Genomic DNA, 52968 nt, shown 5'->3' with positions numbered 1-52968 from the left:
CATCTGAAATGGCTTCACACGATCATTTCTAATGCGAAGGCTTTTATTGGTGGAACTTATCACGGCCTAGACTCAAAGCATCTGCAATCCTATCTTGATGAGTTTTGTTATCGGTTTAACCGCCGCGAGATCAAGAGTGAATTATTTAATCGGCTGGTTCATTGTTGCCTTTCAACTACGACGATTACCTATCCTGAGCTAGTTGGATAATCAAAAAATAATATATTACAAAGATCGCAAGTCCTGAATGGTTTGAACATCAGGCTTTGCGATCTTTTATAGAATTACTTTACAGTGTATTAATTTGATAATCGTCCGCCACTAAATGAGCAACATTCGGATGTCTATTGCTCTCCCCTTTAGTCCGGAGGCCATCACTTCCTGATTAACACCAAATGCACCAGCACAATATTTGCAGACCCCTGCGATGTACTAAGGTTTTTGAAAGCTTTGTACTGCGGATTGTAGTTACTTGGCTTGGTCTCAAAATATTTCACCCATACCCCGTACCGGCACCGTCAAAATTATGACCTTACCTGATGACTGGCTTCATTCAATTCCTGTGCATATAAAAGCGAATGTAAAGCTCGTCCAAGTTCTGATTATGAGGCATGTACCAAAATCGCGATTTTAGGCTTCTGGGTTTCTTTAGTTTACTTTTTTAGAATCACGATAAATCAATCCGATCCCAATGCCGTATGCTAAATGGCGTAGAAGCGTAATCACGGGGATGGCTTTGGCCAGACCAAGACCCATGATGCCAGCTCCCATGATGGGAAGCATGAACAACCAAACTCCCGCGATGAGTTCAGCGATAGCAAACAGAACACCTTTGATGATATTGTTTCTTCCAGGCATATGTGGGCTCATAGCAAAAAAAATGATAGCCAGAACGATACCGTTGAGCAAATGAACCAAATGGCCTACGAATAAAGCTCCGCTTCCCTCGCCGATCAGTTTAGTTCCTAATAGGGCGGGAATGTCTGCAGGAACACCAGTTACTGCTATATCGATATACATCACAATATTGAACAGGATGGTACCCACTACTCCGGCCAAAATCGCACGGCCCCAATTCAATTTCTCCATTGATTTGTCCTCCTCTCTATCTATTTTTGTAATCCAGCAAAAAAGTACTGTTCTTACATTTCAATCTTAGCTTTTTATATTGAACTGTTCTGTAAAATACTTTACAGATGATTTATTAACTTTTTTTAAACATTCTCTAATCCCATTCGCTCAGATTCCTCTTACATGGCAAACTAATTTTCTCCCTGCTGACCCCATCACGGCCCGAACTAGTCCGCCGCTCAAGGACAATATCGAGGCTGGTAGTAAGATCACGGACGCACCGTGTAAATGAATATATACCAGCGGCGACGTCCACCCTAACGAAACAATCCAATTCTCCAAAGCATGATCAATTTTTTGCGATCAAATGAATGGATGACATGATCTCCAATGACTATCAGAGGGTTGCAATACCTCCAAGCCGAAGCATTTCTTCAAATTTTTCTTGGTCAAAGGTAAAATCGATTTTCTCAATTTCAGTCTGTTCCTTTCTTAAAGTAATATATCGCCATATAACACAGACCGCAGTTTTTTCCCAATATAATTGATGATCATTCGATTCACCCTTGCACCTTATTTAACTCTCCTTTCTTTATATCCAGCAAAAACGCTTGACGGTAAGATATGCGATTTGTAACAACGAAACGTGTGAGGGTGGCGACGGTGAAGGTGGCGGCGGTGAAGGCGGCTGTCCGGATCCTGAAGGTTCGGGTTCCGGCGGTCCGGGTTCCGAAGGTGGTGGAGGTACTGGAGGCAGCGAAGGCACTACAGGTCATGATACCGGAGGAGGTGGAATGGGTGGAACAGCCGAACCTACACCAATACCAACACCAGATGAACCTGGAATGTGTGAACCAGAACCATCAGACGGACCTGGAATCTGCGAAATACCCGGAATGTGCGGACCAGTTGAACCAATACCAGATGCAGGACCAACACCAGATGCAGGACCAACATCAGGACCTACAAACGCAGGACCAACATCGGGACCTACAGATGCAGGACCAACATCAGAAAATCCAGGAAATGACAGCTATACCTGCACTGAAGATGGTTTCTGTACTTGTGTCGGTGATGATGCCTGCCAAAATATGTGGAACAATGCTGGTTGCGACTATGGTGACAGGGAAACAGAAGATGGGTTTGAATACGAATGGTGTATAAAAAGGTAAAATATTATATTTGAATCATTTTCATAATTACCTTTTATAGAAACTATCATTGTTCTTTTTAGCGTCCACTTAAGGATTAAGTCATTGAGGGGAAGAGACCCATAGCCATCAAGCTAAGAAATTAATACATCCCAAAAACGAAAAAAAGCTATTCTTTTTGTAAATAAAGGATAGCTTTTTTTCGTTTTGGGGGTATTCAAAAATTTTAGCTTGATGGGCATGTGGTACTACCCCTTATAAGCCTCATTGCAGATGGTTCCTTAAAGTGCTTCTCTTTTTCCATTTCCAAGGCATATTTTAGTATACGTTCAAGAGCTTCTTTCTATTTCTCCAATGAATTCACCCTATTCCCTTTGGAGCGTTAGGACCGCCTATTCGGTTTTTTTTCCAAAAGTAATAGCAGCCCATTCCTCGAGTGTCATGCCATGGCGTTCATGAAAGCTTTTCGTCTCGTCACTGGAGTCGAAAATAAGGAGCTGGCTGTCACCTTCCTCATCAACCGGTTTGCCGGAAGGTGTTTTGCCATAATTATATTCATTCGGAACAGCGTGGAGCAGCCGTACATAGTCACCGGATTTGCTGCAAGCAGCGCCTATTGCCGTATTATCAGCTTGTCCTGGAGTAAGAGCTCCAAAGATAGCACAAAACGTCATTTCTGCATTCAGCTTATCGCAAATTCGGCAAGTAGGATAAATTTTTTGTTTTGCCATAGGGGGTCAACCTTCCTTTTTTTGTTTGCTATTTATTTCATCATATAACGGATTTTCATTTTCACAAAACTTTTTGAAAAAAATAGTTTTGCGCACTCTTTCAGTCATGACAAAAAGCCCTTTTGTACGATTAGCACATCAGGGCGGTATGGTTAAAGAGTTACAATCTGTTATTGGCCATACGGTCAGGCGCGGATCGCCTGAGACAAGTGCAACGCGATCGTTACACACACGAGCGCTCGTGGTTCTAGAGATCGGAATCTTGCCGCAACTTGCAGTTGTACGCGCTCCCCCATTAACCGCACGTTTAAGGTGTGAACGGGATATAGAGGTGTGAACTATTTTTAGCCCGCCCATTACTGTCGCTGCACAACAAATGTTCCAACATGAACGACACAAATGTTCCAACATTAAATTGGATAAGAAGTCTTGTCAATTCATATCTTAAGCTAAATCACTTGATTATCTTATTGTCGGTAAAATCTTTAGACCAGCCATGTATTTTTCTGCTTTATTTTTCTCTTCTCATATCCAGTATTGATCGCAAGTCGCATAGGCAAATGAGATGATTCATCTGCATTAATCTTAAAAAATTTCGAATCCTCAAACGGACAGGATAAATTTAGTTTCATACTTTTCACGATTCAGATAGCATCTCGTACGATAGCTCGTGCTCATCAAGTCAGTGAGTGCAGGGAGATTCCAGTCAAGGCGATAAGAACACTTCACAGCCTTGACTGGTTTACGGTTCTGGTCACATTAGCTATCAGATTCTGGGCATCCAACACCATCAACTTACGGATATTATTCGGTAGCAAAAACAATGATTCTTCTCATCTCATGAATAAATCGTGTTTAATTTGAAGTAGAAACTCCTACTCACAAACCTTGCTCTCTTTCCCCAAGTTTTGTGGCAACCCTTACTGCCGTCTTCATGAGCAGTTCCGTACCTTGAGCTAAATCATCGTAGCTAGCATATTCAGCAGGATTGTGGCTGATTCCATCTTTGCATCGGACGAATATCATACCGATGTCGCAAACTTGTGCTAATATGATTGCGTCGTGGAACGGGCCACTAATAAGCTCCGGACATTCTTTGACGATTGCTTCGCTTTCCTCCCGGATAATATTGCGAATCCATGGAGCACATTGTGTCGGTGAAAATTGGAAATTTTCCTTAATTTCGAACGTTAACCCATGTTGATCGGAAATATGAGCAATTTCGGCCCTGATTTGCTGCTCGTATCGAGTTCGTCTGTTTTCATCGATATCTCGCAGATCGATCGTAAATTCCACTGCTTCCGGAATAATATTGGGTGAATTGGGAAATACTTTGAGACTTCCGATTGTTGCTACAGTGGGTACCTCATCTCTTCTCACCATTTGATTAATAGCTCTGATCATATCTGCTGCTCCGATGAGGGCATCCTTACGCATATTCATGGGAACTGAACCTGCATGTCCGGCAAATCCTTTGACCGTAACTGAAAGCCATACTGGCCCGGAGATACCAGTAACCGAACCAATGGATAAATTTTTCGAATCTAAAATCGGCCCCTGTTCGATATGAAGTTCCAAAAAAGCCCCAATGGAATTTGGCGGGTATACCGATTGTTGCAATTCATCAGGATTACAGCCGAATGCGATTAATGCTTCTCTTCTTGAAATACCGTCCTTGTCCGTAATGGACAGCTCTTCCAATTCCACTTGACCGATAATTCCTCTGGAACCAAACACGCCTTTATTAAATCTCCAGCTCTCTTCATCGCAAAACGCTACAACATCAATGGAAACATCAGGCGTCAATCCAGCTTCTGTTAGGGCACATACCGCCTCAATTCCGCAAAGTACACCAGCTGTGCCGTCAAATCGTCCGCCATAAGGCTGAGAGTCGAGGTGGGAGCCCATCATTAAAATAGGCGCATCTTTCCTTTTCCCTTCCAACCGTCCGATTAAGTTCCCAAAATTATCAATACGAACTGACATCCCCGCCTCACGCATCCATTCGCTAACCACTAGGAAAGCTTCCTTTTCTACTGGCGTTAACGTCGGCCGGCAAACTCCCGTTTCACCAAACTTTCCGTATTGGGATATTGTTTCAAAATGCTGTGCTAATCTGTCACGATTTACCTTCACTGTAATTCCTCCCCGAAGTTATTTCATCTTAGCGTAATGTCTTACTTTACCAACAATATGATGCCGCCCAAAATGGGAAGTCCTATTAAGACTGAACGCAGAATATATACTGGTGCTTGTGAAGTAAACTTGGCTCCAATATACGAGCCGGTCATCGTACCGGTAACGATTAACAATAAGAGATGAAGATCAACATAACTAGCTTGTAAATAACCGATTGTTCCAAACAAAGCTGTGGGCAGAATAACAATCATACTCGTCGCTGCCGCTTGTTTTATAGACATCCCTAATAAAACCAACAGCCCCACTTGAATAAACGGCGTAGCCCCTAAACCAAAACAACCGGAAAGAAATCCCGTTACTAATCCGAGACTAGGGGCATTTAGCCAAAAATAATTGCCGGTGCTTCTTTCATTTTGCCGCATTGTTTGATTCACTTGTTTAGAATCCGCTATTCGTGTTCTCAGAAAAATAAGAAATGAAGATAAAAAAAGCAACCCGGCCGAGATCCAAACCAGTATATAGGAAGGTAGAGTACCTGCCACGAAAGTTCCTACATAAGCCCCTATTGCACCAAATATACCGACCACGATACCGGTCCGTGGGACCATGTTCCCTTCCCGAAAATGGCTGAATGAACCGGAAAGAACAGTAAAAAACATTGCAGCTGTCGATGTACCGAGCGCAGTATGAATCGGAAACCCAAAAAAGGTTGTTAACATCGCCAGAACAATACCAGAACCGCCTGCCCCGGCAAATCCGAGCAATAAGCCCAAAGCAAACATCGTAAAGAATATGATCATCATAGTTTTGTTCCTCTTACAACGAGTAGGGGGGCGAAACTTGTGTCGAATAGTTACTTGAAGTTGGCGCTGATGATTTCCCGCAGGACTAAAGAGCATTTACGAACTTGTGAAAAAGATTCTTAATTTCCGGATAGGAGATTCCTGATCTTAAAAGTAATTGTAGAAGTATTCTGCTTTTCCGTCCGTCCAGCCAACCTGCATTCAAGAGGCCACGGCCGAATAAATCGGTTTCTGAACCGGAATAACCGTAAGTTTGTTCCAAAATCCTTCCATTCCCCGTACGCGAAGCAATCACGACTGGCATGTCTTTAGCCAACTCTTCCAACATGTTCACCATAGCGGTCGGCACATGTCCTCCCCCGAGCGCCTCGATGATTACTCCCCCATAACCAAGTTCCCTTATATTCCTTATCAGCCGGCCGTCATCACCCATTGTAACTGTCAAAAGCGCTACGGGGACATCAGGACCCATTTTTCCAAATGGACATCCAGCGTACGCATTAACTCTTAAGGCAACTTTCGGCTTCCCTTCTGCTATCCATCCGATGGGCCCGAAATTGGACTGAAACGCAGACAAGCTTTGTGTGTGGGTTTTGCGAACATATCGGGCTGCATGAATCTCATCATTTAGAACCACAACAGTTCCAAGTCCACGAGCTTCGTCACTCGAAGCCAAGAGTATAGAATTAAGCAAGTTAGCGGATCCATCCGCTCCGCGTAAGGTGGGATTGCGCATGGCACCGGTTAAGACAACCGGTATATGCCGGTGAATGAGCAAATCCAGTGCGAATGATGTTTCCTCTATCGTATCTGTTCCTTGAGTTACAACAATGCCGCTGGTCTCCATTTCAAGGTTATTGATTCGGTCAGCAAGCAAGAGAATATCATCCAGGGTCAGTTGGGTTGAGGGTACCTGCATAAACGAGGTAGCGGATACCTTCACCTTCTCCTGAAGCTCTGGAAGACCATTAATCAGATCTTCACCATTAAGTGTAGACACTACCGTGTTTGTGTTCTTGTCGTCGTGGGTCATCGAAATCGTCCCGCCGAGAGAAAAAACATGTACGTGCTTCATTTTATTTCCTCTATTCCCTGTCTGACTTGCTTTGGCTAAACATCGTGTAGCTTTCCATCAGGCGTTTCGCCTTCTCCACAACAGGAAGATCGATCATTTTTCCTTCTAACTGAAATGCGCCAAATCCTTCTACACGTTTTCTTTCGTAGGCATTTAAGATTTTACCGGCCTCTTCCACTTCCTGTTTGGTTGGCATAAACACTTCATTAACCACACCAATTTGATTCGGATGGATCACTAGTTTTCCTTTGAATCCAAGCTGCTTCGCCAATCGGGTATCGGCCAGAAAACCTTCCGGATCGTTCAAGTCGATAAATACCGTATCGATAGGCGGTTGAATACCTGCAACACGCGAGGCAATAACCAGTTTGGATCGTGCATATAAAATTTCCGTTCCCGAATTTGTGATTTGGGCGTTGATATCGAGTGAGAAATCCACCGCTCCAAACATTAGCCTTTTTACGCGATGGCTGGCCCCAGCAATGTCTACAGCATGATAAAGTCCCCGGGCTGACTCGATAAGGGGAACAATTTCAACGGAGCCGTCAGGTAATCCCCTTTCTCGCTCCCACTTCTGCAACAATTGTTCCGAAAACAAAATACTTTCCTTATCCTCGGCTTTGGGCAGAACAATTCCGGCTAACCCGACATTCGTCACAGCTGCAATATCGTGAGCGGCGTAAGGACTCCCCAGACTATTTACACGAACATAAGTCACTTTATTGCTCACTCGAACCATTTCCTTGACCGCAGCTCTGGCCTTTTCCTTTTCGTCGACGGATACGGCATCCTCGAGATCGTAAATGATGGCATGTGCCGGCAATCCTGAGGATTTCGCCAGTGCTTTTTCATTGGAACCGGGAACAAATAACCACGAATGAGCTAACATATCGGCACCTCCGCACAATTACAAACCCAATTCTTTTAATATAGCTTCCGTGTGCTCCCCAACCTTAGGAATGGGTTTCATTACATAGTCCAGATCATCAAAGGTTACAGGGGGAATCAACACCGGAATGGTTCCAACTGGGGAGTCCACCTCGGTCCAACGATTGCGAGCTTGCAACTGCGGATGATCGATAAACTCTTGAACCGTGTTTAAACGGGCATTGGCAATTTGCGCTTTATCCAACCGATCTATTAGCTCCAAGGTTGGTATGGTGGCAAAGACGGCTTCAATTTTGGTTTTCAATTCATCTTTATGAAGTACCCGGTTGGAATTCGAATGAAACCGAGTATCCATTTCCAGTTCAGGCATGGACAAAACACTTTGGCAAAAAATCTTCCATTCCCGATCGTTCTGGATACTTAAAAAAATCTGTTTGTTATCTCCTGTTTCAAAAGGCCCATATGGATAGATCGTAGCATGAGTCGCTCCCATCCTTTCGGGTTGCTGGCCGGAATACGTGAAATAGTGGGGATATCCCATCCACTCGCCTAGTGCCTCCAGCAGCGAAACTTCCATTACAGTTCCCTTTCCTGTTTTGTGACGAGCTAGAAGTGCCGTCAATATGCCCGTGTAGGCATACATGCCAGCAGCGATATCGGCAATAGAAATTCCGGACTTGGAAGGGGTATCTTTGGTACCGGTAATGGAAACAAGCCCCGCCTCGCATTGGATCAGCAAATCGTATGCTTTTTTATCCCGGTAAGGTCCATAGGAGCCGTATCCCGAGATGTTGCAAATCACCAGCCCGGGAAATTTGTTTGTTAATTCTGCTGCACCAAAACCCAGACGATCAACAGCTCCCGGAGCCAAATTTTGAATGAAGACATCCGCTTTTGACAACAGCGCCTCCAATATCCGTTTGGACTCCTCTTCTTTCAAATCCAGGGCGAGCGATTCCTTCGAACGGTTTACCCAGACAAAATGACTGGACATGCCATTGACTGTTTCATCATAATAACGGGCGAAATCCCCTGTACCGGGTCTTTCTATTTTGATTACGCGTGCACCGAGGTCTGCTAACTGTCTTGTTGCAAATGGTGCTGCTACGGCTTGTTCCAATGATACGACGGTTATTCCTTCTAATGGCAACATATTAACCGCCCACCTTATCCTGTTGTTTGTTATATCTTTTATCTGCGCTGAGTAGGAGGATATTGGGGAGAAGGAAATCCAAAAAACACCACAACATCCTCTTTCCCTGTAATCCAGTGCCCTACTCCGGGTGGAATAAATAGAGCGTCATTAGCAGAAAATATCAGGTCTCATCATCTAAGTGAAGTTCACCGGATTCCTTGACGACATAGACAAATTATTCGACTTCGTGAATAATCGGAGAACTGACCGTGCCCGGCGTAAATAAGGAATAACCCAGCAAGGCCTGATTCTCCCGCACCCGTTCACGCGTGATCCTCCAGCAAAATGACCGATACCTTACTGTTCAATTTCTCCACCCGCTTAAGCTTTGGCTTTTGCCCTTTGTTCCTGGCGCCTTTTAACCAGCTGCGAGAATGTAACGGCAAGTACTAAAGCTCCGCCGTAAAACAAATTCTGGACAAATGTCTGGATGCCCAATATGGTAAGGCCCGTGATTCCGGTAACCAAGAAATACACAGCAATAAAAGATCCCCATGGATTGAATCTTCCAGGAACGATACTCGTAGCCCCTAGAAATGCTGCAGCAAAAGCTGGCAATAAATAAGAAAGACCGGATGTTGGATCCGCAGCGCCCGTTGTGCCGGCATAAAGCACTCCTGCTACCGCGCTTATGAAGCCGGAAGCCACCAAGCTCATCCATCGGATCCGATTCACCCTTATACCGCTAAGTCTGGAAACATTGCGGTTTCTTCCGACAAAAAGCAATCGGCGGCCCACGCTTGTAAATTCAAAAACGTACCATAGAATGACGCAAAGCGCCAAACCATAATAGAATTCCAATGGAATCCCCAAAAATCGCTTCACCACAACAAAATTGATAAGCGAATCCGATATGCCGCTGATCGTCATGGATTTGCTTACCCATAAAATAATGCCGTTCACAATAGTCCCCGTGCCCAATGTCACGATAAAGGGATCAATATTAAATAAAATGACAAACGCTCCATTGATCAGACCGACCAATATGCCCGCTGCAACGGCTACAAAAATCGCCCAGCCGATGGGGACATGATGCTGCACATTCAATACCGCAATGATCATTGTTGACAGTGTAAGAACACTGCCGACGGAGAGATCAAAGTCTCCTGTCGTCATTGGGATAAGAAGTCCAAGCGCCAGCACAACAAGAACCGCTTGGGAACCCAGTATTGTAGAGAAATTCGCTGTCGTGAGAAAGTTGTCCGGACTCAGAATCCCAAAGATGACAATGACCAGTAACCAAGCGCCAACCAGCGCATAACGCTCCATAACATTTTCCAAACGACCGGTTTGATTGACTTTCGAAATATTTTGAGATTGTTCCACTTTAATTATCCCCTCCAAACTCAAGCTTGCTCTACCCAATTTTACATACTAAGCTCGAGACTGTTGTAACATTGCTCCGTGATCCTATCTTTGGTGATGTCGCTGCCTGTTAGCTCTCCTATGACTCTCCCGCGAGCAAAAATCAACACTCGATCACAGATTGCGGCAAGCTGCTCGTAATCAGAGCTGGCGCAAACAATCGATGTACCTCGTTTTGTTGCTTTTTTGATGATTGCGTACACTTGCTCCCTCGCCCCTATATCAATACCTTGTGTTGGCTCGTGGAGAAGGACCAAATCGGGATCCTTTTGAAACCACTTTGCGAGAATGACTTTCTGCTGATTCCCCCCGCTAAGCGCCTGAAGGTTCAAGTTGGGTAGGCTAGGACGAACTTCATAGTTCGTCAGTAAAGTTTGCGCATCGTCCCTCATTTGTTTGCGGTCAAGAAATAAATTATTGAAATAGCGTCCTAAGACCGGTAAGGTTATATTATCCACAATAGTTAAGGAGTCTACCCCCCCGGATCCATGACGGTCTGCCGGCAATAGCACCATTCCTGCGTCTATGGCTTTCTCCGGCGTCATTGCCGGCAATTCATAGGTTTGTTCGCCTATTTGAAGTTTACCGCTGCTTGCTGCATGTTCTCCATATAACAGGTAAAGAACCTCTTCGAATCCCGAACCGGCCAATCCTGTCAATCCGAGAACTTCGCCTTTCGACAGACTCATCGCTACATCCCGCACTACATTACCATTTAAACCTTGGAAAGAAATATGAATATCCTTCTTGGCCTCTTCCCTGATTTCCCGCTGCAATGACTTCAATTTCCGGCCAATGATGGTCTCGATGAGTTGTTCTTTTGTAATCGACTCGGTAGAAGTTGTGGTGAGAAGGTGTCCATCTCTTAAAATGGTAATCCGGTCCGTAATTTCCAGAACCTCGTCCAAGTCATGAGATACAAATAGAACGCTTACCCCCATGGATGCTACTTCCCGGACAAGATTGAATAACTGATCCACTCCAGTTCGAGGCAGAAACACCGTCGGTTCGTCCAAAATCAGCAGTCCTCGACCCGACTCTCTCATGATTTCATTCGATCTGATATCCTCGATGGCCCTTACAATGGCCAACAATGCTTTATCAACAGGGCTAAGGTCAGAGACCTTAGCCTTTGGATTGATGTGAAGACCGAACTTGTCAAACGTTTCTGTTGCTTTTCTGTTCTCCTCGCGCCATGACAAACGCATATTGTTGCGAGATGCGAACTCGCCGATACGGAGATTTTCAACAACACTTAACGAAGGAATCAAACCCAAATCCTGATGCACAAAGCTCATGCCGAGTTTACGAAAGTCTCCAGCCTGAATCGGCAATTTGACGGGTTGTCCGTTAAATCGGAGCTCTCCTCCAGGATCAGGTGCATGAAAGCCAGCCAAAATCTTGATCAGCGTAGACTTACCCGAACCGTTTTGCCCCAATAACCCATGTACTTCTCCAGGCTGGATCGTTAAGCTAACATCATCAAGCGCACGTTGGCCCCCGAATGTTTTGGATAAATGATGAAGTTCTAAAGTTGGTATCATCGAATCCACGGAACCACCTCCATACAAGAACTACTTAAGCTGCCACAGATCCTTGTATCCTTTAATATACTCGTCTCCATAGCCTGTTGAAATCTTAGCCGGGGATCCTGCTTGTTGAACGTTGCTTTTATCCCAAATGTAAAATGGAATTTTAGGATCCTTAGGGAATGGAAGACCTGCCAGCAGACGCATCTCAGCATCCAGAATCGCTTTTCCGATCCAATCCAGGTTTTCACCGATATCCATTTCTACTTTTCCTTGCGCAATTAAATCAAGAACAAAAGGAGTACCGTTAAACGTAGCGATTTTGACCTTGTCTCCCGCTCCAGCAATCGTAATAGCAGGAACAACGAATTGGGACATGCTGTCATAAATCGGAATAACGTAATTCAATCCTGGGTCTTTCACGATAGCTGCCTGCACATTGGACTGAATTTTCGTAGACCAATCCGGAATAGGTACATTGATCGTAGAGATCTTGGCTGATGGGCACACTTTCTTAAACTCGTCGTTGACACCATTTACAATGGAGGCTGCAGATACAACTTCATCCGAAGTAAGCAGTAACACATTAGGCTTGCCTTCTGTCTTCATACAAGCCCAATCCGCAAGCAATCTGCCGGCTTTGTTATAGTCGATTCCAAGGTTCTCTGTAACGTCAGCAACCGGTTGCTCGAAGCCGCCCAAATGCGAAGAAACGACTTTGATTCCTGCGCCTGTCGCGGCTTGAACCTGAGGTTTTAACACTGCCGGATTCGTTCCGGCGAGAAGGTCAATGAGATCAAACTTTTGGTTCACACCGTTATTCATACCTTGAACCCACTCGGACGGTTGACCTTGGTTGGTCCATTCCGTAAAGCTGAAACCAACTTCTTTGGCAGCATTGCCCATCGCGATCTCAATGTTTTTGGTGAACGGATTTGCGCTTGAAACTGGGATACTCAAGATTTTTTTGCCAGCCATTGCTTTTTGGGCATCGAATGCAGGTCCTGCTGCTACGAACTTAGGGATTGACTTGTATTGATCAATTTGTTGCTTTGCATATGCAATATCGCCTGATGCACCGGAATTCGCGCTGCTGGAAGCAGGGGTACTTGAAGTTGCATTGCCGGTAGTCGAAGCGGCAGGACTTGAAGGTGCAGTGCTTGAGGAATTGCCGCAAGCGGCAACAAACAACAAGCTAAGAATCATAGGAAAAATAACAAAAATTTTACGTTGCATCTTCGAGTCCCTCCTGATTTAGTTTGTCAGTATTTGTATTCGCTATCCACCAACGGGCAATTTCCTCGCGCGTGGCAAACCAAACATCGTGGTGCTGTGTGGCATATTCAAAAAATTGTTGAAGAGCCCGAGCTCTGCCAGGCCTGCCGATAATTCTCGGATGCAAACCAATCGACATCATTTTTGGATGGGTTTTCGACTCCTCATACAACATGTCAAAGGTATCTTTTAAATAAGTGGAAAAGTCTCCGGCTGTTACGAAGCCGGGTGCATTCCAATAACTGAAGTCATTGGCATCGGGCGCGTACGGAACGATCAAATGTTTTTTCCCATTGACGTTCTTGTAATACGGAACATCATCGTTATATGCGTCGGAATCGTAAATGAATCCTCCTTCATCTACGACCAACTCCCTCGTATTTACACTTGGGCCGTACCGGCAATACCAGCCGACCGGGCGTTTACCGACAGTGCGGGTAAACGATTCGATCGCAAGTTTCATGTGTTCGCGTTCCTCTTCTTTACTGAGCCTGAATACTTCCTCCCAGCGGTAACCGTGGCTGCATACCTCGTGACCTCCATCTACAACCGCTTTTACAACTTCCGGATTTTGTTCAAAAGCAACCGCACAAGCAAAGAAGGTTGACTTCAGCTTGAATTGGTCAAGAATTCGAAGGACCCTCCATATTCCTGCTCGTGAGCCATATTCATTCATTGACTCCATGGCCAGATTGCGGATATCGCTCGACAACGGGTAGTTTCCCCACTCCGTGAGCGGCTCCTGGTCCGGATCACCCATGGCGAAAGATCGCTCCGATCCTTCCTCGTAGTTGACGACAATGGATACAGCCAATGTTGCTCCGTTGGGCCAGGCGACTGTAGGCGCTTTCATTCCGTATCCGACTAAATCGCGCATTGATCCAATTCCCCTCCCTATCCGTTTAGTTAGTAGACTTTGCTTTTTTCGTACAAGATTATAGGATACCCGACTCTCATAAGCTATCGTTGTATGACCGCATCACCTCCTTAATATGTATCAGACCCTATGAGCTTATAAATATTGCTACACCAAGAGATATTAACAAACAAGTCCGATATTGCTGAAATTAATCCTTTTCAAATAACAATAGTTCTTCGATATGGCATAAATGGTGTTCTAAGGCCTTTTTGGCGCGGTCTTTATCTTTCGTTTTAATCGCTTCGATAATTTCCTCATGTTCAAGGATTTGATGCATGCGGGCATCCTTAGAATTGAGTGCCTTTTGATGCAAAAGCCAGTACAGAGGGTTCGCTACGGGATGAACCAAATTTTCGGAAATTTTTGCAAAAACTTCGTTATTAGTCGCTATAGCCAGTTCCTTATGAAAACGTACACCCTGTTCGTAGAACTCATTCATATTGGTATCTATGCAATTTCTCATGATGATTGCCGTCTCCTGAAGAATAGCAATTTGTTCCTCAGTCGCACGGTCTATGGCCAATTCTATGATCAGAGATTCGATCAGTTGTCTCGCTTCGATCAATTCAAAAGTCGACGAATCTTTTAGAGAATCCACCTCCAGGTTGAAATTGCTTGTTTTCTTCTTGATGTAAGTGCCATCACCTACCCGGATATCGATAACACCCATGATTTCAAGTACCGCTAGGGCTTCCCTAACGGAAGGCCTGCTCACGCCGAATCGCTCAGCAATTTCTCGCTCTGGCGGCAGTTTATCTCCCGACTTGAAAGTACCGTCAACAATGAAACTATTTATTTGTTCAGCAATACGCACATATAATTTATCCGGTTTTTTTATATTTTGAAAAACCACAGGTACCACCCCATCAACTAACTATTTTATTAACAAAATCTCACAAAATATTTATATTGTCAATATGTAAAATTGCAAAGTTGCCTGACCAATTTTGATGTGATAGCATTTTCGCATTTTCAATCCACCGATGAGAGTGATTGTATACAATGATATCTTCAATGCTGAACATTGTCAATATAAATAACATAAAATGTCGAGAATTCGTTGTTTTATTTGTAATAGTGGAAAACCGCCTTACATCAATCGTCTATATGTGTCATTATACATAACATGAAATTAAACGCATTTATTAGTCCGGACAATTACTTCTCCTGGTTTTGGGCAGATAAGGTGGGTTTTTATCAACAGTAATCACACGTGTTGACGGATGTGCGGTGAAGTTATCATTTTCATAAAAAATCGCTTCGCCGCTGGAGCATCTTTGGTTTCAACCGTATTCCCCCCTAGAATCTACGCTACAATGTAGGAACATTTGTGTCGTTCAACGACAATGTAGGAACTTTTGTGCGTTTTACCGCGACACAAAAGTTCCTACATAAAAAAATAAAAGCCTGATTTCTCAAGCTTTTTCCTTCCCTTTAATGTAGGAACATTTGTGTCATTAGATACCAAGTCCGCATCTCCGATCAACTTGCCTGTTGAATTCGAAGAGAGATCGCAAAGCTTAGAATGACGATAAACAGTTGAAGAGATATTGCCAACAGGATCCCCGTCAATAACCCCCATTGCTGCGTCTCGCTAAACGGCAATGAAAGCACCGCCGATTCCTATGCTTAAGCCTGGACTAAATGCGTCGGTAAACTGTATGCTGGCGGAAATCTCCCCTTCTTCGCCGGCCTTCGCATGCTGCAATGTAATTGCTCCTGTGGTTGGATGCGCCAAGCCGATGCCAAATCCGGTCAATATTTGTGAAATAACCGCGAATACGATTCCCCCCATGGGCAGGCCGTCAGCCAGCATAACCGCAGCAACCCCGATAAACATAAAACCAATACCGGCCATTACCCGCCTTTTTCTGCCCATCCCATGGTCCTTTCCATCAAGCTTTGCCTGGAGCCAAACTGCTGAAGACCAACTTAATGTGCCTGCGGCTACAATCAATCCCGCAAGATCTGCAGGCAGTTTTTTTACTTCTGTCAGTACCAGGACAACGTAACTCTCTGTGGCAAAGTAACAGGCGACAAATAAACCTCTTGAAACAATTGTCGCAGGCAAACCTTTCTTTGCGGTAAAAGTGCCCTCCGGCAGCAGCTTTCGCAAGGGCTGAATCATGATGATCACTCCTGCCGCCGAAAGCGCTATTCCTTGCCAATCAGATCCTAATCCGACCAGCAGCACACCTGTTCCTATAGCCAGCAATATCGCATAGTGTGGTACGGCCAGATTCCATATTATCACTCTCTTTCGTAATAATTATATAACGTTCTTGTATAACTTGTATCCGTTAGTCCGTTTTTATACCCTTTAGAAGAACAGGCTATCGTTGATGCTTGGTAGCCTGGTCGTTAAAGTCTACCTCTTGTACTCTTCAGACACGCAGAAACGTCACAATCGCAAACTGCATGGGTGCTCGACCTGCTAATCAAAAAAAACAACTAAGAATATAGAACGGGGTAATATGCGACGTTTGCTTGAGCGGTTGCCCGCGAGCGATTGGCGGTTCACATACCCCACCGGAGCCGGACTTCCGAAAAGCGTCTATGTCAATTACCACAGTAACAATTACATTTAGCCGCTGCTCACACTGTCCAATTTTTGCAGAAGTTTTGGCTTGTTTTAGACGACATTCGCTGCTGGAAAGACGGTCTGGCCGTTGTCAGTCGTTAATGGTTTATCGAAAGCAGATACTTGATGAGAGCATCCTGTTGCTGCTTCGTAAAGCCTGTAGAAGAGTCGACCCAATATTCATGTCCGATTCCTTGCACATGCACCTGCTCGAGTCCGGCCGAACGGTTCGCGGTAACGTTTTTCTCCCTTAAGTTCTTATCCACCAATCCCTTTAAGCTATTGTATGGATCAGGTTGAATGCCTTTCATAAGGGTTCCCGCTGTGCCCAGTTGTTTTTTCTCGTCCGGACCGATAGCCACCCCACCATCGTGAAGGTAAGGGGCCGTCCAGTAAAGTCCGTTCAAGGCGGGAGTTTTATATCCGCCTTTGGAATCTCCATGAGCAAATCCCAGCTTGATTTGTTCAGGATCCAAATGTTCCGTAGGAACTTTTAAAATTTTCGCTCCTCTGAGAACGGGTACAGGCGTATCCGGAGAATAAATCGTTGCTTCTCCCCATATTTTCTCGGTTTTCTTCAATGCTAGAGCCCGTGACGGATCTGTCTTGATCCTGCCGGAAGAAACAATCAGGTTATTGGTCAAGTAATCTCCCGAGTGACAAGCGATACACTGAGCCTTTCTGAATACCTCTCTTCCCGTCTTGATCACGGCAGCATCCGATGCAATCGGCGGATTGGGCGGAATAAGGGTATTTTGCCATGCAGACATCGCGTTATTCTGCTCATTTACTTTGGATCCGGGAGAGCTGACGATCAATCCGTCCGGAGCCACTAATGTAGCTTTCGGGAACGACGAAGGCAATATCACTTGATTTACTCCCGGGGTACCCGGAGTAGGATCAACGGCGGCAAAAAACGCCGACGGCTTCTTGCCTTTATCGGGGGTGTACCGGAATTTCGGGTCGGCCGCGTTTTGCAAAATGGTTCCGATATACACTTCCTTGTCGATTCCGAACAGCTCGCGGCTTACTTCCGATTGGGTAAGTGAGTCCGAATTTTGTGCATGCACGTTATTGTTAAAGGTACTCAGCCCCTTGAAAGGCCCGGCCATTGCATGTCCACTCCAGCCATAAGGAAAATTCCCTTGGGTGAAGGAAGGCGGGATTTGCGAAGGATTACTCGCCATATCGATCGTCGAATCGAAATTGCCTCTGGGCCACAGTAACGCATTCCTATCAACGGCTTCTTCCAGCGCTTGAATATCGGGTAATGGCTCCTTCTTTCCATCCGTCGTCTCCACAGTCCGGCCCAAATCCTTAATATATTTCTGAAGCGACATAATATCTGTATGCGTGAAGTACGCTGCCGAGTTAGATGCAAACGCAATGAACAGACCGGCATTGAGGTTCGAATTGGGAGCCCCTTCAATGATCTTTTTCGTTGTTCTGTCCACCGTTGCATGACAAGCGAGGCACGTAATCCCGGCTCTGACTTTCCCACTGGAATATTTGATCGGCATGCCCATAACTTCATTCGTGTCTTTAGCAACGTCCAGTCCTGTTTCAACCTTCGATCCCTTTTTAAACGTATGGCCGCCTATTGTTACAGTCTTGTCCAATTCGACAAGCAAATTATCGGTGCCTTCTCCTTTCAGCTCTTCAATCGCTTTTTTCACATTGGCTAATGTAATTGGCCCGTCAAAAGCGCCCACAATGTCCGTAATGAACACTTCATTACCGAACGTTTCATCGTAAAAAGCTTTTTTTCCCAATTGCAGCAAAGCATCATCAACTTTAATGGCACCGTTTTGCGAGGATAATATGGCTCGTCCCTCTTCGGTTTTCATTAACTGCTCCGCTTCCTTTGCAGCGCTGAAACGCCGCATGGGACATGCCCAAATCTATGTTTGGGGAGGACCGGACCAAGTATCTCCGGCTGTCGTCCAGGAACTGAGCAAGTATGGCATGGTAACCCGGATTACGAACGACGATCAGGTCGCATTCAATACGCCGGCTAAGAACGACCCAATCAGCGCCAGTATCGCTTTTGCGAAAATGTGGGATCCAATGGGCATGGTAGGCTTTGATATTACGGGGCCGGGACACGGCTTTACGCTGGTGAATATCAACGATTGGCAGGGTGCGGTTGCTTCCGCTCCGCTGTCCCATATGGGATTCCATTCGCCGCTCATTTTAACAGACAGCGAAAAGGCGTTACCCGCCGCGGTGGAAAATTACTTCAAGATGGTGGCGCCCACCTTTACGACTACACCGGCGCAAGGACCTTACAATATGACCTATATTGTTGGGAACTATCAGAAGATTTCCTGGCCGGAGCAAGTAAGAGTGGATAATATTTCCGAAATGGCCAACCGCCGGGTATGGAGTCAGAACACCGGCGGCATGTATAACAATTAAGGGGTCCCGCCAACATTTTAACGAAAATATAAACATGTATGCTGTACTACCCTAAATTTGCCCTTATGGAAAAAGTTAGCACAAGAAAAATCCCTTCGGGATGAAGGGATTTTTCTTATGTCCGAATAGATAGAGTATTGCGAAGAACTGAATTCATAATTCTGAGCAAAAGCACCTCTCTTTTTGGACTTTGTCCCGCTATGTCGAGGAACCATCCGGCAACGTTCTTCCGTACCCATTCTCATGCTGACCGCTAAAGTGGCCAAAGAAAATCAAATTCTCGGACTGACGATTGGCGCTGATGACTATATGATCAAACCCTTCAATCCCAATGAGTTGATTGCGCGGATAAGGGCGATTTGCTCCGGACGGATGATCAACAAGTGTTGGCCGACCGCATTTCGTTTCATGAGCATGAGCTGGTTATCGATACCGTCCATGACGTAGTTTCTTTCCGTGGAGAAGCGGTAAGCTTGACGCAAACGGAGTATAAATTGTTGCTTGTTCTGGCTCGTCATCCTCAGCGGCATTTCACCCGGGAAGAATTGTAAACGTCAATAGCCCCAGGCCTATCATTGTACTGGGGCTATTATAGACTTATCACGAAGTAAAGACACGGCACATCAGTGGAATTGACGATGACCAAGGCAAAAACGGCTCCAGCGACTTCGGATCACGGGGATCCTCGAGCTGCGGCAATTTCTCGAAAAGATGCATGAGGTACTTAAACGGATGCAGTCCATTCTCCTTCGCCGTCTCGATGATACTGTAGATCGCTGCACTGGCCTTCGCGCCTCTTGGCGTACGCAGCGGCAAAACATAGTTCAGTTGTTCTGTAGCGGTATCCACCCGGTAAAAATAGCCCCTCCCAACTTCGGTGCATCAAGCGAGAAGACGAGCCCCGGTGTTACACTTGTCGGATGCTGGGCACATGCCCTTAACGCCGCAGTCATACTATGTTTCGTCCACTTGATTATTGCAATCATTAAATTAGGTGCAAGTATTATTGGTATCTTACTGGCCGTCATTTTTTACTTCGTTATAAAACAATTTCATAACCCCCTAAATATACGGTCACGGTCATATTTCTCTACGTCCCTAGTTTATTATCCCGAAATGCTGGTATAAAATCTATAATTTCTGCTTCCATAGCCTGGTCTCATTCCGAGCACTGGAACCAACTCGGCTTCTTTATGCAACAATCCTCTTGCCCAAGCCCACCTATGATTATGAGGGTTGAAGTTTTCATGGAGCAAAATCTTACCTATCTTTAATTCCAATGGAGCCAATTCTGAGATTAAAGCGGGAAGCAAAAAGGAAAGATCAATCTCCTGAGTAATGCAACAGCAAAGATTATGATCCTTTCAATTGCATTCAACTATTCTGCCTGTTCAAAACGAGGCTGCCGGTCCATGCCGGTAGCCTCGTCCTTATTGCTAATTGAGCATTCATAACCCGTTAGTTGAGCGATCATCATTTTTAGGTCACGATACGTTTCTCCGTGCCGTCTGTAACGGCAAGAATTAAAGATATTCTATGGCGGGGGTGGCCCTCTCTGGACTATACATCAAATTGCTTTAAGTGATGGTCTAAATGCTTATAAGTTCCTTTTCCCCATTGCTCAGGCGTAAGTTTTCCAAAAAACGGATGCGGGTTAGTCGTACACTTCTCCGGCCCGTTCGCTTGAAACGCTCTTATTTTTCGTTTCAATTCGCTCCTTTCGAATTCGAATTCTTTTTCATCTGTTATGCGTACCGCCGGAATTGTGGGTGAATTGGGTTGCATTGGCTTGTCGTTGTAAATAATCGGTTTTACCAATGGACCAATTAGCTTTCCTAACCAATGCCTTTCGGGAACGGAAACGCCCATCGTGATATCTTGGAACGCCGAACAATGAGCAAGCATCTGAGCGATGTTCATTTTCCCCCATCGCGGTTTGGAATTTGGCGTTAATTTGTCGATACGGCCTATGATTTCTTCCATATGTGATTCAATAAAAATATTATTCATGTGGGAACGGCCCTCTATTCTTTTTAATTTCGAGCTCGACATTGTATTAATTCACATATGCTGCAGTCCGATGCGATTCCTTCAGAATCAATGAACGTCCCTAAACAACCCAATGCTTTTCCCGTATACGTTTTCTCCATGACTACCCTTCCCCCGCCTCGTTAACCGTCTCACATAGTCCGAAACTGAAATCGTTACGCAGTAACAGAATAATACTTTTCTCGTTTGGCGAACCCATTCATATTGCTGCCGTGTAGCTTACTCATGATATTTTTCATCATCCTTTCATTTGATACGGATAAGATAATTATAGTGCAACTTGCGGCATCATGCTTCTTATAGATTGCTATTCATTGCAACATCGCGGATTCCATTATTCTGCCCGTTAATCCCTGATTGGTCTACCTGTCATAATAAACTATACCTCAAACTGACGTCAGCCATGGGGGCAAATCGCGTCAGTTTAGGATCGATTCATGATTTCTCTGACGCTTCCAAAGCATCTTCTTAGGGTCAATCTGACAGGATCACCGCTAACGTACGATTATTTCCGTTTCGTGAGGTGACCCCTAAATGCCCAACTGCTCAAGTTGTAAATCCCCCAAGAGTCATTTTTAGAGATTTTTTTCATCCGCAGCTGGTTAATATTATTCATCCGATTGAAATCATTAACCGCCATCATTGTGTTCCTGTTCCTGAGCATATCTTTACGCTCACCGTGAGAGATGAATTTTGTCCAACAACTCCACTAACTGCTCCAGTGAGCATATGTCAGAAGCGTCGAAAAAAAAGCACTGATGTCAAGTAATAAATGATGTTATTGAGCTGCCGCGGTTTTCAACAATCGGCAGCTTTTGCTTTATAGAACATCCTCACAAAATCAGCGATTTTGTACATATGACTTTAACCTATTGCAAATCGAGCTGGCTTTTCATAAATATGGAATATTATTAATCCCTTTGAAAGGGGATGTTTACATGGCCAATTTCCAAGTAACTCCAGGTGGTAACCCGAAGAATGAGCCAAGTGTTGCAGCAAATTTATTGGATGCTAACATCGTCGTGGCCGTAGCAACCGATAATACAACAGGTTCGCCCCGTACCGGGTTATATCGTTCGTTAAATGCAGGAAGCACATGGACGAATGCACTCTTGCCTCTGCCTGCGCAATTCACCGGCGCGGAAGCCAATTTCGTAGCCTATGGATTTCCAAGTACATTTCTCGTGTCGGCCCATTTATTTCCGGGGAATTTCGGCGGAACAACGGGTGTTTACCGGTCCACCGATAACGGAGCGACGTTCACCGGCCCCGTCCTAGTGGCGCAAGGTCAAGGCACGTTTATAAATAACGATGAGACGCTCATTGCCATAGACAACTCTCAAGCGAGTCCATTTTTGGGAAATGCGTATCTCGCCTACAACCATCAATTTAATGTCAATATTGCCGGGGGGTCGGTCTCTTTCATTCAGCGATCCGTCGACAATGGAATCTCGTTCCAAACGCCTATCCGGTTATCCAACGAAGCCGAACTGGTGGAACGTACCGATGTGGCCGTCGGGTTTACCGGGATTGTTTACGCAGGGTGGATTACGCTGGACCCGGCTCCTGCATTTAAATTGCGCCGTTCGCTTGACGGCGGAGCGACATTTCAACCGGAGGTTGTTATCTCCGCCGTTACGCTCGTGCCCTCTCCCCTGCCGGTAACGAATTATGCCTTTCGCTGCCTGACCTTCCCGAATGTTGAAACGGACCGGTCCGCGACCGCAACGAACGGGACGGTTTACGCCGTATGGCAGGATAACCGGCTCGGCTATGCGGACATATTTATATCCAAATCCTTCGACGAAGGGGTAACATGGACTGCGCCTATGAAGGTTACGGACAGTCCGGCGGGTTCGCAAAACTTTTTCCCGGCCATTGCCGTATCCCCGATCACCGGCAGGGTCAACATCATCTACTATACGAATCGTCTGAACGGTTTTAACCTGGATGTGTTTGTAGCGCAATCCATGGACGGAGGCAATACCTTTATCAACACAAGAGTCACGACCGTATCCTTCGATCCCAATGCCGGCAGCACTGGAGGTCCGACTACCTATATAGGAGACTATATTGATGTGGATATTATTGTCCCTAATGATTTTATAGCCGTATGGATGGACACGCGACCCGGAACCCAGACGATTTTTGCCGGAAATAACTTATGAGAGTTTCTCATCATCAACAACTATAACCATAGGAACTATCAGCCGCGCAGCTCCTTTTACATCTGTACAAAACACCATGTTAGATACAAATGTCCTTGCCTCAGCTCAGAATAATTCATTGGGCGATAGGGGATAGTTCACGAGGTGATTAACCCTAGAACTTGCTCTCCTATCTAATCATCACTAATCATTTTGTTTGCAAAACATCGTGATCCATATATCTCTCACCGTTCAGTTCGCTTATCACATTAACGGCGACTTTGGCACCGTCGCCCGCCGTAATAATCGCATGGAAACCAGCACCCGCGACAACCCCGGCAGCCCAGATGCCTTCTACGTTCGTTTTTCCGCTATTGTCTACATTCAGAACGGTTTTGACACGCGGTTCGGTCCCGGGCTTTGTTTCAAGTCCTAATTGTTCTGCTAGATCCACCATCAAACCAGTTGCAAGGATGACTTGATTAGCTTCAAACTGACCTTTATTCTTCGTTTCCACCACAAAGCCCTGATCCTTTTTCACAATGTGGGTCACTTGGTCTACAATAAGTTCCGCTCCGAATTTGACTGCTTGCTTTTTGCCCGTTTCCACCAGATCAGGTCCTGTCATTTCCATCACGCCAAGATAATTCCAAAATAAAGCGCGTTTGGTAATGCTCTTGTCATTGTCCACGAGTAACGTTCTTTTGCCCGCTTTTGAGGTAAATAGCGCTGCGCTTGCTCCAGCCGGGCCGGCTCCAATAATTACGATATCATACATAATGATTAACCCCTTCCATATAATAGTATAGATACACCAACCACCAACGCGCGTTGCTCGGCAGAAATACGATACGCTCGAGACTCCGTAAATGGCAGCCAAGTGCATCGGCACTCCCATGCTCCCGGCGCTGGGACGAAACGGCGTGGTCGAATATTTTTAGTTTGTTGACGCGGCCATGGTATAAACAGTGGCTGTTTCAGCCGTGGATCAGTTGGGAGCTCGACGCTGACCCGGAGCGAATACGGTACAAGAATTTTCTCATCGGCGGTGCTTAATACGGTCGAGGCGCTGATCCCGAGAATAGTCGGGTCGGATGAAGCGATAAAGAGCTATTGATGGCTTTCGCCGCCCCGAATACATCAAGCCCCGCATCCTCGGCCAGCTTGGCCATGCGTGTATTCGACTCGTTTTACTATCGAAGACGAAGACCGCATTGCGAACCGTAGTAGCGTTAAGACGAAGAGAGCGAGGAGCAAGCATTCGACATGGATACTGTTTTTACACTTCTTGTGTCAAGGATAAACCAAGCCCCTCTGCTACACGCTGTCCATACTCCGGATCAGCTTTATAAAAATGCTGGATTTGACGAAGTTTAATTTCGTCTTTATCAACCGGCTTCATAGCGCCAACAATGTTTTGGACAAGACGTGCTCGTTCTTCTTCGTTCATCAAACGGTATAAATCGCCTGCTTGTGTATAATGATCGTTATGCTCATATGCAACGCTGTCGGCTTGACCGGATAGCTCAAAGGCAGCAGGTTTTTTTTCAGGCGATTCTTTTGGTCCGCCATAGCTGTTAGGCTCGTAATAGACTGACCCTCCGCCATTGCTATCGAACCGCATCTGTCCGTCACGCTGATAATGGCTCACTTCCGATTTCGGACGGTTGATCGGCAGTGCGGCATGGTTCGTTCCAACGCGATATCGATGAGCGTCACCGTATGCAAAGAGGCGGCCTTGCAGCATTTTATCCGGAGAAGCTTCAACGCCGGGAACGAAAGATCCCGGAGAGAATGTTGCCTGCTCCACTTCGGCAAAATAGTTTTCAGGATTTTTATTCAGCACCATGCGGCCCGCTTCGATTAATGGATAGTCTTTCTGAGACCATATTTTCGTTACATCGAACGGATCGAAGCGGTACGTGTTCGCATCCTCTAATGGCATGATTTGAACATACAGTGTCCATGCCGGGAAGTCGCCCTTTTCAATGGCATTGAATAGATCCTCCATATGGTAATCCGGATTTTCGCCTGCAAGCTTTGCGGCAAGATTGACATCCAGATTTTTAACGCCTTGCTCCGTCTTGAAGTGATATTTCACCCATACACCTTGACCATCCGCATTGACCCATTTGAATGTATGGCTGCCGAAACCGTGCATATGTCTGAAGGTTGCCGGAATACCGCGGTCGGACATCAAGATCGTGACTTGATGCAACGATTCCGGAGATAAGGACCAGAAATCCCATACGGCATTCGGGTTTTTCAAGTGCGTCTGCGGATGGCGTTTTTGGGAATGAATAAAGTCAGGGAATTTAATCGCATCGCGTATGAAGAAAACCGGCGTGTTGTTGCCAACGACGTCATAGTTTCCTTCCTCGGTGTAGAACTTCACAGCGAATCCGCGCGGGTCACGTACCGTATCGGCAGAGCCGAGTTCGCCCGCAACCGTGGAGAACCGGATGAACATAGGGGTGCGTTTCCCTACCTCTGATAAAAAAGCGGCTTTCGTATATTTCGTCAAATCGTTGGTTACTTCAAAGTACCCGTGCGCACCGGCTCCTTTCGCATGAACGATGCGTTCAGGGACGCGTTCTCTATTGAAATGCGCCAATTTTTCCAGAAGGTGAACGTCCTGAATTAATGTCGGACCGCGCGAACCGGCAGTCATGGAGTTTTGGTTATCCCCGACCGGGGCGCCCCAACTCGTTGTAAGATGGTTATTATTCGTTTTCATTACTTATCACCTCATAGATTAATTTAGATTCGATCTAAGTTTTATTATAAAAAATAAAGTACCCTTTATCATGAACATTAGATGAATAATAGATGAAAATCTGAAGTAAATAGAATACTCCTTTATATATAACCGACGCCTCGCACCGTTGAAATGTATTTCGAAGCTATCGGCTCGTCAAGAGAAATTAACGAGCAAGTGATGTGCGAGAATAATGGGTTTCGTCGGATTCTTGGTGAGTATGGCAAAAAGTTGATCACCTTTAACGGGAAGCCGCATACTACTATTGCTTTGGATATTAGTCTGATTACCTACAAGAATGCTTTTATGGAAAGTCAGTTGCTGTCTCTCCGATAAACCTGTTATGGTTTGCCTGGTGCAGCCGGAGCTTGAGGGTAATATTTTCTATTACTGAACAAATAAACGGTGCCAACGACAACAACCACAGTGAGAAGAAAGGATGCAAGCAGAATGATTCCGGTGACCAGTTTTTCCGATCTAACTGTCATTTCCACTTATGCAGTTTTGGTCGTCAATAAATGAACAAATCATCGGTATATTTTCAAAACTATTTACAGCCAACTCCCAATCTTGCTCTGGGATCATCTCCTCACTGTATGCCCATGCTCTTATTTCTTCTGGAGTCGAAATTTTTAAAAAAATAACGCTGTTCGACTGGTCGTCAGGTCGGTGCTTGAGTAACGGTAACGATAAGGATTCACCTACATTATCTTTCGGTAAACTTGCTGACGAAAGATGATGCAGAACAGTTCCGTCCTGATTAATTGTGGCCTAGCATGATTTGGATAAAGTCTATGATCCTCCGTTATCCAGCAGTTGGCAGGCATTGGCAGGTGAACCCGATGAGGGTAAGCATTAACCCCAATCTTTCCCCTATCCGTGAGCCTTATTGATTTCTTATTTTTAATATAACTTTTCCTTTTGCCCTTCCTGTTTCAAGATATTCCAAGGCGTTTTGTGCCTCCTCAAAAGGAAAAATTCGATCAATTACAGGCTTAATTTTTCCAAGTTCAATTAACTCGGAAATGATATTTAACTGTTCACCACTGGGTTTCATAAACAGATAAGTGTATTTGACATTATGTTGCTTTTCCAATTTCGATATTTTGAGAGTAACTATTCGAAATAAATTGATTTTCAGAAAACCTGACCCATACTCCTTTCCAAAACGTGCGTTTGGCAGTCCTGAAATAGAAATAACTTGCCCCCCCGGTTTTACTATTTCAAATGATTTTTCCAATGTTTTTCCACCGATTGTATCTAATACCCCATCATAATCATGCAGTATGCAGGATCTTTTCAAACGGTTCATTTTTATAATCAATAATTTGATCCGCCCCAAGTGACTTGACGAGTTCATATCCAGCTTTGCTTGCTGTGGTTGCAACGTAAACACCCATTGTTTTGGCAAGCTGAATGGCAAAGGTGCCTATACCGCCGGCTCCAGCATGAATTAACACTTTTTGTCCAGCAGATAACTTCAAAACATCGTGAAAGGCTTGGTAGGAAGTGAGTCCAACTAATGGAATCGATGCAGCTTCCTCAAAGGAGAGGTTTTTAGGTTTCATAGCTATAGCATTTTCATCTATTGCGATATATTCAGCGAAAGTACCAATTCTATCTTTCGTAGCTCGACCGTATATTTGATCCCCAGCCTTAAATTTTGTTACCCCTTTTCCTACCTGCTTAACTACACCTGAAAAGTCATTACCTAAAATAAGTGGCATGTTAAATTTTTTCAGCATCCGCACTTTGCCATCTCTTATTTTAAAGTCAACCGGGTTAATACTTGCTGCAACAATTTCTGCTAGGACATCATTTTCTCCAATAGTCGGCACTGGCATGTCAGCTAGTTTTAATGGGATTTTCCCATATTTTTCTATAATCATTGCTTTCACAAGGTCATCTCCTCTACGTCTAGATCTTCTGACCACGAAGTCAAAGGGGTCGCTTCGAAATGATGCTGGCGATAAGAATAAAACCCTGGGGTTCTTGCTACCAACTGTGCATGAGGCTCACGCCAATAGTCGTAACCTAACTCTCTGGGCAAATCTTGGCGCAACCATAAAAGTACACATGATCCGACTCCTCGTCTAACGCTATTCATTTAAACTCGCTCCTTAGAAATTAGTCATCATTTAACGAGCGCACACTCACATCGAACATGGAATGAATATTCATTCCTAAATCGATAAAATGAAAGGACCACTTAAATGATCCTTATTGCATCCCAACAAGCTTCCTCAATGTTTTTCAGAAGTTCTTGCGATTTTTCCAAGTCGCCGCTTTCAAACATCTTGAACAAATTTATAAATGTACCGTAGACCAAACAAATTAAAGATTTTGATGGTAATGAGCGCAGCGTTCCTTGTTCTTTTCCTTCGTCTATTATAGTTGTTAAAAAAGAAAAGAATTCATTAAAGACCTCTTTACTTGCTTGGTCAAGGTAGTACCCACCAGTATGAGCATTTATAAAATGTAAGTCGAAAGGGTTTTGTTGTGCAAAGTTAAACATTCGATAGAAAATGTGGTTGAATTGTGCACGTATATCACCAGTTTCCGGGAACTGGTTTTTTAATGTTTTCAAAAATTTAGTTACACTCCTGATAAATAATGAATTTATAAGTGCCTCTTTATTTTCAAAATAACGGTAAATCGTTCCGGCACCTACTTTTGCCTTTTCAGCGATCATCGGTATGGTTGTCCCATCGTACCCCCGTCTTGCAAATAACTCCATAGCAGCTTCTAAGATAGCGTCTTCTTTGTTATTGGACATTACCCATCCCTCCCTTTCGGAATGAACATTCATTCCTCGTTTATTATAATACATTTTTGAAAATGAATCAACTGATCGATCCGGCAACAAGCTCTCTACTTTTGGATCTTGGCATGTTAGATCCCCAATCTTTTACCGTTTTTTTCCATAGTTGTTGCGGCTGTTCTTAGTTTGCTTGTTCTGATCGTAAGGCATAGTCCAGTTGGCTTCCTCCTACACATTCTTGAACATGTCCTCTCTTGTTCCTCCTTGTCAGCCCGTACCAGAGTGCAGGTGACTGAGAATCATCTTGTCAATTGTAAGTCCATTAAACACCTTCGGTTTCTTTTTTGATACTAAGTCACATTGAAGTGCTTACTTTTTTTATTAAAGTTTACTTGTTTATAATAAGGATATCCCGGGAATGAGAACAAAAACATTATTGGGAGGAATTACTAATGACAACCACAAAATCATATCCCACACTGTTAAACCCGAACAATCATGCCCTTCTGCTCATCGATCATCAATACCTGCACAATTGCTTACGATCAGGTCTCATGAAGCTTAACGGTGACCAACCATGCCAAAGCGTTATCGAAAGCCGCCAATATCTTCAAGGTGCCGAATTTATTAACAACGGCATTCGCCGAACGTCAGGATCTCATTAAGGAAATTCAGGAAGAATTCCCGGATCAAAAGCCAATCGACCGCACTGGTTTAAACACATGGGAAGATGAGAGAGTCCTGGATTGGGTAAAGAAATCGGGTCATAAGAAGATTGTTATGGCAGGGCTGTGGACGGAAGTATGTTTGTTGATGCCGGTTCTTTCTGCTTTAGGCGACGGATACGAGATCTACTTCTTACCCTTTTTTCTATGACAAACTCCCTTTATCAGCGTGCCCCAAATATTCCAATGCAGATGTGCTCTACTCATATACTTGTCCACGATACTATCTAACAAACCGTAAATCTTCTAACCACGTATTAGCCCACTGCTGAACTTGATCAATTACAGTTTTAAGATCCCGCCCCTTCTCTGTAAGTTCATATTCCACACGCAGTGGCGTTTCGGGGTAGACATGCCGCTCCATAATCCCTGCCGTCTCCAATTCTTTGAGTCGTGCAACGAGCATTTTGTCAGATATACGCGGAATCGTTGCGGATATATCAGAGAAGCGACGTTTGCCGGTCAACACTACGCAAATTATTAGCCAGGTCCAAGGTTTTCCCAATAATTTAAAGGAAGATATAAATTTCGGATGGAGTCTAGGATTGTCCATTGCAATCCCCCCTATTATTTGATTATTCATCAAGAGCCTACCCGACGCATCAAATGTATGACTGGTTGCGTTGTCATTAAAAACCGTATTCTGCTTCTTTCTCTTCGCGAAGCTTCGTATAAGTTTTCGTTAACAAAACGGTATCCTCAACGAGACGTTGAATTCGAAAGAGGGCATCATCATTGACAATTTCTTTACGATGGAAATCCTTTTCTTCGATAAATACGTAGGTCTGAACGATCTGTGCTTTCATATAAGCCAAAATCGGCTTCAACTGATGTTCTGCTACCAAGTAGTGTTTAGACGAACCTGCGGTCACAAGCATGCTTGCAACTTTATCCCGAAATGCGCTTACTGGGAGCAAGTCAAAGATGTTCTTTAATGTACCTGGAATCGATGCCTGAAAAATAGGTGTTCCAATCAAAATGGCATCTGCTTCCATAATACTTTTTGTCACAACACCCGTATCGCCCTCATATTCCAGGTAATTCCGCCCATCACTAAATTCGACATCATATTCGCCTAAATCAATTAATGTCGTTTCAACATCTGGGTATTTTTCAGCGAGAACTTTTTGTGCGTAGTTCATCGCTGTTCTTGTTTTTGATCCCACTTTTGAACCGGATAGGAGAACAATTTTCATTTTTGCTCAGCCTCCTGTTTTGTTGCTGTGTACTTTCGGACAGCTGGTAAGATTTCTGTACCGATGATCTCGATGTTCTTTGCTAATTTATCGAATGGCACACCACCGAAATCCATTTGCGCGAGATAACGCTGATGACCAAACAGTTCATGCTGATAAAGAATTTTTTCAATGATTTGCTGCGGACTGCCGACATTCATGACACTACTGGTATCAGAACCTTGTGCCCACAATTGTTTCGAAAATCCTTGTCCGTTCGTTACCTTCATTCCTTCATTAATGTGAGGATAATACTCCTTCAGTGCTTCTTGCGTTGTTTCAGCTGCATAGAAGAAGCCGGTTGTTCCAACCGGAAGAGTGGCTGGGACGAAACCCTTCATTTTGGCGGCTTCCCGGTACGCATCAATTGTTCTTTTAAAGACCATAGCAGGACCACCCAACGTAGCGAGCATCATTGGCACACCAGCATAACCAGCCTTTATGGCACTTGCAGGTGTACCGCCGACTGCACGCCAAATCGGCAGCGAGCCGTTTTTTGGTCTTGGATAAATCCGAGCGTTGTTTAACGGTGGTCGAAATTGTCCTTCCCATGTGATTACTTCTTCTTCATTTAGCTGAATCAACAATTCGAATTTTTCTTCAAACAGTTCCTCATAATCCCGAGGATTGTAACCCAATAAATTAAATAGCCCGATACGGGAAGCACGACCAGCAACGATTTCCGCGCGACCATTGGAAATCAAATCAATTGTTGCGAAATCCTCATACACCCGAACGGGATCGGATGTGCTTATAATCGTGGAGGAGCTTCCGATTTTAATTTTTTCTGTGGCTTGAGCGATTGCTGCCAAAACAACAGAATGAGCCTGAGTTGTAAAATACTCCTGATGACTTTCACCTACACTAAAAAAGTCAACACCTGCTTGCTCAGCCAGCTTAGCCAATTCAATGATTTCATGAATTCGCTGCTCAGCAGAAATACGCTTTCCAGTGTAGGGATTAGGGATATGGTCTCCTAACGTGTAAATCCCGAATTCCAAACCTTTATTTGGATCAATCCTGTATTTTTCCATTTATCTCACCTTAGCTTTGTTTTTTAATGTGCTCGATTTGACCTAAGTGAATACCTTCGCTTGCGTTATTAGGTTCAAATGGTTTACATGTTGTATTATAAGATGCAATGGCGAATGTAGTAAGTACGCACTTCAATGTGATGTAGTATGGAAAAAGATACTATTGGAGGATACAACGAAAATTAAACCTCAGTATTGTCAAGTACAAGACGTTCTTTCAATCTTGGTTGGGAAATGGAAGCCCATCATTTTGTTGTATCTCATGTCGGAGGGTAGTCATGGGAGCTTAATCCCCCTTCTGGTCTACTTGTCATAATGAACTGTACTTGTGATTGGCGTCAAACCACAGTCTCAAAATCATCTGGATAGGGTCGATTTCGCCTTTTTCTGACGGCTCATTCACCGGTTCTATGAACCTAACTGGACACATCGATGGGCTTAACGTACTTTATTTTCCGTTTCGTGAAGTGACCCCTTCAGTCGAATAAGCTTCGACCGAGAATAAGAAAATGGCTTTACAGGGTTTTTTTATGCTTCTGAAGATGTAATGGCTGTCCGAAGTCAACTAATTAATTTTCCTTCGGTCACGCGATTGGACCCGTTGAGACATGGGAGCGAGATCGCTAGGGCTACGTGGAGACGTGCAAAATATGGAATGATATGGGTGTTGGACACAACACCTTTGTTCCCGCGTGCCAGTATAACGTCCCCAGCCATCAGCTCCTCCGTATGCTCTTTTCTCTCACACTTACTACAGGTTGAAATCCTGCAAATTCATGAGTCTGAGTGACTAAATCATTTCGAGGGAGCGAAACTTACCCTTGTGTCCACACACGCTCTCTTCAAATTGTGCCCGACAACCCGGAGGCGCCCGCCTGCGCGTCGATCTTCCCCATGGATAGACTCGCCCCCACCCTCTGCCTACGGGCTAACTTTCCACGCCCAGCAAGAGATTCAGGTCAACCTAATTTTTAAGAAGAATGCTCTAGACAACGGATTAAAGCCGTCCAATCCATTTCACCATAACCGCGGACCATTCCTTCAGCAAAATGATTATGGATAAGTTGGCCCAAAGGCAGAGGAGCATGGCCGGAGTTCGCTGCCTTTATAGCCAGTTCAACTTTACTGCTTCCCTTATAAATTAAGATCATTGCTATCACCGTTTTTTCGATGTTATAACTATCGCTTCGCGTACGATTATTTCCGTTTCGTGAGGTGCCCGCTTATTTTACAACCAATACAGGCACCTTGGCATGCTGAACGATGTTATGGCTGACACTGCCCAACACGAACTCGCCAATAGCGCCTAACCCCCTGCTGCCTACCACGATCAGATCGCCACCCTCGCTATCGGTATATTCTAAAATTGTTTTGGCAGGATAGCCCTCTTTAAAAAAGACATTAACATATGGCAGCCCTTCCACCGCTTTTTTGGCTTTTTCCACGATTGCTGAAGCTATTTTATTTTGTGAATCCGAAGGTAATAAAAGAAACCCCTCACCGCCCATAACCATTTGTTGAAACGGTACCACATAGATCACTTTCAGTTCGGAGAAATGATTCTGTTCAGCAAGCTTGATCGCCGATTCAAGCGCCTTTTCCGAATGTTCGGATCCGTCATACGCAACAATTATTTTCGAATACAGCATGTTTATCACCTCATATTTTTTTGTTTAACCTCATCCTCATTACTGAGCGCTCTTCCCTCCTTCTCAATAAAATAAGTTGGAGTGATCGTTTCTGTTGAAGTAATAATTCTTACAATCGTTCTTTGCGGGTCAAAAGTAGCTCGTTTAAATGCTGATGTGAAGAAAGCAGCACATCAAACATTACGAAGGTGGAGAGATGCTTCCGCCGCGCGGCCGAAATCTTCGAAGAATCGCTTAATCGCCCACGATAAGAAAATCTTCAAAGACGGAACAGGCGGCCAGAATGTCCTTCCACGACAGAAAAAAACCTACGGGAAAGAGACTTTTTTCTTGCGTACGGGAAACTAGGAGGAAGCGACCGCCTTTTTGTCCGGTGCCTTTTTCGATCCGATGGCAAGCTGCACGAGGATCATCGCCGCGCAGACGACGGCAAGTCCGATGAAGGCGGAGACGAAGCTTTCGGTAACGTCATGTATCCATCCGACCAGAATCGGACCAAGCGCTCCGATCACATATCCGACCGATTGCGTCATGGCAGACCAGGCGCTCGCATCCTGCGCGTTCGACGTTTCGTCTATCGGCAGCATTAGCGCCAGAGGGAACAGACCGCCAGCGCCAATACCGAGCAAGATCGCGGCAAGCCATGGCGCCCCCGACATGGTGACAAGCAGCAGTCCCGCCAGTTCGAGCAATGCGCATCCGATCAGCCAGGGAAGGCGATTCTGGAAACGGTGAATCAGCATCGGAATCAGGATGGTCACCGGAATTTGAACTAATGTAAAGAGTGTCAGCATGCTGCCGGCATAAACCTTGCTGTAGCCCATGTTGGCGACGGCTGGCGCAAACCATGCGGTAATGGAGTAAAACATGATGGCCATCATTCCGAAAAATACGGTCAAAAGCCATGCCCTACTGTTTCCCCAAGGCAGCCGCCCAGCATTTTGAAGCACAGGCGTTTGAGCTTGGTTCGGCTCTGAGCGTCTCAGTACGAATAACCACCAGGCTGGCAACGCGACAACAGCAAGTATTGCCCAAAGTCCCAAGGCAGACCGCCAGGAGCCGTTTAACGCATTTTGGAGCGGAACCGACAATCCGGCGCTAAGAGCCGCTCCAGTCACCATGGCTACGGAGTAAACGCCGATCATCGAAGCGACATGTCCGGGAAAATGACGCTTGATGAATCCGGACAGAAGCGGACCGGCAGCGGCGATACCGATGCCGGCGAGGAGTGCGGTAGCCAGCAGGAACGTGTAAGAAGGCGTAAACCATCGGACGACGGTACCTGCTCCGACAAACACGAGGGCTATCGCCAAAATCCGCTCGATGCCATGACGAATTCCCAGCTTGGCTGCAATCGGAGAAAAGATCCCCATACAAAGGACCGGTATGGATGTGAGAAGGCTGGCTGTGAAGGCGCTCATTCCGAGTTCGCTGCGAATCGTCTCCAAGAGCGGCGAAATCGAGGAAATGACCGGCCGCAAGTTTAAAGCTGCCAAGAAAAGGGCTACTACTAATGTCCCTGACCACCGTGTTTTCATTTTGAATCGCTCCTTGTAACTGAAATTGATTGCTTCCATATGAATGAAAACCATCATTTGTTGTTAAGTTTATATTAGAAGAAATGATTGATCAATATGATGATTTCTATTATAATCATAAGAAAATCGAATGATAAAGGGGGAGGCGGTTATGGAACTCAGGCAGCTGGAATATTTCGTCGCTGTATGCGAAGAACTGCATTTCACCAAAGCGGCGGAGAAATTGGGCATGTCGCAGCCGGCGCTCAGCCAGCAGATCCGTTCGCTGGAAATTGAAGTCGGGACGCCGTTGTTTGACCGGATCGGCAAACGGATCTCGCTGACCGAAGCGGGCAGACTGCTGCTGGAATACAGCATCCAGATGTTCCGGACCCGTCAAAATGCGATTGACGCTATCGGCGAGCTGCGCAATCATCAGCGCGGGGCATTGATCATTGGAACGCTCCCGTCCGATCTTGATTATAGGATTACGCAACTGTTGATCGATTTCCACAACGAATTTCCGCATGTCCGGCTCACCGTACTGACATCGGTCGAAATTGTGAAGCAGGTGTTGGAAATGGAAGTGGACATCGGCATTGCGATCCTGCCTCTGCCCGATGAGCGCATCGTGAGGATCCCCTTGTCCCGCGAAGAGTATGTGCTGGTTGTGCCGGAGAATCATGAATTGGCGGGGCGAACTTCCATTGAGTTAGAGGAGCTTCGCCATATTCGTACGGTGATGTACCCCAAAGGCTTTCTTGGGCGCGAGCTGGTCGATGATTGCTGCAGACAGCTTGGCTTTAGTTTAAATCCGATTATTGAAACGACGACACCGGCTTCGCTCATTCGTTTGGTGAAAGCGAATGTCGGCGCGACAGTTCAGCCTTTATCGCTCATCTTGTCCATGAATGAACCCTGCTTGCGGACGATCAGGATTATGGGTCGGGCTCAAGCTCGCGATATCGGGATAATATACCGCGCTGACCGGTTTCTCAGCCATGCGGCGAAAACGTTTATTCAGAAATTTCAGGACGGTCTGCAAAGGGTGAACGATTGACCGGAACGGTCCACCGCCCCTGAAAAGCCTGGCTGAGGCATGCGAATTTAGCTCTGACTTATTCAGGTACCTTCCCAAACTCTGTTAAGTAACTCTTTTCTTAAGTTCGTTTCTTTCCAAATTGCAACTTTATCTTCAGATGCTATATCGATGTATTGTCTACACTCATCAGTAATATGAGAAATATTGACATTCCCAATCGATTCGGGGTATACCGCAAATATCTTTTGCCTTGCTGGCAACATGATTTAAGCTCCTTGGATTGTTCTGTCGTTAATAATCTCCCTTCAATTGATGCTACCTCAGGAAAGAGACCAAGATGATAAAGCAACTCGTTCAATTCTAAGCGTTTGTTCTCATACACACTTAATTTTGAAAAATCCCTATGACCCCGATGTTTGTCCATTCCATTCGATTTTTATTTATGCTTGTCCATCACGAATCGTGGATTTTAACATCTTGCCTTGGTTGAAAAGAAATCTGAACAACTGCTGGCCCAGTGCCTGGAACGAATCGAAGAAATCACCGCGCGGCAGAACCTGCTCAACCTTAAAGCAGAAGTTGAGACCATTCATAACGCTACAGGCGATCTCCTCGAGCTGATTGAGGAAACTGATTTAAAAAATGAAAAAACCCCTTACCGGGGTTCCCCTAATGAATTTCGATGAGGTGCCATTCTGTTTACAAAATACAAAGTACGATGACTAATAGGAAGCTGCCCCAACACTCTCACCCAAAATAACATTCTTTAATCTTCGTAACTCTTCACGCTTCGTTTTTGCATTAAGCCGACCGCTCACATTATTTTTCCTGCTAAATTCATCTTCCATTAATTGAAGCTCTTTAATTCTTCGGTTAATTTCCTCTAAAACATCATTTACAGTATTCATTTTCTATCCCCCAGATAAAGTCCTAGTCCATAGTTGATCATATCACATAATAAAATCAAGTTGTGCAGCTTTATAAACGCGTTTAGTTGTTGATGTTCCCCCAGCCCATTCCGTACATATGTACAAAACCGTGTTTTGTGAAGTAGTCTATTTAGAGAGTCCATTCTCGATCTTTTCCATCACATTTGCATCACATTTGCATTACCTTTCCATTTCGCTTCATTTCAAACTTTTTATATGCTAACAGTGAAGCAAAGAAAAATACAGATGCAATTAATTCACCTATGGGCAGCATTGCCGTGACCTGACCATGGAACACAAATGGGAGCAATGGAAAGGCGTACACGGTTGGCATTCGTATGCCAACAAGACGCAAAAGAATCATCATTAAAATTATATCCAACAGCGTGACCAAAATCCACGAATTAATCGCAAAGTACAACAGCGTTCCGACCGTCGCAGAGATGGTTAGCACGAGCCCTTGCTTAAACGCCATCTTTCCGATGTACATCGGCTTTTGAAGCACTTCATATACCACAACGAGAATTGGCGGGATCACCGCGAGTTGCGGGTAGCGAGCCAGCATAACGCAATCCATACGAAATTTAACCCCAAGAACACCAGCATGTACTTGTACTGAATCTTCACTTTCTGTTCAAGTCCTTTATTGAATCCAAATACGAGAACCCCAAGCATTAATATCAAGGTGAAAATGAAAACCGATATGATAAATGACCATTCGCTTGCATTCGTCACCAGCGGCAGTAAACCGGTTGCAATCGAAGGTGCCAGGTTCGATTGAACGAGACGTAAAAACAGCATGATGAGCACCATAGTGAGAATGACTTTCCCTAAGTATGCAATGGATAATTGATTAATCACAAAACCTATGGCAGCCGTAATCGATGGAGCAATAAAAATCTTCGATGGCTGCCTAATCCATCCTGCTTCCCGGTACACCCACATGGCAATTGCCATTCCCGCAATTTCGGGCAAAATGATTTCGTGATCATTCATCATCACCGAAGCCGTAACCATCGCCAAAATAAAGGCAAAAGCCACGATATAAGAAATCATCGTTTCTTTTTTTGAGACCGGTAAATTCATGGTGTTCACTTCCTTTCATAAACCATAGAAAAAACAAGGGTGACAGGAAGTCCACCCTTGCCATTCAGGGGTAGAGCCAACGCGATATCATAAAACCCACGCTAAGCTAATTTCTAGTAATGATACGATATTATCGTTAAAGTAACTTAAAATGTCAAGGGTTGATAGATTCGATCACTAAGTATTGATGACATCTGTATAAAACCTTGATTTTTGTACATATGTGTCAGCCTTTTTAAAAAAGTTTTTTACTGGGTCTACTTTAATATGCTCTTTTTTCGGTTTCGAGCTAATTTAATTTTCATGGGAGTTTAGTGATTTATCTAACATTGTCCACTTCTAATACCCCTTAGTGGCTAAAAACCCTTTGGCGTCTAAGGATGGAAGACGGAATATTTGGGGCACGCTGATAAAGGGAGTTTGTCATAGAAAAAAGCGTAACAAAGCATCATTCGAAAATACTGCACATCTCTCCCTAACTTGGGAACATGCAAAGGGCGCCGGCTCATGTCGGCGCCCTTTATCCTTACAGCGTAATAATTTGATAATCTTCAGAGATTAGTTTCCCAATACTTGCATGGCCTTCGTTATCTTTTGCCGATATAATGTTTGCTTTTTGAATGTCTTCCGTTACCCCGAAGGCCTGGGCGCAATGTTCACAAGCCTCGATCACACCCAAAGCCTTGACTTTTTTATACAGTGGATTCATCGGATGGCTTGGGTCTTCGAAACGGCGGACCCATAGCGTTCCTTCACCGTCAAATATCAATCTCACTTTATCGCCGGCAGCGTGGATTTCGTCTGCGTATAACAATCCATGAATCGCTCTTACCAGTTCTTTTTCACCAGCGTGAACAAAAATAGCCACTTTTTTCATATTTGACTCTCCTTCTCAAATTTTTTATATTAACTAATTTATTGGTTAACTAGTTAACCTGATATAATAATATTCCTCGCACTTTATTTTGTCAACAGCCACTTGCTTTTTCACGAATTGTTCATTATTCTAACCATAACTGGATTGCCTAGCTAATTAAGAAAGTTGGTTATGGAAATGGACGATTCGAACATACTTTTTACAATAGACACCAAATCCCATTTGCCGATTAACGTTCAAATCAAGGAACAGATCAAATGGCTGATTGGAAAAGATTTGCTTGAGCCGGGGGATTCGCTGCCCTCGACGAACCAACTCGCGGATCAGCTCTCCATTAACCGGAATACGATTCAATGGGTGTACTCGCAGTTGAAAGAGGAAGGCCTCTTGGTCATTCAAAAGGGCCGGGGAACACAGATCGCGGAAAAAAACAAAATCGAGGAATTCAAAAAACAAAACGCATACTTTCCGTTCGTCGAGCAATTTATTAAGGAGGCCTACGAATCAGGCTATAATGCAGAGAACGTGCTGCTTTCGGGACTCGCTTTCGTGCAGCTGTTTGGGCAGCCCCTCAAACGAAAGCCCCGGTATCTCTTTTTCGAGTGTAAACTAAGCTCTTGTTTCTTTTATTTGGACGAGATTAAACGGATCACCGCCGCCGAAATTGAAAAGATCGACATATCGTCGCCGGAAGAAGTGCGGAATGAGGCGATACGCAGAGCTGATGTGATCGTGACGACCATGGATCTGGCGGAGAATGTTAAAAAATTTGTGGATGCGGCAAACAAAAAGCTCATTACTGTAGGCTCGGCCAACGATGTTTCGCTGCTGCTCAACATGTTAAGGCCCTAATAATTCAAAAAGACGCTGGCCAACAATTGGTTGGCGTCTTTACGTTCGGTGGGTCCGGCAGTCCGAGTGTTGCCCGAAATTCAATGAATTTGCTTCTCGAACAGCACATTCGGGCTGTTGCATCAGGGAATATCAAATATTCAGCTAAACTGCCCGTTTAGTTGAGCGATAACCACCGGACATATGTATAAAACCCTGGATTTTGTGAGCAAGTCAAAGGAGCAGCCGCGGCTGCTCCTTTGACAGTTTTCTAAGCTATTTTAGTATCCAAATCCTTGGTCATCGTTTATCTATAATAACTAATGATCAATTCGTCCAACTTTTGACTAAGATGTACGACCTCTTCTTGATGTAAATCACCACATTTCATCCCAAAATCAACAAGGTGTGATCGTAATCTTTCAATCTCTCCTTTTATTTTTGCGATGTGATCCATTTTTCTCTCCCTCCCCTATAAATTCACGAAAATCATCAGTATAAGAGCTAGAAATCATCTAATCTGTTGAAAATTGTCTTTCACAAAACTTTCGATTTATGAAGATGCTGGCGGAATTTTTTTCAGTTCTTAAAGATGTTCAAATCAGATGTACCAAACGCCAGATTTTGTGCATAAGTAAAGGAGCTGCCTTGGCAGCTCCTTCATCGTTTTGATTGAACTAACGTACCCGATAGTTCAGTCTTTACCTAAGAACTTCTGCTTTTTCTTTATTAAGTTCCAATGTTAATTAGTCTGCTGCAGGAATGCTTTTTATCGTGGACTTCATTCCATACATTTCACGATCTGCCGTATGAAGTAAAGCATCCAATGTTTTGGCGTCATCAGGGTACATAGAAGTTCCAATGGTAACAGAAACGTCCATATTTATTTCTTCAGATAAATTTTTTAATGCATTTTTGACTTTTTTTATCATTACATCACCAATCTCTTCGTCTGAATAGGGGGAAATTATCAAGAACTCATCTCCCGCCCATCGAGCAACAATATCCTTTTTTGTTGTATTCGATAACAAGATTCTCGAAATATATTGAAGCACTTTATCTCCCATTTCATGTCCGTATGTATCATTAATCTTTTTAAAGTTATCTACATCGATAAGAAACAAAGTTAAGTTTTTATTTCTTTTCATTTTCCCAAGAAGTCTGGGGATTGTTTGGATGACGAATCTTCTGTTGTAGATTTCGGTCAAGGCGTCTTTTTCAGAGTAAAATTTGACCTTGTCATATTCGCTGCCTAACCACCAGCAAATCAGTATAGCAAGAATCCCTATGGAAGGTATTTTTAACAGGGGGTAATTGTAATATATACTGCCATAAATCCTGGCTGTCCCTATCAACGCCATAGCAACAGTCGTAATGACGATTCTGCCTGTATATTTCACTATCAATCTCCACTTTCCAGACCTGTAGACACCCTCGATACGCTAGGGTGAATACTTCTGCCTATTGTTTAGCAAGCTATATATATATCGTCGGATTTTGACAAAAAAAAGTTAATAGATGTAGTCCCACCGAATCCTAGCAAAGAAGCACGTTTAGATATGGCAAGGACATATGTATCAAACGCTAGATTTTGTGAACATGTAAAAGGAGCTGCCGCGGCAGCTCCTTCGTCGTTTTATATGGACTTGTTCACCACAGCCGGTGTTTTGTACATATGTCAAAAAGGATCCGCCACGGTGGATCCTCTTGGTTTTAGATATTCTTGATTAGTGGAACTATCGTTGATCCTCACCAACTATAGACGTTGAATGCATATGGCCATGCAAATTTGAATCATGTGGTACATCTAAGCCGTCTTTTTCCAAGTATAAAATTGCGCCAACAATACCTATACCCATAACGATGATTACAAAGCTGCCATTACCTATTTTACCGCTTCTTTTTTTAATACCCACCTCTTCGTTTACCATTTGTATAAGCACTATCATAATGAAAAGGAAAATGACATCAACAAACATGATGATCGTGTTGGTTTTTAAAACCATGACGCCAAGCATTGCGCCCATCATACCACCCATAATGCCCGCTAGCATACCATCCATCGAAGCCATCAGACTTATGGGTTTACCCGTCCAGTACCCTGCTAACATCCCTAAGAGAACCGAAACTATCGTTGACGAAACGAGATCGTGCTGCAGAATTCCTAAGAATGTGCCGATCGTTATACTTGCCATCATTCCAACGGTCATGGCAATCATCATTCCAACCATACAGGTCAGCTTTTCCCGATTTCGATAAGTAAGTCTCATGCAATACAAAGTAAGGGCGATGACGACAACCATGCTTGTATATAAAAACCACATTTTCATTCCCCCTAGCTCCAAATGATCCAAAGTCATACATATTGTCTTGGATTCCAAATTAAGCACTGCTAGGTATGCAAGTGCCTTTTATTCAAGATCATTTACTGGGATTTTTTTTAATGAATGAGACTAGAAGTGAAATGATACCGAGAATCAAGGCCACAATGGAAAGATAGAGTGGGGTGCTGGAAGTGTTCGTCGTTGGATTCGGCGCTAGTGCCGCGCCACCTGTCTTTTGATCATTTGCTGGAGCTGCTGTTGCTGGTGCTTTTGCATTTATTTTCGTGACCGAAGCTGGTTTATCCGACCCGGCAGCGCCTACCCATTCCACCGTGCTGCCGTCCTTGTAGGTTTGGATCGCTTTCCACGAAAGTTCGGTCGCTTTGTCTCCAATTTTTCCCTGCATATTGAATTCACCAAATTCGGTCGAAGAAAGACCATCGCCTGTTGCCGTCCAAACCACGCTTGTTATTTTGCCAGAAGCATCTTTTGTCAGGTCATATTTCCATCCTGGTTTGGGCTCGAAACGGGAAATATCCACATCAGCCGGTATTTTGACTTCAACCTTTACCGTCGGAATGTCTTTTTCCGTAGGCACACGAACCGTAAATTTTTCATAGGTTCCTTGGGTCGCTTGCTGAGGATATACCACAACATGTGCACTTGCTATGCCTGCAAAAAGCAATAAGGACAAAAAAACAGACGCGACCACTGTTGGAAATTTTTTCATACAAAATAATCCCCCTTTAATTTAAATGCAACAGTTCTATTGTTATGCTTATCCCTATTTTAATACAATGGCTCGATTGAGCTATTAAGCATTTTAATTTTTCGTGAAGGTTGCTGGTTAGTATTAGGTGTGCTTGGGTTCTGGATTATTACCGAAGCAGTATTAAAGCTTATATAAGCAGACATATGTATAAAATCACTGATTTTGTGAAGAAGCAAAATGAGCTGCCGCGGCAGCTCATTCATTGTTTTGATTAAACTATAACCCAACTTCAGTCTAATTTCATTTAATTGTAACACCTAGTTCTTTGGCAGCTTGGTTGAGACTATCTTTATTCGCTTTAATTGCACTTAATATCTTATCTTTATCTTTTTGATCTACAGCATCGTCAAGCGAATCAAACTTAGTATGCATGTCTTCTGCTAGTTTTGCGTTTTTATCCTGGATGGGTGGGAGTACGGAAGCGTGATATTCATCATGGAGTGGTCCGAATAACTTACCAGCACTATCAAAGTCACCTTTATTAACCGCGGCCTCGATACTTGAAAGACCGGTCAGCTCATCATTAATAGCTTTTCCTATTTGGGCATTGCTGGGTGACGCTGCTGATCCGGATTCCTGCGTGTGGTTATGGGCAGGTTGCTGTTGCGATTGTTTCGAACTACACCCTGTTTGAATCAAACCAATTAGTAAGATGAACAAAACTACTAGAACGCTTTGCAATCTCATGGGTCATCTCTCCTTTTTATAGACTTAAAGCTACTTTTAAACCAGATTAAAATACCTGTTAAACTCAGAACAATCATACAAATAGCCCCTAAGTCAGTAACCCATTTAATCGAGACGTTTCCGATAACTCCGGAATGAAGTCCAAAAAGATACTTCTGTAGTTTCAAAGACGTCTTCGAGCTGTAACCGATCCATGACCGGTGATTGAGTAATATTCCTGTTATCGCCATAACTAAGACAATAACAGAGCCGATTATGCCAGCGATACGATGGATTATCCGTAGGTACTTGTTCAGAGAGTGCTTCATATGCCTTGCATACTGGCCGACCACTTCTTCACCTACTGTCACCCTCTCTGTTCTTTTAGAATTATAATTTGGGAATTTCCGCCTAGCTATCGGCATTCGCCGACCCTAATCATTATCAGTCTTTCTCTTAAATTCTAATCAAGTAGGACTTCATTACAATGACTCAATGGGGCTATTAACTGTCTAAATTTATGTCTCTATTGTGAAAGTAGAATGACATATGTATAAAACCCAAGATTTTGTGATCATGTCCAGCCCCCTTTTTCAGGAAGTTGGGGTGTAATTTCGAGCAATCCAGCGAAAAACGGCTCTTTCACTTTTGATGCGAACAGAGCCGTTTTTCTGCTATTGTTCCACGGCAGCAAAATCGGCTGCCGCGGAGAAATTTGGCTGTATTTCAATAATGATTTTTAAGTTTCCATTTCTTTCGCCCTGCGATAAAAAGTATTCGGCTTCAAGCCTAGTTGCTTCATCGCAGATACAGCGGTAAGATTTCCGGCTTTCCATTCACTGTACACTGCCTTAAAGTCTTCCGTCACTTCCTGTTTTGGTCGACCAAATCTAACCCCTTTACCAAGAGCAACCTCGATCCCCTCGGCTTGCCGTTGCTTGGTCTTCTTTCGCTCCTGCTCTGCAACATACGAAAGCATGCTTAGGAATTGATCTTCAAGGAGCTTTCCTAAATCCCCCATCGTCTTGAACTTACGGCTATCAAATAATGATTCATTCTCCAACACAACGATATCGGCATTAAGCGCCCGGGTGATCTCCTTCCACTCCCTAATGATTCCATCATAGTCGCGGCCGAGCCGATCCAGCGCGTCCAGGTAAATCAGGTCTCCTTCACGGATCATCGTTTTCATGGCCTTATAGCGTGGCCGGTCAAAATCCTTGCCGCTCTGCTTATCTACGAATATGTATCTTTCTTCAATCCCCAAATCGTCCATCTTCTTCAGCTGCCGATCCGTGTTTTGATCCTTTGACGATACCCGTAAGAAATGAGCCCTCTTGAGAGAGTTCAGGTGTCCAAAAGTTTCCGGAACACGTGTCCAAACATTAACGGAATGACTGTCCATTACTTACCGGAATCACTGTCCAAAGTTTCCGGAATACGCACTTTGCCCCTAACAATCTCCACATACTCAACATCGGGACCTTCAACCGATGGACCAATAAACATCCGAGTGTTCTCTTTTTGAAGAGTACTACATTAGAATAAGATCCTTTGTTTTATTTTACTAAGAGAAGGCCAATTACTTATTTTATTTCTTCTTTGATAACATTAAGAATTGAATTAATCTTGAATATATTAATACTTCTAGTCATGTAGTCCCCCATCCAAATTCATCATAAGCAAATATTGAAATGTCGAAGATGATTATAATTAAGCCAACGTTAATCATACCAAGTTATTTTCATCTTCAAGATTCGCTGAATTAGAAATGCATTGATATTAGTGTGTCAAGAAATCAAATTTGATTAGGGAGAGCAAAGACTGCAGTACGGAAATTTTCATGGAGTTTTTTCAGGTCCCTGATATGGCGCGTGCGCAGTACTTCGAGAGAATTGAACAGGATCCCGGTCTATCTTCCGCCGCGAGTTACACGGATGACGGCTCATAGGCCGCACTTACCGGCCTCTTCGATAAACAGGAAAACTCCGAAACCCATTCCCGACGTATGCTGTCGCTCCTCTTTGAAGTACAGTCCCCACTCGAGACATACACATACACCCTAAAGATGATGCCCATGCTGAGCGTAAAAAGCCGAATGAGACTTTCTCGGGTCTCATTTTTTTATTTATGGACAATACTAAGTATTACCAAACTCTAATTCCTGATAATTGAGGTGTTTTTTTAAATGGCCAATATTCAGAAACGAGGCGAAAATTCCTGGTTCTTGACAGTAAGCCTAGGCAAAAATGCCAATGGCAAATATATTAGACATACTAAGACCATACATTGTCGGACAAAACGAGAAGCTGAAAGTGAATATGCGAAATTCCGGCAAGAAGTCGAAGCAGGGGAATATATCGCACCGCAAAAGATGACGTTTGGGTCGTTTGTTGAAGAATGGCGCAATAAATATGCCGTAAAACATCTGGAACACAAGACACTGTATACTTACGACTCTAATCTAAAGACCCGAATTCTTCCGTACTTTCAACATCTAAGGCTGGAAGAAATCAAACCGCTTCACATCGTGAACTTTCTTGATCAACTTGAAAAGGAAGGCAGCCGTGGAGATAAAAAAAACGGAGGATTAGCCTCTGGAACGATCGAGATTCAGCACCGCATCTTAAAAAACATACTCAAACGTGCAGTTGAATGGAGAATTATTAAGCGAAACCCAGTCGATGATGTGCAAAAACCAAAAGTCATTTCAAAGGGGATTATTCCTTACGATGAAGCGGAAGTTGAACAGATGCTTCGAGCGTTGCAGTCTGAGCCGTATCACTGGAGAGTCATGATTACATTGGCACTTACATCCGGTTTGCGACGGAGTGAGTTGCTCGGCCTTGAATGGAAGCATCTTGATTTCAACAATGGAGTTTTGGATGTTTCGCAAACAATGATTCATGCCCTTAAAGGTAAAATCATTGTCAAACAGCCAAAAACAAAAAAATCCATTCGAAAAGTTGCTTTACCGAGTTCTATGCTTAAAGAGCTAAAAGAATATTACGACTACAGAATGCAAGAACGAAATGACATCGGAGATGCGTGGCACGGCGGCAATTGGTTTTTTATGTTTTCACATCCCGATGGACAACCTTTCCATCATGAGCGGCCATATCTTTGGTTTCGACAGTTCGTTAAGAAAAACAGGTTCCGGTACATCCGATTTCATGATCTTCGGCATACCTCGGCTACAATTCTTATTAACCAAGGCGTTCATGCCAAAATCATTTCGGAGAGGCTTGGACACGGGAGCATTACTACAACAATGAACATTTACGGCCACGCTCTCCGGATGCCGACCAGGCAGCTGCTGATAAATTCGAATCATTCTTTACATCTAATGCCGCACAAGGACAATAACGAAGACGCACAGGATTTTCCTGGGCGTCTTCGGTTTATTTATGCTGTTTTATGTTCGACTTTTACATCAATTTTACATCAAGTCGGTTTTTCGAAATCTGTACCAATAATATTTCGATTCTGTACCACATCGGAAAATCCAGTAAATATAAGGATTATACTACGCTATACCATTCCTCACCAACAAAGCGACCGATTCTACGTGAACGGTATGCGGAAACATATCCACCGGCTGTACCCGCTCCGTGCGGTACCCTCCGTCCTCGAGCACGCGCAAGTCGCGCGCCAGCGTCGACGGATTGCACGAGACGTACACCACGCGCGCGGGGCGCATGGCGAGGATCGTCTCCAGCAGCGCGGGGTCGCAGCCCTTGCGTGGCGGGTCGACGACGATGACGTCGGGGGCGATGCCCTGACGTCTCCAGGCGGGGATGACCTCCTCCGCCGCGCCGACCTCGAACTGAACGTTGCGTATGCCGTTCAGCAGCGCATTGCGCCGAGCATCGTCCACCGCTTCGCGGACGATCTCGACGCCGTACACTTGGCCCGCGCGCTGGGCCAAGAACAAAGAGATCGTGCCGATGCCGCAGTAGGCATCGATCACGGTCTCTTCGCCGCTCAGCCCGGCGAAGTCCAGCGCCGTCCGGTACAGCACCTCGGTCTGTACCGGATTGACTTGATAGAACGAGCGGGCCGAGATGGCGAAGCGGATGTCCCCGATGGTATCGTAGATGACATCGCTGCCCCAGAGCACCCGCGTCTCGTCGCCGAAGATCACGTTCGTCCGCTCGCGGTTGACGTTCTGGCAGATGCTGCGCACGCCAGGCACGGCTTCCCGGATCAAGCCTACCAGCTCGTCCACATGAGGGATGGACGTGCCGTTCGTCACGAGCACGACCATGATCTCGCCCGTGTTGAACCCGTAACGGGCTACGACATGACGGAGCAAGCCCTTGCCCGTCTCCTCATTATAAGGCCGGATGCCGAGCTCCCGGGCCGCCCGCTTCACCGCAGCTACCACCACATCGTTATTTTCCTGCTGGATCAAGCACTCATCCATGTCGATGATTCGGTGGCTCCCCTGGGCATAGAAGCCGCTGACGAGCCCGCCTTCCAAGCTCAAACCTACAGGCACCTGCGCCTTGTTCCGATAACGCCAAGGCTCGCTCATGCCAAGTGTCGGCAGTACCTCGATCCCCTGCGCATCACCCTCAGCCGCAACCGCCTCCTCCTCCACATCCTGCCCGGAACCGGCCACCCGCAGCTTCCCGATCCGCTCGAGGTTGTCCACCACGAGCTGCCGCTTCCACCGAAGCTGCGCTTCGTAGCTCATATGCTGCAGCTGGCAGCCGCCGCACTGCTTATAGATTGGGCACGGCGCCGCTACCCGGTCCGGACTCGCCTCGACGATCTCGAGCAGCTTGGCGTAGCCGTACTGCTTCTTCACCTTCAGCACCTTCACGCGGACCTTCTCACCCGGAAGCGCCCCATGGACGAAGAGGGTATAGCCGTTCACCCGGCCTACCCCTTCGCCCTCGTGCCCGATGCCGATAATATCGGCCAAGTATTCGCCGTTCTTCTCCACCGGAAGCCCGGTGAGATCAGCTGCCGCCGCAGTTCTGCGACCGCCGCGGTCTCCCGTCCTGCCGCTGCTTTTGTTAGCCTTCATCTTGCTCATTATCTTCCACTCCGGTCTTGGTTTTCCATGGCAGCTTCATCAGGTTGAGCGGGGGATTCTTGTAGGTCGACTGCCCCGTCTCGTCCACGAAGATGTGCAAATGCTGCGGCAGGTTGGTGAACAGGCACGGAAGCGTGCCGCCGAATTCGCCGTCCAGGTTGATCTGCACGTAATCGGGCGAGGTCACCTGGATGTGCTGCGTCTGCAGGTAAATGATGTTCGGATCGTCCAAGTGCTCGCCGCGCAGCGCAAGGGACACGACGCGGATGAACTCCGCGAGGTTGCACTTCTTGAGGATCAGCACGTCGAACAGGCCGTCGCTGAGGGAAGCGTCGGGCGCGAGGCGCTCGAAGCCGCCGACGGAGTTGCTGTTGGAGATGAGGAACAGCATGACCTCCTCATGCAGGTCGCCCTCCTCGGTCTGGATGTACAGCTCGATCGGCCGCAGCCGCGGCAGCTTCTCGAGCCCTTTCATATAGTAGGCCATCTGGCCGATCATCGTCTTCAGCTTGCTGGGCACCTCGTAGGTCAGCTCCGTCAAGGAGCCCCCGCCCGCAATGTTGATAAAATAGCGCTTGTTCATCTTGCCCACGTCGATCACGGTAGCATGCTGCTTCAGGATGACGTCGACGGCGCCTTCCCAGTTGCGCGGGATGTTCAGCGCCCGGGCGAAATCGTTCGTCGTCCCGAGCGGGATGATGCCGAGCGGCGGGCGGTGCTCCTTCTCCGCCATGCCGTTGACGACCTCGTACAGCGTGCCGTCCCCGCCGGCCGCGATGATGACGTCGAAGCCGCGTGCGATGGCCTCGGCTGCAGCCAGGGAAGCGTCGCCCTCGCCGATCGTGGCGTGCGTGCTCGTCTCCAGCCCGCCGCGCTCGAGGCGCTGCAGGATTTCCGGCAGCCGCCGCTTCATTTCCTCCCTGCCGGAGGTGGGGTTATAGATCAATCTTGCCCGTTTGGGACGTACTGCCATACTCTTCCTCACCCGTTCGTATCAATTATTAAATCTTTCCAGCCAAGGCCTGGCCTGCCGCTCGATCCACCGCGCAATGCCGGGATGAGGCAGCAGCGCTTCGCCGCCATACCGGTATGTATAACCCTGAAGCCGTTCAGGGATCACTTCTCTTGTAAAATAACCCTCGCTAAGGAACAGCGGAGCCACGATCACGGTTAGCTCCGGCCGGAGCTGCCGCCAGCGGTCCATTTTCTCGCCGACCTGATCCGGGAGCAGCATCGCCGTATCGGCCTCGGCGAATCCGCCCAGCAGCTTCAGACGCTGCGCCAGCTTCTCCAGACCGCGCAGCCAGAGCTCATGAAAGCCCTTCTCGATGCTGCCGTGCCCGATGAGCAGCACAAGCTCCCGTTCCGGCTCCGAGGACAAGCGTTTCAGCTTCGCATACACAATGTCCGCGATCACCGGATCGTCGTCAACCGGTGCCGTAAAGTGTATACGTGCCCGAACCGCAAACGGTTCCAAGTCCGTCGGCAGGAGCGGCTCCGGCTTCACGCCCAGCGCATAGCTGATCTCGTCGATATGGGTGCTCCCCGAGGAAACGAACAGCGGCACGGTCACGATATCCGTCACGCCCTGCGATTCCAGCCAATCGATGCCGTCCTGAATGAGCCGATCTTCGACGATTTCGAGAAAAGCGGAGAATACCGGCACGCCCGCCGGCAGCTTTACCGCGGCGACCGCCTCGTCCACGAGCCGCACCCAATCTTTACTGCGCGAGCCGTGGCTAATGACTAATATGCCGAATTTTACCACGGGCTATCCCCCCTTGAAGCATCCCTTTCTCTCTATCCGTGCCGTTGTCATCTACTGCGGCGGCAACGGGATACCAGCCGTTCTCTCAGACTATCTGCCCATTATAACATGAAAAATCCCTCTCAGCCTATAAACAAGGTGAGAAGGATGGATTGGACTTGATCTTGCCTGGCCCGAACCAAAGCCGGTTAGCGGCCGAGCCGTTCGAGCGTCATTTTGTAGCCGTCGTTGCCGTAATTGAGGCACCGCTTCACGCGGGAGATGGTCGCCGTGCTGGCGCCGGTCTCCGCTTCGATCTGGTTGTACGTATTGCCCTTGCGAAGCATGCGCGCCACCTCCAGCCGCTGGGACAGCGACTGAATCTCGTTGACCGTACACAGGTCGTCGAAAAACACGTAGCATTCTTCAATATCCTTTAAAGTCAGGATCGCCTCGAACAGCTGGTCGATCGCTTTATCGTTAAGCTTCTTCAATTGCATTGCCAATTTCAACCCCTTGATGATCTGCTTCGCACTTCTATTCATGTATTCGACATCGGGGCACGAAATCCTCCCTTTAGAGTTGCGAAACTTTACTATTTTTATGCGTCAGCGAACTAAACCGCCCGCGAAGTTGCCGGGCACCGTGACAGGAGTCCAATCCAATCATTCGCCTATCACATACATTATACTAGGTAAACGACTGCCGTACAAAAGCCCGGTATCCCGGCCCTACCCGGGCTGACGCCGCCGGGCTCCAATCTGAATACGAAGGTTGTGACTTTAAAAATGAACTATCCTAGACATGTGATAGGCAATCAAGGCGGGCGGCTGCCGGCGCAGCAGCACCGCCAAACGACTTACCTGCCCCCGGCGCAGACGCGCAGCTTTACGCCGGACGCCGGTTTCAACGCAGGTGGCTTCGGCGGCGCAGGCGGCGCAGGCGGCGCAGGCAATCCGTTCTCCGGTTATCCCGGCCTTGGGGAGATGCAGTATCCCGCCTTGCAATCGATGACCCCGCAGCAAACGGCCGGAGGCGGGATGCTGGGCTCGCTGTTCGGCGGAGGCGGGGGCGCAGCAGCAGGCGCCGGGAGCGGCTTCAACATCGGCCAGCTGAAGACCATCGTAGACCGCTTAGGCGGGATCGAAGGCATCGTGAGTACGTTCGGGAAGGTGCAGCAGGTCGTGCAGACCATGTCGCAGATGGCACCGATGCTGAAGCTGCTGCTCGGCAGCTTCGGCAAGAAGGCGGCCGCCTCCGATACGGACGCCCCCGTTCGCCGCCGGCGCCGAAATCGGCGCAAAGTCTCCGCTCGCGTGCGGAGAAGACCGAAGAAATAACTTCAAACCTGCTTGGTGTAAAGTGCAGAGAACCGGACGATCCCTCGCGGGAAGTCCGGTTCTCTCATGTTACAGCGATAAAACCAGGATAAACGGCTGCGCCGTCCTTGTCTTAACGCTACAGAAAGTTTAAGTTCGCTAAAGCGTTAAAGCGGACTGCGACTTTCTGTACCAAGAAAAACTACCTCTAAAAACGGTCTGGCATCTTTGAAGGACTCCGATAAGGAGTTTTTCTTACAAGGACCAGCGCGTTTACCAAGGTTGATGCGAAGCTATAAGCCCGCGAAAACTTATAAAGTCTTATCAACTAAAGAAAGCCCGGACTCTCCCTGTCAAGGGATCGTCCGGGCTTGCCTGTATCCATCAGCGGATGCTACACGCTCGCTTTGGCTTTAATGGCTTCGAGCGGCTTGTGGTTGCCGTATTTCGGATAGTCGCGGGTCGTCGGCGCCGCCCACTTGACGCCGTTGCGGATGACGGTGCGAATTTGCTCATTGTAGTAAGTCGGATACGTTTCGTGGCCCGGACGGAAGTAGAAGATTTTGCCGGAGCCGCGCTGGAACGTGCATGCGCTGCGGAATACCTCGCCGCCCTCGAACCAGCTGACCATGATCAGTTCGTCCGGCGCCGGAATGTCAAAATGCTCGCCGTACATTTCCTCAGCCGGCAGGTCGATGTACTCGCCGATGCCTTCCACGATCGGATGGCCCGGAGTTACGACCCACAGGCGCTCCTTCTCGTTGGCTTCGCGCCATTTGAGGTCGCAGGAGGTGCCCATGAGCTTTTTGAAAATTTTGGAGAAATGGCCGGAGTGCAGCACGATCAGCCCCATGCCCTGCATTACGCGCTTATGCACGCGCTCTACGGTAGCGTCCTGGACATCGCCGTGCGCCTTGTGTCCCCACCAGATCAGAACGTCGGTATTGTTCAGCTTCTCTTCGGCCAGGCCGTTCTCCGGCTCGTCGAGCGTAGCGTAGGCCACCTGGAAATCGCTGCCGAGACCATCGCCGATGGCGGTATGAATGCCGTCCGGGTAGACGGAGCGGACTTTCTCGTTTTCTTTCTCGTGACGGAACTCGTTCCATACGGTAACGCGAATCGGTTGAGCCATGGGATCGATACCTCCATTGGTTGAATTGGGATTATTATGAGTATAGTAAATCGCCGGGCCAAAAGATATGCTCAATCCTGCCTCCTCCTTATGCAATACTGCCATTCGGTTCGGAGTCGTGCTATACTCAAGATTAGGCTGCCCCCTAGGCAGACCAATACGTAAATTACATTCCCTCATTGGA

At 45.9% G+C, this 52968-nt stretch carries 47 protein-coding genes and 5 pseudogenes; 12 read left to right on the top strand and 40 right to left on the bottom strand.

Annotated features, from left to right (window positions below; all coding sequences use genetic code 11):
• A partial coding sequence (locus tag O9H85_RS28780) for a transposase (RefSeq protein WP_269884842.1) occupies window positions 1–210 on the top strand: 210 nt, incomplete at its 5' end.
• A 438-nt stretch (window positions 211–648) separates the two neighbouring features.
• Here the strand turns inward: O9H85_RS28780 and O9H85_RS28775 are convergent.
• On the bottom strand, window positions 649–1089 hold the full coding sequence (locus O9H85_RS28775; protein WP_269884841.1) for a DUF6789 family protein: 441 nt from the start codon (window positions 1087–1089) through the stop codon (window positions 649–651).
• A gap of 606 nt (window positions 1090–1695) precedes the next feature.
• Here O9H85_RS28775 and O9H85_RS28770 point away from each other — a divergent pair.
• Entirely contained in the window at window positions 1696–2235 is a 540-nt protein-coding gene (locus O9H85_RS28770; RefSeq protein WP_269884840.1) for a hypothetical protein, read from the top strand.
• A 379-nt stretch (window positions 2236–2614) separates the two neighbouring features.
• Here O9H85_RS28770 and O9H85_RS28765 read toward each other — a convergent pair whose 3' ends face one another.
• From O9H85_RS28765 to O9H85_RS28705, 13 genes and pseudogenes are all read right to left on the bottom strand, one after another.
• Window positions 2615–2953: a hypothetical protein gene (locus O9H85_RS28765; RefSeq protein ID WP_269884839.1), complete on the bottom strand. Its 339-nt coding sequence runs from the start codon at window positions 2951–2953 to the stop codon at window positions 2615–2617.
• 879 nt (window positions 2954–3832) lie between these two features.
• On the bottom strand, window positions 3833–5089 hold the full coding sequence (locus O9H85_RS28760; protein ID WP_269884838.1) for a M20 family metallo-hydrolase: 1257 nt from the start codon (window positions 5087–5089) through the stop codon (window positions 3833–3835).
• Between the two features lie 41 nt (window positions 5090–5130).
• Window positions 5131–5895 carry a sulfite exporter TauE/SafE family protein gene (locus tag O9H85_RS28755; RefSeq protein ID WP_269884837.1) on the bottom strand — a complete coding sequence of 255 codons (765 nt, stop codon included), beginning with the start codon at window positions 5893–5895 and terminating at the stop codon, window positions 5131–5133.
• A gap of 85 nt (window positions 5896–5980) precedes the next feature.
• Window positions 5981–6970: an asparaginase gene (locus O9H85_RS28750; RefSeq protein WP_269884836.1), complete on the bottom strand. Its 990-nt coding sequence runs from the start codon at window positions 6968–6970 to the stop codon at window positions 5981–5983.
• Window positions 6971–6980: 10 nt separating this feature from the next.
• Entirely contained in the window at window positions 6981–7859 is an 879-nt protein-coding gene (locus O9H85_RS28745; RefSeq protein ID WP_269884835.1) for an HpcH/HpaI aldolase/citrate lyase family protein, read from the bottom strand.
• A gap of 18 nt (window positions 7860–7877) precedes the next feature.
• Window positions 7878–9011: a CaiB/BaiF CoA transferase family protein gene (locus O9H85_RS28740; protein ID WP_269884834.1), complete on the bottom strand. Its 1134-nt coding sequence runs from the start codon at window positions 9009–9011 to the stop codon at window positions 7878–7880.
• Between the two features lie 363 nt (window positions 9012–9374).
• A complete protein-coding gene (locus O9H85_RS28735; protein ID WP_269884833.1) occupies window positions 9375–10379 on the bottom strand; it encodes an ABC transporter permease in 1005 nt (334 codons plus the stop codon).
• Between the two features lie 41 nt (window positions 10380–10420).
• On the bottom strand, window positions 10421–11962 hold the full coding sequence (locus O9H85_RS28730) for a sugar ABC transporter ATP-binding protein (protein WP_269884849.1): 1542 nt from the start codon (window positions 11960–11962) through the stop codon (window positions 10421–10423).
• Window positions 11963–11992: 30 nt separating this feature from the next.
• Complete coding sequence (locus O9H85_RS28725; protein WP_269884832.1) at window positions 11993–13183, bottom strand: sugar ABC transporter substrate-binding protein; 1191 nt, start codon at window positions 13181–13183, stop codon at window positions 11993–11995.
• Window positions 13173–14099, bottom strand: coding sequence for an allantoinase PuuE (locus tag O9H85_RS28720; RefSeq protein ID WP_269884831.1), 927 nt, complete (start codon window positions 14097–14099; stop codon window positions 13173–13175). Before O9H85_RS28720 ends, O9H85_RS28725 begins: the two co-directional genes overlap by 11 nt.
• 190 nt (window positions 14100–14289) lie before the next feature.
• Entirely contained in the window at window positions 14290–14994 is a 705-nt protein-coding gene (locus O9H85_RS28715) for a FadR/GntR family transcriptional regulator (RefSeq protein WP_269884830.1), read from the bottom strand.
• 629 nt (window positions 14995–15623) lie between these two features.
• Window positions 15624–16365 (bottom strand): annotated as a pseudogene (locus O9H85_RS28710) (MFS transporter); the annotation flags it as partial.
• Window positions 16366–16820: 455 nt separating this feature from the next.
• The gene (locus tag O9H85_RS28705) at window positions 16821–18569 is read right to left on the bottom strand and encodes an electron transport protein (protein ID WP_269884829.1); all 1749 of its coding nucleotides are present in this window, start codon (window positions 18567–18569) and stop codon (window positions 16821–16823) included.
• Here O9H85_RS28705 and O9H85_RS28700 point away from each other — a divergent pair.
• From O9H85_RS28700 to O9H85_RS28690, 3 genes are all read left to right on the top strand, one after another.
• On the top strand, window positions 18544–19140 hold the full coding sequence (locus O9H85_RS28700) for a hypothetical protein (protein WP_269884828.1): 597 nt from the start codon (window positions 18544–18546) through the stop codon (window positions 19138–19140). The two genes, O9H85_RS28705 and O9H85_RS28700, sit on opposite strands and share 26 nt — an antisense overlap.
• Before the next feature lie 243 nt (window positions 19141–19383).
• Entirely contained in the window at window positions 19384–19587 is a 204-nt protein-coding gene (locus O9H85_RS28695) for a response regulator transcription factor (protein WP_269884827.1), read from the top strand.
• Window positions 19500–19691 carry a winged helix-turn-helix domain-containing protein gene (locus O9H85_RS28690; protein ID WP_269884850.1) on the top strand — a complete coding sequence of 64 codons (192 nt, stop codon included), beginning with the start codon at window positions 19500–19502 and terminating at the stop codon, window positions 19689–19691. Before O9H85_RS28695 ends, O9H85_RS28690 begins: the two co-directional genes overlap by 88 nt.
• 49 nt (window positions 19692–19740) lie before the next feature.
• Here the strand turns inward: O9H85_RS28690 and O9H85_RS28685 are convergent.
• A pseudogene (locus tag O9H85_RS28685) lies at window positions 19741–19944 on the bottom strand (transposase domain-containing protein); the annotation flags it as partial.
• 756 nt (window positions 19945–20700) lie between these two features.
• Window positions 20701–21150: a DUF1569 domain-containing protein gene (locus O9H85_RS28680; RefSeq protein WP_269884826.1), complete on the bottom strand. Its 450-nt coding sequence runs from the start codon at window positions 21148–21150 to the stop codon at window positions 20701–20703.
• A gap of 977 nt (window positions 21151–22127) precedes the next feature.
• Between O9H85_RS28680 and O9H85_RS28675 the strand changes: the two genes are divergently transcribed.
• Complete coding sequence (locus O9H85_RS28675) at window positions 22128–23357, top strand: sialidase family protein (protein WP_269884825.1); 1230 nt, start codon at window positions 22128–22130, stop codon at window positions 23355–23357.
• A gap of 187 nt (window positions 23358–23544) precedes the next feature.
• Here the strand turns inward: O9H85_RS28675 and O9H85_RS28670 are convergent, their stop codons facing one another.
• From O9H85_RS28670 to O9H85_RS28655, 4 genes and pseudogenes are all read right to left on the bottom strand, one after another.
• Window positions 23545–24114 carry an FAD-dependent oxidoreductase gene (locus O9H85_RS28670; protein ID WP_269884824.1) on the bottom strand — a complete coding sequence of 190 codons (570 nt, stop codon included), beginning with the start codon at window positions 24112–24114 and terminating at the stop codon, window positions 23545–23547.
• A gap of 501 nt (window positions 24115–24615) precedes the next feature.
• Complete coding sequence (gene katA, locus O9H85_RS28665; RefSeq protein WP_269884823.1) at window positions 24616–26073, bottom strand: catalase KatA; 1458 nt, start codon at window positions 26071–26073, stop codon at window positions 24616–24618.
• A 907-nt stretch (window positions 26074–26980) separates the two neighbouring features.
• A pseudogene (locus O9H85_RS28660) lies at window positions 26981–27992 on the bottom strand (NADP-dependent oxidoreductase).
• A 311-nt stretch (window positions 27993–28303) separates the two neighbouring features.
• Window positions 28304–28870 (bottom strand): TetR/AcrR family transcriptional regulator, encoded by a 567-nt coding sequence (locus tag O9H85_RS28655; RefSeq protein ID WP_269884822.1) that lies wholly within the window; start codon window positions 28868–28870, stop codon window positions 28304–28306.
• A gap of 552 nt (window positions 28871–29422) precedes the next feature.
• Between O9H85_RS28655 and O9H85_RS28650 the strand changes: the two genes are divergently transcribed.
• Window positions 29423–29731: an isochorismatase family protein gene (locus O9H85_RS28650; RefSeq protein ID WP_269884821.1), complete on the top strand. Its 309-nt coding sequence runs from the start codon at window positions 29423–29425 to the stop codon at window positions 29729–29731.
• 72 nt (window positions 29732–29803) lie between these two features.
• Here O9H85_RS28650 and O9H85_RS28645 read toward each other — a convergent pair whose 3' ends face one another.
• From O9H85_RS28645 to O9H85_RS28625, 5 genes are all read right to left on the bottom strand, one after another.
• Complete coding sequence (locus tag O9H85_RS28645) at window positions 29804–30133, bottom strand: winged helix-turn-helix transcriptional regulator (RefSeq protein ID WP_269884820.1); 330 nt, start codon at window positions 30131–30133, stop codon at window positions 29804–29806.
• Window positions 30134–30209: 76 nt separating this feature from the next.
• On the bottom strand, window positions 30210–30776 hold the full coding sequence (locus O9H85_RS28640; protein WP_269884819.1) for an NADPH-dependent FMN reductase: 567 nt from the start codon (window positions 30774–30776) through the stop codon (window positions 30210–30212).
• Window positions 30773–31849 (bottom strand): LLM class flavin-dependent oxidoreductase, encoded by a 1077-nt coding sequence (locus O9H85_RS28635; RefSeq protein ID WP_269884818.1) that lies wholly within the window; start codon window positions 31847–31849, stop codon window positions 30773–30775. The genes O9H85_RS28640 and O9H85_RS28635 overlap by 4 nt, the downstream gene beginning before the upstream one ends.
• A gap of 1223 nt (window positions 31850–33072) precedes the next feature.
• Window positions 33073–33498 carry a universal stress protein gene (locus O9H85_RS28630; RefSeq protein ID WP_269884817.1) on the bottom strand — a complete coding sequence of 142 codons (426 nt, stop codon included), beginning with the start codon at window positions 33496–33498 and terminating at the stop codon, window positions 33073–33075.
• Between the two features lie 344 nt (window positions 33499–33842).
• Complete coding sequence (locus tag O9H85_RS28625; protein WP_269884816.1) at window positions 33843–35036, bottom strand: CynX/NimT family MFS transporter; 1194 nt, start codon at window positions 35034–35036, stop codon at window positions 33843–33845.
• Between the two features lie 151 nt (window positions 35037–35187).
• On the opposite strand from O9H85_RS28625, the gene O9H85_RS28620 reads away from it, so the two are divergent.
• A complete protein-coding gene (locus O9H85_RS28620) occupies window positions 35188–36075 on the top strand; it encodes a LysR family transcriptional regulator (protein ID WP_269884815.1) in 888 nt (295 codons plus the stop codon).
• Window positions 36076–36137: 62 nt separating this feature from the next.
• Here the strand turns inward: O9H85_RS28620 and O9H85_RS28615 are convergent, their stop codons facing one another.
• Window positions 36138–36320 carry a hypothetical protein gene (locus O9H85_RS28615; RefSeq protein WP_269884814.1) on the bottom strand — a complete coding sequence of 61 codons (183 nt, stop codon included), beginning with the start codon at window positions 36318–36320 and terminating at the stop codon, window positions 36138–36140.
• A 219-nt stretch (window positions 36321–36539) separates the two neighbouring features.
• Here O9H85_RS28615 and O9H85_RS28610 point away from each other — a divergent pair, with 219 nt between their 5' ends.
• A complete protein-coding gene (locus tag O9H85_RS28610; protein WP_269884813.1) occupies window positions 36540–36743 on the top strand; it encodes a hypothetical protein in 204 nt (67 codons plus the stop codon).
• Window positions 36744–36779: 36 nt separating this feature from the next.
• Here the strand turns inward: O9H85_RS28610 and O9H85_RS28605 are convergent, their stop codons facing one another.
• From O9H85_RS28605 to O9H85_RS28595, 3 genes and pseudogenes are all read right to left on the bottom strand, one after another.
• Window positions 36780–36965, bottom strand: a complete 186-nt coding sequence (locus O9H85_RS28605; RefSeq protein ID WP_269884812.1) for a hypothetical protein — start codon at window positions 36963–36965, stop codon at window positions 36780–36782.
• Window positions 36966–37155: 190 nt separating this feature from the next.
• Window positions 37156–38072 (bottom strand): annotated as a pseudogene (locus O9H85_RS28600) (hypothetical protein).
• 526 nt (window positions 38073–38598) lie between these two features.
• Window positions 38599–38949, bottom strand: coding sequence for a DsrE family protein (locus tag O9H85_RS28595; protein ID WP_269884811.1), 351 nt, complete (start codon window positions 38947–38949; stop codon window positions 38599–38601).
• A 171-nt stretch (window positions 38950–39120) separates the two neighbouring features.
• On the opposite strand from O9H85_RS28595, the gene O9H85_RS28590 reads away from it, so the two are divergent.
• Window positions 39121–39801: a GntR family transcriptional regulator gene (locus O9H85_RS28590; protein ID WP_269884810.1), complete on the top strand. Its 681-nt coding sequence runs from the start codon at window positions 39121–39123 to the stop codon at window positions 39799–39801.
• A gap of 286 nt (window positions 39802–40087) precedes the next feature.
• Here O9H85_RS28590 and O9H85_RS28585 read toward each other — a convergent pair whose 3' ends face one another.
• The 6 genes from O9H85_RS28585 to O9H85_RS28560 all read right to left on the bottom strand — a co-directional run bounded on the left by O9H85_RS28585 (window position 40088) and on the right by O9H85_RS28560 (window position 44893).
• Complete coding sequence (locus O9H85_RS28585; protein WP_269884809.1) at window positions 40088–40237, bottom strand: aspartyl-phosphate phosphatase Spo0E family protein; 150 nt, start codon at window positions 40235–40237, stop codon at window positions 40088–40090.
• 289 nt (window positions 40238–40526) lie between these two features.
• Complete coding sequence (locus O9H85_RS28580) at window positions 40527–41180, bottom strand: GGDEF domain-containing protein (protein ID WP_269884808.1); 654 nt, start codon at window positions 41178–41180, stop codon at window positions 40527–40529.
• Window positions 41181–41516: 336 nt separating this feature from the next.
• Window positions 41517–42110: a hypothetical protein gene (locus tag O9H85_RS28575; protein WP_269884807.1), complete on the bottom strand. Its 594-nt coding sequence runs from the start codon at window positions 42108–42110 to the stop codon at window positions 41517–41519.
• 91 nt (window positions 42111–42201) lie between these two features.
• Window positions 42202–42834, bottom strand: coding sequence for a YcnI family copper-binding membrane protein (locus O9H85_RS28570; RefSeq protein ID WP_269884806.1), 633 nt, complete (start codon window positions 42832–42834; stop codon window positions 42202–42204).
• A 282-nt stretch (window positions 42835–43116) separates the two neighbouring features.
• The gene (locus O9H85_RS28565) at window positions 43117–43563 is read right to left on the bottom strand and encodes a hypothetical protein (RefSeq protein WP_269884805.1); all 447 of its coding nucleotides are present in this window, start codon (window positions 43561–43563) and stop codon (window positions 43117–43119) included.
• A 718-nt stretch (window positions 43564–44281) separates the two neighbouring features.
• A complete protein-coding gene (locus tag O9H85_RS28560; RefSeq protein WP_269884848.1) occupies window positions 44282–44893 on the bottom strand; it encodes a recombinase family protein in 612 nt (203 codons plus the stop codon).
• An 837-nt stretch (window positions 44894–45730) separates the two neighbouring features.
• Here O9H85_RS28560 and O9H85_RS28555 point away from each other — a divergent pair.
• Window positions 45731–46774, top strand: a pseudogene (locus O9H85_RS28555) (site-specific integrase); the annotation flags it as partial.
• Between the two features lie 294 nt (window positions 46775–47068).
• Here the strand turns inward: O9H85_RS28555 and rlmD are convergent.
• The 4 genes from rlmD to O9H85_RS28535 form a co-directional block, all read right to left on the bottom strand.
• A complete protein-coding gene (gene rlmD / locus O9H85_RS28550) occupies window positions 47069–48577 on the bottom strand; it encodes a 23S rRNA (uracil(1939)-C(5))-methyltransferase RlmD (protein WP_269884847.1) in 1509 nt (502 codons plus the stop codon).
• Entirely contained in the window at window positions 48567–49559 is a 993-nt protein-coding gene (locus tag O9H85_RS28545) for a diacylglycerol kinase (protein ID WP_269884804.1), read from the bottom strand. The genes rlmD and O9H85_RS28545 overlap by 11 nt, the downstream gene beginning before the upstream one ends.
• A gap of 21 nt (window positions 49560–49580) precedes the next feature.
• The gene (locus tag O9H85_RS28540; protein WP_269884803.1) at window positions 49581–50354 is read right to left on the bottom strand and encodes a sirohydrochlorin chelatase; all 774 of its coding nucleotides are present in this window, start codon (window positions 50352–50354) and stop codon (window positions 49581–49583) included.
• A gap of 188 nt (window positions 50355–50542) precedes the next feature.
• On the bottom strand, window positions 50543–50833 hold the full coding sequence (locus O9H85_RS28535; RefSeq protein WP_010494821.1) for a YerC/YecD family TrpR-related protein: 291 nt from the start codon (window positions 50831–50833) through the stop codon (window positions 50543–50545).
• 288 nt (window positions 50834–51121) lie between these two features.
• Here O9H85_RS28535 and O9H85_RS28530 point away from each other — a divergent pair, with 288 nt between their 5' ends.
• Complete coding sequence (locus tag O9H85_RS28530; RefSeq protein ID WP_269884802.1) at window positions 51122–51673, top strand: hypothetical protein; 552 nt, start codon at window positions 51122–51124, stop codon at window positions 51671–51673.
• Window positions 51674–52046: 373 nt separating this feature from the next.
• Here the strand turns inward: O9H85_RS28530 and O9H85_RS28525 are convergent, their stop codons facing one another.
• The gene (locus O9H85_RS28525; RefSeq protein ID WP_269884801.1) at window positions 52047–52784 is read right to left on the bottom strand and encodes a ThuA domain-containing protein; all 738 of its coding nucleotides are present in this window, start codon (window positions 52782–52784) and stop codon (window positions 52047–52049) included.
• Between the last annotated feature and the right edge of the window lie 184 nt (window positions 52785–52968).

The sequence above is a fragment of the Paenibacillus gyeongsangnamensis genome, assembly GCF_027533625.1.
Lineage (GTDB): Bacteria > Bacillota > Bacilli > Paenibacillales > NBRC-103111 > Paenibacillus_G > Paenibacillus_G gyeongsangnamensis.
The sequence above is the reverse complement of the archived record's forward strand: the minus strand, read 5'-3'. Positions and strand labels throughout refer to the sequence as shown.

Coding starts and splice junctions, on each gene's coding strand:
- O9H85_RS28775 (WP_269884841.1), bottom strand. CDS start 1,089: ATGGAGAAATTGAATTGGGGCCGTGCGATTTTGGCCGGAGTAGTGGGT.
- O9H85_RS28770 (WP_269884840.1), top strand. CDS start 1,696: ATGCGATTTGTAACAACGAAACGTGTGAGGGTGGCGACGGTGAAGGTG.
- O9H85_RS28765 (WP_269884839.1), bottom strand. CDS start 2,953: ATGGCAAAACAAAAAATTTATCCTACTTGCCGAATTTGCGATAAGCTG.
- O9H85_RS28755 (WP_269884837.1), bottom strand. CDS start 5,895: ATGATGATCATATTCTTTACGATGTTTGCTTTGGGCTTATTGCTCGGA.
- O9H85_RS28750 (WP_269884836.1), bottom strand. CDS start 6,970: ATGAAGCACGTACATGTTTTTTCTCTCGGCGGGACGATTTCGATGACC.
- O9H85_RS28745 (WP_269884835.1), bottom strand. CDS start 7,859: ATGTTAGCTCATTCGTGGTTATTTGTTCCCGGTTCCAATGAAAAAGCA.
- O9H85_RS28740 (WP_269884834.1), bottom strand. CDS start 9,011: ATGTTGCCATTAGAAGGAATAACCGTCGTATCATTGGAACAAGCCGTA.
- O9H85_RS28730 (WP_269884849.1), bottom strand. CDS start 11,962: ATGATACCAACTTTAGAACTTCATCATTTATCCAAAACATTCGGGGGC.
- O9H85_RS28725 (WP_269884832.1), bottom strand. CDS start 13,183: ATGCAACGTAAAATTTTTGTTATTTTTCCTATGATTCTTAGCTTGTTG.
- O9H85_RS28720 (WP_269884831.1), bottom strand. CDS start 14,099: ATGCGCGATTTAGTCGGATACGGAATGAAAGCGCCTACAGTCGCCTGG.
- O9H85_RS28700 (WP_269884828.1), top strand. CDS start 18,544: ATGGCTCGTCCCTCTTCGGTTTTCATTAACTGCTCCGCTTCCTTTGCA.
- O9H85_RS28705 (WP_269884829.1), bottom strand. CDS start 18,569: ATGAAAACCGAAGAGGGACGAGCCATATTATCCTCGCAAAACGGTGCC.
- O9H85_RS28695 (WP_269884827.1), top strand. CDS start 19,384: ATGCTGACCGCTAAAGTGGCCAAAGAAAATCAAATTCTCGGACTGACG.
- O9H85_RS28680 (WP_269884826.1), bottom strand. CDS start 21,150: ATGAATAATATTTTTATTGAATCACATATGGAAGAAATCATAGGCCGT.
- O9H85_RS28675 (WP_269884825.1), top strand. CDS start 22,128: ATGGCCAATTTCCAAGTAACTCCAGGTGGTAACCCGAAGAATGAGCCA.
- O9H85_RS28670 (WP_269884824.1), bottom strand. CDS start 24,114: ATGTATGATATCGTAATTATTGGAGCCGGCCCGGCTGGAGCAAGCGCA.
- katA (WP_269884823.1), bottom strand. CDS start 26,073: ATGAAAACGAATAATAACCATCTTACAACGAGTTGGGGCGCCCCGGTC.
- O9H85_RS28655 (WP_269884822.1), bottom strand. CDS start 28,870: ATGTCCAATAACAAAGAAGACGCTATCTTAGAAGCTGCTATGGAGTTA.
- O9H85_RS28645 (WP_269884820.1), bottom strand. CDS start 30,133: ATGGACAATCCTAGACTCCATCCGAAATTTATATCTTCCTTTAAATTA.
- O9H85_RS28640 (WP_269884819.1), bottom strand. CDS start 30,776: ATGAAAATTGTTCTCCTATCCGGTTCAAAAGTGGGATCAAAAACAAGA.
- O9H85_RS28635 (WP_269884818.1), bottom strand. CDS start 31,849: ATGGAAAAATACAGGATTGATCCAAATAAAGGTTTGGAATTCGGGATT.
- O9H85_RS28630 (WP_269884817.1), bottom strand. CDS start 33,498: ATGCTGTATTCGAAAATAATTGTTGCGTATGACGGATCCGAACATTCG.
- O9H85_RS28625 (WP_269884816.1), bottom strand. CDS start 35,036: ATGAAAACACGGTGGTCAGGGACATTAGTAGTAGCCCTTTTCTTGGCA.
- O9H85_RS28620 (WP_269884815.1), top strand. CDS start 35,188: ATGGAACTCAGGCAGCTGGAATATTTCGTCGCTGTATGCGAAGAACTG.
- O9H85_RS28615 (WP_269884814.1), bottom strand. CDS start 36,320: ATGTTGCCAGCAAGGCAAAAGATATTTGCGGTATACCCCGAATCGATT.
- O9H85_RS28605 (WP_269884812.1), bottom strand. CDS start 36,965: ATGAATACTGTAAATGATGTTTTAGAGGAAATTAACCGAAGAATTAAA.
- O9H85_RS28595 (WP_269884811.1), bottom strand. CDS start 38,949: ATGAAAAAAGTGGCTATTTTTGTTCACGCTGGTGAAAAAGAACTGGTA.
- O9H85_RS28590 (WP_269884810.1), top strand. CDS start 39,121: ATGGAAATGGACGATTCGAACATACTTTTTACAATAGACACCAAATCC.
- O9H85_RS28585 (WP_269884809.1), bottom strand. CDS start 40,237: ATGGATCACATCGCAAAAATAAAAGGAGAGATTGAAAGATTACGATCA.
- O9H85_RS28575 (WP_269884807.1), bottom strand. CDS start 42,110: ATGAAAATGTGGTTTTTATATACAAGCATGGTTGTCGTCATCGCCCTT.
- O9H85_RS28570 (WP_269884806.1), bottom strand. CDS start 42,834: ATGAAAAAATTTCCAACAGTGGTCGCGTCTGTTTTTTTGTCCTTATTG.
- O9H85_RS28565 (WP_269884805.1), bottom strand. CDS start 43,563: ATGAGATTGCAAAGCGTTCTAGTAGTTTTGTTCATCTTACTAATTGGT.
- rlmD (WP_269884847.1), bottom strand. CDS start 48,577: ATGAAGGCTAACAAAAGCAGCGGCAGGACGGGAGACCGCGGCGGTCGC.
- O9H85_RS28545 (WP_269884804.1), bottom strand. CDS start 49,559: ATGGCAGTACGTCCCAAACGGGCAAGATTGATCTATAACCCCACCTCC.
- O9H85_RS28535 (WP_010494821.1), bottom strand. CDS start 50,833: ATGCAATTGAAGAAGCTTAACGATAAAGCGATCGACCAGCTGTTCGAG.
- O9H85_RS28530 (WP_269884802.1), top strand. CDS start 51,122: ATGAACTATCCTAGACATGTGATAGGCAATCAAGGCGGGCGGCTGCCG.
- O9H85_RS28525 (WP_269884801.1), bottom strand. CDS start 52,784: ATGGCTCAACCGATTCGCGTTACCGTATGGAACGAGTTCCGTCACGAG.